Raw genomic sequence first — 57,161 nt, 5'->3', positions numbered from 1 at the left:
GGCCTTCGCCGGCGAGCGGGGCCCCGCGGCCGCGGAGGGCATGGCGGCCGCCGCCTGGTGGATGGACGACGACCAGGAGATCTTCCGCCGCTACGAGCAGGCCTACCGCGGCTACCGGGAAACGGGGGACGACGCCGGAGCGGCCAGGGCGGCGGCCTGGCTCGGCAACGCGGCCCTGCAGCTGCGCGGGGAGGACGCCGTCGCCCAGGGCTGGTTCCGGCGCGCGGAACGCCTCGATCCCGGCTCGCCGCTGCTGGCGCTGTTCCTGGCGATGGCCGCGCTGCACCGCGGCGACCCGGCGGACGCGGCGCGGCGCGCGGCCGAGGTCCGCGGCTCGCCCGGCCTCTCGCCCGACCTCGAGGTGCAGGCCATGGCCGTGGCGGGGCTGGCAGCGGTGGCGATGGGCCGCATCGGGGCGGGCATGCCGCTGCTCGACGAGGCCGTGGCAGCCGCGCTGGCGGGCGAGACCGCCGAGGTGGCCTCGGTCTGGGTGCCCAGCTGCTACCTCGTCCAGGGTTGCGAGCATGCCAGGGACTGGGAGCGGGCCAGGCAGTGGAGCCTGCGGACGATGGAGTTCTGCCGGCGGCTCAACCTGGGCTCGCCGTACGCCCGCTGCCGTACCCACTACGGCACGGTGCTGCTGTGGCAGGGCGACTGGGCGGGCGCCGAGACCGAGCTGACCACGGCCGCCCGCGCGCTCGAGACCCGGCCGGTGCTGGCGGCCGAGGCGTGGGCCAGGCTCGGCGAGCTGCGCCGGCGGCAGGGGCAGTCAGCGGAGGCGGGCGAGCTGCTGCGGCGCGGCCGTGCCGCGCCCGCGGCCCGGCTCGGGTTGGTCGAGCTGCACCTCGACCTGGGCGAGGCGGCCGAGGCGCTGGAACTCGCCGAGCGGCTCCTGGCCGGGGCGCACGGGCTGGCCCGGGCGCCGGTGCTCGAGGTGCTGGTCCGCGCCGGGGTGGCGGCGGGCCGCCCCGAACGGGTGCCGGGGGCGGCCCGGGAGCTGGACGCGCTGGCGGAGGAGATCGGCACGGCCGCGGTGCGCGCCTCCGCCGACTGGGCGCTCGGGCTGCTCGGCGACGGCGCGCGGCTGGAACGGGCCGTGGCGGCCTTCACCCGGGCGGGCGATCCGTACGGCGCGGCCAGGGTCCGGCTCGACCTGGCGGCCAGGCTCGGACCCGGCGCGACCGAGGAGGCCCGCGCGGCCAGGGAGGAGTTCGTCCGGCTCGGCGCCACCGCCGACGCCGCCAGGGCCACGGCCTTCCTCGGCACCCTGGCCCCGCAGGAGCTCACCGGGAGGCAGGTGGAGATCCTGCGGCTGGTGGCCGCCGGGCTCACCAACCGGGAGATGGCCACGCGGCTGCAGGTCAGCGAGCACACCGTGAAGCGGCACGTGGCCAACATCCTGGCCAGGCTGGGCCTGACCTCGCGGACGGCGGCCGTGGCGCACGCGCTGCGCACCGGGCTGCTGTGACCCGTTCGGGCCACGGCCGCGGATGGCCCGTACGGGCGAAGCGCGGGAGGGGCCGCGGTGCCTAGCGTCGCGAGCATGAGCGAAAACCCCTGGTTCCTGGGCGACCTTGGAAAACTGGCCGCCCACCTGCCGCCCGTGTACGCCGAACGCCTCTGCGAGGAGCTGGACCTGCGCCCCGGCGAGCGCGTCCTGGACGCCGCCGCGGGCACCGGCGTCGTGTCCGTCACGGCCGCGCGGCGCTTCTGCGAGGTCACCGCCGTCGACCTGGTGCCCGCCTACCTCGACCAGGCCCGCGAGCTGGCGGCCCGGGAGGGGCTGCCGCTGGCCGTCCGGGTCGCGGACGTGCAGGAGCTGCCCTTCGACGACGGTTCCTTCGACGCAGCGGTGTCCACGTTCGGGGTGATGTTCGCCGCCGACCCGGAACGGGCCGCGGGCGAGCTGCGCCGCGTCACCCGCGGGCGGATCGGGCTGACCGCGTGGACCCCTGACGGCGTCATCGCCGAGTACGCCCGCACGATCGCCAAGCACCTGCAGGCCTCGCCACCGCCGCGCTCGCCCTTCGCCTGGGGCACGGAGGAGGGGCTGCGCGAGCTGTTCGACGGCTGCGACATCCGCACGGCCGGGCGCCGCCAGCCCTTTCGCTATCCGTCGGCCGCGCAGGCCGTCGACGCCTTCAGACAGTGGTACGGCCCGGCCAAGGCGGCCTTCGCCGTCCTGCCGGAGGACCGGCGGGAGGCGATGCGCGAGGACATGATCGGCGTCTGGGAGGCGCACAACCGGTCCGACGACGGCACCCTGGTTGTCGACGCTGACTACCTGGAGGCCGTCGTCGAGCCCCTGTGACTGCGCGCGAGGGGCGGAGGTATGGGAACCTCCGCCCCTCCGGCCCCTGGGAGTCAGGACCGACACCGCGCGAGGGGGGACCATGCTTCCTCGCGCACACCCGAGGCTAGACCGGCGCCTTCGTCCCGGTCTGCGGAGGAATACACACTCAGGCCTCCCGGCGTTTCCGTCACCGGCGCACCACCCGCGTGGCGGTCCTGGAGTAGGTGTTGCCCGGGCCGTAGGTGAAGACCCCGAACGTGCCCTCGGCCACGTCGCCGTTGCCGTCGAACTCGATGCGCCCGCTGAGCCCGTCGTAGTCGATGTCCGCACCCGCCTCCAGCAGCCGGGCACACTCGGCGAAGGACGTGCACCGCTGCCCGCCGCCGCTCACCGACGCCATCCGCCCCGCGATCGAGGGTCCGAGATCCCCGCCGGCCGCCCGCGCGGCCAGTGCCGCGACCACCACCGCGTCGTAGCTCTCCACGGCATAGCGGAAGTCGGTCAACGAAGGGTCCATCGCCCGCATCCGGTCCTTGAACGCCGTGCTGACGTCGGCCTCCGCCACGATCCCGCGGACCCCGGTGAGAGCGCCCCTGGGCAGGTCGGACGAGTAGTCGTGGAGGTTGGCGTCCACCAGATACCAGCGCTGGCTCCCGCGGTGCAGCCGCTGCATGAGCTGCGCGGTCTCCTCGAACCCGATCATGATCAGCGCGTCGGCGTCGATCGGTCCGAGACGGGAGAAGCCCGGATGGTCCTCGGGATACCTGACCTTCTTGACCACCTCGACGCCGCTGGTCTTCAGCACGGCTTCCGCCGTGTCGACCAGCTCGTCGCCGTAGGGGTCGTCCAGCGCGACGAAGGCGGCTGTCCGGTTCCCGTCCTCGACCACGAGCCGGCCGAGCAGCGTGCCCTGCAGGGTGTTGGAGGCCACGGTCCTGAAGAACAGACCCCTGTCGTACGCGGTCGACAGCATGCTCGCCGCGGCGGACGGAGAGATCATGACCATGTCGGCCTCGGTCACGGCGTCCATGATCGTCTCCGAGACCGTGCTGGAGCCCGGTCCGATCACCACATCGGCGTGATTCTTGATCATCTGCTGGACGGCGGGCAGGGCCAGGTCGTTGGTCGCGTCCCCCGAATCCGCTTTGAGCAACCGGACCGGATGGCCGAGCACGCCACCGGCGGCGTTGACGTCCTGCACGGCCAGGTCGGCGCCGGTGGACATGGCATCGCCGAGGAAGTACAGGCTTCCCGTCATCGGCAGCAACGTGGCCATGGTGAGGACGCCGTCGCCGGCCACGCCGGGCAGCAGCGTCACCGCGGGCGCGGCCACGGGGTGCTGCCGCACCGGCCTCGTGGGCCGCGGCGGCTGGGGTGCCTGGAGCAGCAGGAGGAGCGCGAGGGCCGCGGACCTCAGCACCCGCACCGCCTGCCGTCTCCGCGCCTTCACGGTGATGCTGACCGGACCGGTCGGCGGCGGAGGAGGAGGCGCGTGCTCCTCGCGGAGGATGTCGGATTCGATCGCGCGCAGTTCCGCGCCCGGTTCCAGCCCGAGTTCGTCGATCAGCACCCGGCGGGCCGACCGGTAGACCTCAAGCGCCTCCGCACGCCGGCCGGAGCGGTGCAGGGCGAGCATGAGCTGGCCGTACAGGCGCTCGCGCAGCGGATGGGCGCCCACCAGCGCGCGCAGTTCACCCACCATGTCGCGGTGATGCCCGAGCGCGAGCTCGAGGTCGATCCAGTCCTCGGTGAGGACGGCCCGCCTCTCCTCCAGCCGGCGCGCGTAGTCCCTGGCGGCGTCCGGCAGCTCCAGGCCGTCGAATACCGGCCCGCGCCACAGGTCCAGCGCCTGCCGGGCCGTCCGCGCGGCGGCCTGGAGGTCGTTGTCCGCGGCCAGGGCGCGAGCGGTGCGCTCGCGCTCGTCGAAGATCCCCGCGTCGAGCTCGTCGCCGGCCAGGATCAGCGCGTAGCCGCCGTGCCGCGAGACCAGCAGACCCTCCTGGCCCAGCGTGCGCCGCACCTGAGCCACGTAGACGCGCAGGTTGTCCACCGCGGAGCGGGGCATCCGGTCAGGCCAGAGCGCGTTCACGAGCCTGTCGTTCGAGACCGCCTCACCGGCGGCCGCGACCAGCGTCGCCAGCAGGGTCCCCGGTTTCGGCGCGGTCAGCCGTACCCCGGCGACCTCGATAGGACCGAGCACCGAGACGCGCACAATGATCGGTTATACGGAGACATATACGCACTCCGCAACCTCCCTGTGCCCATTATCGGCGCCATGCGACACGCACTCGTTCTCAGCACCCTGACCCTGGCCCTTCTCCCCCTGCTCGCGCAGGACGCGCAGGCCGCCGGCGATCCCACCGCCAAGCAGCTCAAGCGGGCACTGATCACGACCTGGGCCGGCAAGAAGGCGGAAAAGGTTCGATCGGGCACGGCGGACTCGGTCATGGCAGGCGAAAGCGGCTGGGCTTTCAGTCGGCTGCCCGCCCGCTGCAAGACCAGCGCCACCGCGGGCCTGGCCATCGACAAGCGCACGTGGGGGCGGCCCGCCGCGCTGTCCATGATCACCGCCATGGGCCACTTCTACGGTGAGACGCTCATCACGATGGCCAAGCCGCCGCGGCAGGCCGTCCCCGCCGGATGCGCCCGGCTCAAGGTGAAGTACTACAACGGCAAGCGCATCACCGTGACAATCACCAAGGTGACCGACCTGCCTGACATCTCCGGCGCCGAGGTGAGCGCCGTCAAGACGACGCTCACGCCCAGCCCATGGCCGCACCTGTCACACCCGGAGTTCATGCTCACCATCGTGCGATCGGGGTCGCTCGTCATGGAGGCCTATACGGACTCCGCCGACGGCGATGTGGAGAGCGCGGCCAATCCCTTCACGGAGGCGGCCTGGCGCCGCGCCTCCGGCAGGCTCAGCGGCTAGCCCAGGCCGCCAGGACGGTGGCCTCCTTGTCGGGGGCGATGCCGTGGCGCATGCGCGAGCCGTACACCCGCTCATCCTCGGGGATGTGGCGCAGCCACTCCCAGGTGTCGCGGACCATCTCGGCCACCGGGCGGACGCGCAGCCCGGCCGCCTCGGCCTTGGCGGTGGAGATGGCCCAGAAGTTGTCCCGCGTGGCTTCGTCCGCCGCCCACAGGGGCAACTCGACGAACTCGCCGACCTCGTGCTCCTTCAGGAAGTCGTCCTCCACCCAGACGAACTCGGCGTCCGACCCCGTGACCTGCTTGCACAGCTCCAGCCACGCGCCGTAGGTGGTGTTGCCCGCCGGGCCGGTGACCATGAAGCGGTCACGGGTGCCCTTCTCGCCGTGGTCCAGCGTGAAGGCAGCGACGTCGCGGGCGTCGATGAGCTGCATCGGCCGGTCGGGCTCGCCGGGGGCCAGCACCTGGCCGCCGTGCGAGATCCGGGTCAGCCACCACGGCAGCCTGGCCACGTTCTCGTACGGGCCGAGGATGAGCCCCGGCTGGACGATCAGCACGTTGCCGTCGAAGCCCTCCTCGACGGCACGCTCGCAGCCCGCCTTCAGCACGCCGTAGTCGCCGTCGTCGGGGCCCGCGTCGGGTGCGCAGTCCCAGATGTCGGACTCGTCCGTGGCCGGCTTGTCGGGGAAGTCCTTCACGGCCGAGACCGTGGAGATGAACACGTAGCCGGGCGCGTGCCCCGACAGCAGCCGCGCCGTCTCGCCCACCACGCGTGGCACGTAGCCGTTCACGTCGATCACCAGGTCCCAGGAGCGCCCGTCGACCAGCCGCTCCAGGTCGGCCGTCACCCCCCGGTCGCCGTGGATCGGCTCGACCCCCGGCACGTCGGGGTTGCTCTGCCCCCGGTTGAACGTCGTGACCTGATGTCCGCGCGCGAGCGACTCTTCGACGATGGCACGACCGAGGAAACCGGAGCCGCCAAGAACCAGAACTCTCATGGTTCTCATTCTTGGCGGCACGAACCCCGATGAATCAGATCTTCACGGAGAGCGTAGACGACAGCATGTGCACCCGAGCCGAGCCGATGTCGAAATACAGCCCCACCAGCTCCAGGTTCCCCGCGTCCACCTGCTCGCGGATCTTGCCGTAGGTGAGCAGGTTGTCCAGCTGCTGGCGCACATTGACGCGGCACAGCGTGTCCAGCGGATCCGCGTCCCACTCGTCCTCGATGAAGCGCGCCAGGCTGTGGTGGCCGTGCCGCAGCCACCGCCGCAGCCCCGGCAGGCTGCCCGCCTTGACCCCCGCGCTGAGCAGCCCCGCCATCGCCCCGCACCCCGAATGCCCGCACACGGTGATCGTCCGCACGCTCAGCACCTGCGTCGCGTACTCGATCGCCGCCACCACCGAGTCGTCCGAGGCGCCCTTGCGCGGCACCAGGTTGCCGATGTTGCGCACCGTGAACAGGTCGCCGGGCCCGCTCGCGGTGATCAGGCTCGGCACGACCCGCGAGTCGGCGCAGGTGATGAACAGGTGCGAGGGCTGCTGCTTGCGCGCCAGCTGGCTGAAGATCGGCCGCACCAGCGGCGCCGTCCGCCGGTGGAACTCGCGCGCCCCCGCCGTCAGCTGGCACTCCACCTCGGCCGGCCCGCCCTGCGACGGTACGGCAGGCCGCCGCGAACGCCACCTGCGATGCGACCACGGCAGCCACCACCGGTCCGGCGCGCGAGGCGGCGTCTTGGCGGGGAACATCCGCGACCCGCTGGCCGACATCGCGTACCACTCGTCGTGCAGCTCGTCGATGTCGACGCTGCCGCCCAGCCGCTCGTGGTCCAGCCGCCAGGAGTGGATCGCCTCGAAGGCGGCGTTGTCCATGAAGTCGATGTTGAGATCCAGGTCCACCGCCGCCCCGGCAGGGATGGCCCGCAGCTCCCTGGTCAGCCGCGGCACGCCCAGGAACGTCAGCGACCCCGAGATCATGGCATGGACGCGGCCGTCCTGCTCCTGCTCGACCCTGACCGTGACCCAGGTCAGCCTGCGTAGCGCCAGCAGCGCCGCGAGCCCGAGCCCCGCCAGCACCCCTTCCCCCAGCCCGAGCACGATCACCGAGCACATCGTCACCAGGTAGACCGGCACCTCGCCGTGCCCGTGCACCTTCCTGATGTGACCCAGGTTCACCATCTGCACGCCGATGAACACCAGCAACGCCGCCAGCGCCGCGCTCGGGATCAGCTTGATCGTCCAGGCGAACCCGCACAGGAACAGCAGCACCCACACCCCGTGCAGAATCGCCGACCAGCGGCTGCGCGCCCCGGTCGCCACGTTCGCGGTGCTGCGCACGATCGCGCCCGCCACCGGCAGCCCGCCCAGCGCCCCCGCGACCATGTTGGCCACGCCCTGGCCCATCAGCTCCTGGTCCAGGTCGGCCCGCTTGCCGGAGTGCATGCCGTCCACCGCGACCGAGCACAGCAGCGACTCCACCGCCGACAGCAGCGCCACCAGCATGACCGCGGCCGCGATCTTGTGCCAGTCGCCGTGCGGCAGCACGGGGAACGCCCACGCGCCCAGGCCGCCCGACAGGTCGACCCTGGCCACGTCCCAGCCGCACACCGCGGCCACCGCCGCGGCCACGATCAGCGCGGGCAGCGGCGCGGGCACCACCCTGATCCGCCTGGGCAGCCGCGTCCACACGGCGAGCACCGCGATCGTCAGCACGCCTATCGCGACCGCGTGGGTGTGCTTCTGCGCGACCTGCGCGGGCAGCTCCACCAGGTTCGCCAGCGCCGACCGCTGCGGGCTGCCGCCGAGCACCACGTGCAGCTGCGACAGCGCGATCACCACGCCGACGCCGGCCAGCAGCCCGTGCACCACCGCCGGCGAGACCGCCAGCGCCGCCCTGGCCGCCCTGAACACGCCCAGCACCAGCTGCAGCACCCCGGCAAGCAGGGTGATCATGCAGGTGGCCCGCCAGCCGTAGGTCTGTATCAGGTCCGCCACCACGAGCGTCAGGCCGGTCGCGGGACCGCTCACCACGGCCGGCGAGCCGCCCAGCGCGCCGGCCACGATGCCGCCGACGATCGCGGCCACCAGCCCCGCCGCCAGCGGCGCCCCCGAGGCCATCGCCACACCCAGCGACAGCGGGACCGCGACGAGGAACACCACCAGGGACGCGGGCACGTCGTGTTTGAGCAGCCTGATCATGTGCCCAGACTCTATTGCCCCGCTGACCTGCTCAGATGCCGTTCGCAAGGTGTTTTACAAGATCATTATGGGCGCACCGTGACTTTTCCATCACTCTTGGCACAGCCGCCCCCGAGGGATCGGGGGCTGACATGGCTGTGGGCGCGCCCGGTCGATGGCGCGCCCACGTGAGGGGTGGTAGGTCAGCGGTAGTAGTCGGGGTAGTCCTGCTTCTCCGGAGCCCGGCGGTGACCGCCGTGGTTGCCATTGGGAGCGGCGGCCGTCTCGGACGGCGTGCCGTACATCTCGCCGTAGCTCGGCCAGCTGCCGTTGGAGGCGGGCGGCTCGGGCCAGGCGGCGGGGCCGGCGGGGGCGGCGTAGTCGCCCGTCTCGTACGCGAAGGACTGGGAGGCCTGCGTGGGACCCGACAGCACGTCGTCGTAGCCCGACACGGCGCGGCTGGGCGCCGTGGGGGTGCCCGAGGCGGGCGAGGGGCCCGTCAGCGGGTCGGAGTCGTCGGCCACCGCCCAGCCGGAGCGGACCTCGTAGCTGGAGCGGCTCTGCGGCTGGACCGGCTCGAACGCGGGCCACGAACCCGAGGGGCCCGTGGCGGGCTCGTCCAGGACGTCACGCGCGGGCCAGGAGCCGGAGGTGGGACTGCTGCCGCCGGTCCACGTGGTGGCCAGCGGGTCGGCGCCGTTCGGGTAGGCGGGGAACGGGTCGCTGGTCGGCGCGGCGTGGATGGGGCTCGGCGGCGTGGCCGGGAAGGACCCGCTGCTGGTGGGGCTCACCGCGGGGAACGACCCGCTCGAGGAGCCGTTCACGGCCGGGAAGGACCCGCTCGAGCTCGCGGCGGGGAAGGACCCGCCGGCGGAGCCGTTCGTGTTGGAGAAGGAGCCGCTGGAGGTCAGCGGGTCGGGACGGGTGGGCGGGACCGGCTTCGCGCCGGCGCCCAGGATGCTCATCACGTCGCCGGTCGGCGCGGAGAACGTCACCGTGCGCTGGTCCGCCAGGTCGGCCGCCGTCGGCGCGGACCGCGGCTGCACGGGCTCGACCAGTCCTGCCAGCCCGGCGGAGGCCGCCGCGGGGGCGGGCGTCGGGGGAGTCCGCTGGGGGAGCGGAGCCTGAACCGTGGCCGCGTTCGGGTCTGCGGTGACCGGCCGCCTCTCTCTCGGCCGGTCAGCCACGGGCCGTTCCCGCTCGCGCTCGGCGGGCGCCGGGGCCGCCTTGCGGGCCGCGACCGTGCCGCCGGCGCCGAAGCCGCCGTGCTCCGCATCGCTGCGGATGTTCGCCCAGAACTCCTCGTCCTCGTCGTCCGAGCTCGGATTGCCCCACTCGTCTACGCCACGCCTGCCACGCTGGCCCGTGCGCACCGGTCTCGGGGCCTTCACCTCGTCGATGGGGCTGAAATCCGGGCTGAAGTTGTTCATACGGGGTTCGTGTGCGGCGAACTCGTCCGTGGACCGAGCGTGGGTCATCTCCTCTTTCTCGGCCATCTGCTTCAGCCGCTCGGGAGGAAGAGAGCTCTCCCTCTTGTTCATGGAGCGCATGCCCAGTGCCACGACGACGAGCACGAGGAGCACGACAGCGACCAAGCTCACTACGACCGCGATCATTGCACCACCCTCAAAGCCATGGCCTCCTTACGGCGCCGGTGAGATCGCGCGGCCATCGACGCGATCTGCCCCCTTTGATCACCAACGCCTAACGATTGGATCTGATTGTGTCGGACCACTATGAGCGTTGTCACACCCTAAGTGAAGAATTGGTAACCACTACTACCTGCGGTGTTCGGCATCTCACTCGATGTTGACCGCCGTGAGCCTGCCGCGCGCGATGGTCTGGTCCGCGATCTTCTTCAGCACATCGGAGAGAAGCGCGTCCTTGCCGACCGTGACCATGCCGTTCAGCTCGTAGACGGTGAACCTGAAGCTGCCCTTGTCGCCACAGGGAGGTTGGTAGCCCGCTTTGCCACTGGTGCCCTTGGCCTGGCTGGCGCCCTGCGGGTGCTCGGCGGCGTTGGGACCCAGCTCGGTCGTGGTGGCGGGGATGTTGTACATCACCCAGTTCACGGCCGATTCCTGCGGTGTGTGGGAGTCGACCACGATCGCGATCGACTTGGCGTTCGGCAACGGCTCGCTGGACCAGCGCAGCGGCGGGCTGCCCTGGGTGCCGCCGCAGGAGTACTCGCGGGGCAGTGGTTTGCCCTCGCGAAGCTCCGGGCTCGAGACGTTGACCTGAGCTATCTCCTTCGCCTGGGACCTTCCGATGAAGTTCGCGCAACCCGGCAGGGTGAGCACAGCGACCACCGCTGTCACAGTGACAGCGGCGCGTCTCACGCGTCTTGCCGTGTAACGCAGCCCCATGCCGGATGATGCTACGCGGCTCTCGGCGATGCGCCGACCGTTTCGCGAGGGTCGGTGGCCGGGATACGACCCGAATTCCGATGGAATCGCGGACTCGGCGCGGTGAGCTTGGACACAAGCATGACCTCAGAAGGACCGAATCACGGGGTACATAACCGCTGTTGGCCTGCCGCTTCACCCCATCCGGGAGATCAGGTACGGCAGGCCGCATCCCACCCCGCCCGAGAAGTGGGCACGCCAACTCGTGCTACATGAAGACGCGAAAATCGGTCACACTCGCCCACCCGACCCGGATGGGCGGTTCGCGGGGGGATCTGGTATTTGCCGGAGCCCTAAGCTTGGTGACGTGATGTCAACTGGCCCGTTGCGTGATCCGGCGCACCGCGTCTCGCCCAAGGCCGTCAGGCTCTGGCTGTTCGAATCGTTGATCGCGTTCGTGTTCCTGGTGGGCGGATCGCTGCTGCTCGCCACCTGGGCCGACGACTGGTCGTGGCTGCCGGAGTGGCTGACGTCGAACATCTGGCTGCTGCCTGTGGTCGTCGGCGTGCTCGCGACGCCGTTCCTGGTGGCCGAGCCGTTCGTCCGCTACGCCGTGCACCGCTGGGAGCTGTCCGGCGACGTGGTGTACGCCCGCTCCGGGTTCCTGACGCGGGAATGGGTGTTCGTGCCCGTCAGCCGCATCCAGACGGTCGACAAGGCGCAGGGCTGGCTGGAGCGCTCGCTCGGGCTGGCCACGCTCGAGATCCGCACCGCCTCGCACGCCGGGTCCTCCACGATCAAGGGCCTGGACTTCCAGGTCGCGGCCGGGCTCGCCGAGCGGCTCGCCCACCGCGCGGAACAGCTCAGGGACGACGCCACGTGACCCACTCCGACCCGAACGACGCCCCGCCGTACGGCACAGCGCCCGCACCCGCCGGGCCGCAGGGGTGGGCGCCCTTCGCGGAGCCGATGCGGCTGAGCCCGAAGGTGCTGCTGATCGACCCGGTGCGGATGCTGCCGTCGCTGCTCCTGCCCCTGGTGGGTGTGCTGTTCGTGGGCGGCTTCTCCGTCCGCTCGTACGTGTGGGCCGCGCTCGGCGTGGTCGGCACGGTGGTGTTCGCCGTGATCCGGTGGCTGACGTTCACCTACCAGGTCGCCGGCGACCGGCTGGAGATCAAGCAGTCGCTCGTCAGCCGTTCGATCAGGACGATCCCGCTCGAACGCATCCGCGGCGTGGACGTGTCGACCCCGCCCATGCACCGCCTGCTGGGCCTGGCCGTACTCAAGATCGACACGGGCGCGAGCGGCAAGGACGAGGAGGGCGAGCTCGACGGCGTGACCCTGCGGGAGGCCGAGCGGCTCAAGGCCGTCCTCCTGCGCACCCACCGCACCAGGGCGGGGGCCGTGCCCGCGGCAGGGCCCGCGGAGGAACCCGGGGAAAGGGTGATCTTCCGTATCCCGATGAGGTGGCTGCTCTACGGGCCGCTGTCGGGGGCGTACCTGCTCACCCCGTTCGCGCTGGCCGGTGGCGCCATCGGCCTGGCCTTCCAGTGGGGCGACGACCTGGGGTTCGGCCGTGACGCGGCGATCGGCGCGGGCGAGTGGCTGTGGGAGCACCCGTACCTGCTGCTGGCCGTGGCGGTGCTGCTCGTGGTGGCGATGCCGTTCGTCGGCGGCGTCATGTACGCGATCTTCAACTGGGGCTTCACGCTGAGGGAGCGCGAGGGCTACCTGGTCGCCGAGCGCGGCCTGGTGACCCGGCGCAGCGTCTCGCTCGAGCTGCGGCGCGTCCGCGGCTACGAGCTCGTCGAGGGCTGGGTGGAGCGCTGGGCCAAGGTCGCCCGCGCCTGGGCCATCGTGACCGGCCTCGGCGACTCCGAGACGCGCGGCCAGCTGCTGCCCGACGTCCCGCGGGTGGTCGCCGAACAGGTGACCGCCGGCGCGATCGGCCCCTACCGGGCGGCGCTGCGCCCGCACCCGCCCATCGCCCGCAACCGCCGGCTGTTCCGCGCCGTCGCCCCGTGGCTGCTGCTCGCGCTGGCCGGCGTCGCGGCCGCCCAGGTGAACGGGGTGGGATGGGCCCTGACGGTCGCCGGGCTGCTGCTCGCGGTCGCCGGCGTGCCGATCGGGCTCGACCGCTACCGGTCGCTCGGCCACGGCTACGACGGCGTGCGCCTGTCGGTCCGCAGCGGCTCGTTCCGGCGCGCGCAAGCCGTGGTGGAGCGCAGGGCCGTGGTGGGCTGGCGGCTGCGCCAGACGTGGTTCCAGCGCCGCGCCGGGGTGTACACGCTCATCGTGGGCGTGGGCGCGGGCAAGGGCGGCTACGAGGCGATCGACGTCTCGCGGGAGCAGGCGCTCGGGCTGTCGGCCGAGGTGACGCCGGAATGGCTGGCGCCGTTCCTGGCCGAGTGAGTCAGTCCGACTTCCGCGCCCCGAACATGATCTCGTCCCAGGTGGGCACCGACGCACGCCGTCCCCGCGATCCCTTGCGCGCCTGACGCGCCGCGGGTGCGGGCGGCGGCGACGGCACCGGCACGGGGGGCTCGTCCTTGCCCTCCTTGCTCGGCCTGGCCGCCGGCACCTTCTTCGCCGGCTTCCCCTTCCCGGCCGCGTCCTGCCGCTCTGCCGCGGGCTCGGCGGCCTTCTCCGGCTCGGCGGCCTTCTCGGGTACGGCAGGCTCTTCCGGTACGGCTTGCGCCGCCACGGGCTCCGGCGCGGTGTCGGCCACGGGCTCGGCCTCACGCTCGGGAGCCGCCGCCACGGGTTCTGGCGCGGGCTCGGGCTTGACCTCTGCCACGACCTCCACCACAGGCTCCGGTACGGCTTGCGCCGCTACGGGCTCCGGCGCGGCCACCGGTTCGGGGGTAGCGGCGACGGGCTCGGGAGCGACAGCCGCGGGTTCGGGCACGGCCTGGCCGGCGGCGGGCGCGGGGGCAGCGGGCTCGGGAGCGACAGCCGCGGATGCAGGCGCGGCCGGGGCGGCCTCGGGCTGGGCGGTCGCGACAGGTTCGGCGGCCGCGACGGGCTCCCGGACCTCCGGGTCCTCGGGCTCCTGTGCGACAGGCTCCGCGACGGCCACAGACTCGGGTACGGGCGCAGCCACGGGCTCGGGCGCGACCACGGGCGCGACCACGGGCGCGGACGCGGGCGTGACCACGGGCTCGGGCTCGGGCACGGGCGCAGCCACGGGCTCGGGTGCAGTCACTGGCTCAGGCGCGACCACGGGCGCGGATGCGGCCACGGTCTCGGGTGTGACCACAGGCTCGGGCACGACCACGGGTGCAGCCACGGGCTCAGGCACGGCCACGGGTGCGACCACAGGCTCGGGCGTAGCTACGGGCTCGGGCGCGGCCACGGGTGCGACGACGGGCTCAGGCGTAGCCACGGGTGCGACGACGGGCTCGGGCGCGGCCACGGGTGTGACCACGGGCTCGGGTGCGGCCACGGGCGCGGCGACCTTGGCAGCCGGGGGCTCCGCGACCGGTGCGGGCGCGGGCTCAGGTGCCTTGTCCGCCGCGGTCGGTGGGAGTGGCTCCGGCACCTCGGGCTCCACGTAGGTGGTGGGTGCGGGAGTGGGCTCGGGGGTCATCGGCCGCTCGGGCGGGAGCGTGGGGGACACGGGCGCGTAGAAGGCCTGGGTGTCGCGGGGACGCTCCGGGGCGCGGGCGCCGAAGTCCGGCGTCCACGGTGACGGGGTGGCCCGCCGTACAGGCTCGCCGGGACGGGCGTAACCCGTCTCGCGGGCGGGAGGCTCGGGACGCCGCAGGTCCTCCCCGGCCTCCGGCGCGCGGGCGGGAGGCTCGTGCCGCATGACGGGGTCCTGGCGGACGACCGAGGGGAAGGGCCGCGGGTCGGAGGTCAGCGGCGGCACCGGCTGGAGCTTGCCCGGCCGGGGCGTGAACGGCGTGACCGTGCTGTCCTCGACCGGCGGCGAGGGGTCGAAGTCGGCCGCCGACAGGCGCATCGCCTCGTCGTCGTGCGGCGTCACGTGGCGGCGGCGCGGGTCGAACAGCCACTCGGCGTGCCTGGTGTTGCCGTTCCACACGTAGCCGAGCTTGACCCGCCACAGGCCGTCGTCGCGCTTGGCCGAGTCCCAGTCGATCTCGTCGGTGGGCACGCCCCGCCTGGTCAGCCGCTCGGCCACCAGCTCGCCGAGCGTCGGTCCTGGGGAGGACTCACCAGGCATGCGCACGGCCACGCGCTGCGCCTGCTGGGCGACGTACTCCCGTTCCTGGAGCACGGGGCCCTCGAACCAGCGGACGCGCTCGACCGGGATACCCGCGGTCGCGGCGATCTCTTCCGCGGTCTCTCCGGCGCGAATGCGAGCCTGGATCTCCTTGGGGCGCAACGGACTCTCCACTTCGATCTCGTACTGGCCGAGACGGGAGAAGTTGCCGCGGACGGCAGCACGGAGCCGGTCGTCCACGGGGAGCGTGAACCGCGTACCCCGTCCGGCAGTCGCCAGGACGAGATAGGTGCCGTCCTCACTCACCGCGACGAGGCGGAGCTCCTGCATGCGAGTCCCTTCGTCAGCGCGATGTTTCTTCCCCCGGACCCTTGAGTCTCTCGCGTGTGCCGGTTGCCTGCCAGCACCGTACCCGGCATGTCCGAACATCGCCTTCATGGGATGGGCCCGGGACGATGTGACGCCGGTCACATTTGTGTCATTCATTCGGCTATTGACCGCCGCCCCGGGAGGGTCCTCGTCGGATTCTGGCGAATGACATCACGCGCCGTCGTGGACTTCCACCAAGACGCGAGAGCAGAAGGGGACTCCAGGAGCCGGGCGGCCGCCGCGGGTCCGGTCACCACGGGCACGCCCGCGCGCGCCAGTCTGTGCAGCGCGATCTCGAGCGCGGCCGAGTGGACCGGGACCGGCAGGCTCGTCACCGCGGGTCCCCTGGCGTGCCCGCGTATCCAGTCGAGCCCCGCGATCACGTCGGACAGGGTGCCGGTGCCCGCGCAGTCCAGCACGCGCACCGAGGCGATCCTGGCCTCGCGCGCCACGCCGTGCGCCCGGCCCGCCAGCGCGCGCGCCACGCGGGTGCCGTGGTGGTCGCAGTCCCGTTCGCGGCCGCCGGTGGCGTCGTAGGCGCGCCAGGCCCGGTCGCCGAGGTCGTGGTGGTCGGCGTCGAGACCGCTGTCGACGACGTAGAAGGTGACGCCGCGGCCCGCGCCGCCGTGCTGGTGAACGCGCCGGGCCGGGTGGGCGAGGGAGCGGCGCAGCCGCCGGTCGGGCTCGAGCGCGCGCACTCTTGCGTCGGTGCGCAGCCGCGCGGCCTGCTGGGCGCTGAGGTAGGTGGCGAAGCCGGGCAGCACGGCGGTGTAGAAGCGGCGGACCCGCCAGGGCGTCTCGCCCAGCAGGTCTCTGGCGTCGGCCCGGTTACGGGCAGTGACAATATAGGGGAGGACGGGTTCCTCCGGCCCGGCGATCCCGGAGGCGGGTGTGGTGGCCAGGGGGGCGACCGTTGTCACGGCCGTCGCCAGGGCCGCGACGGCGTACACGCAGGGCACTGCGAATCGGCGGGGCACGGGCGACGAATCTGCCTGTCACGCAGGTCACAGGAACAACAGGACACGCGGTCGCGTCTATTCACGAGGAAGCTTTTACCGAAACACCGCACAAGAGAGGACTGATCCGGGGGATGAGCGGCGAGCAGCGGAAGTTCGAGCTGAGCGTGCCGCAGATCGTGGGAAGCGCCCTGGCCGCGGTGACCGCCGCGGTCGCCGCCTCGTATCTGGGCGTGGCGGGAACGGTGATCGGCGCCGCCATCGTGAGCGTGGCCACCACCATCGGCAGCGCCGTCTACACCCACTACCTCAAGCGCACCGGCGAGCAGGTGAAGCTACGCACCGTAATCGCCTGGCGTGATCCGGAACCACCCGGCAACCCTCCAGAAGCCGAGCGGCGTGACGCTCCCGAACCGGGCGACACGGACGCATCGGACTCCGGGGAGACGACCCTGGTGATGCCGCGCGCCGAGCAGCCCGGGCGCCCGCTGCCGTGGCTGAAGATGAGCATGGGCGCGTCGCTGGTGTTCGCCGTCAGCATGGGCGCGATCCTGGCCTACCAGGGCATCTCCGGCTCCCGGGTGGACGAGCAGACCCGCGGCGCCAAGGACTCGGCCCCCGCCGTCCACCACAAGGCCCCGGCCAAGCAGGACGACCCCGCCACCCGCGCCCCGTCCTACACCCCGGCCACCAAGACGCCCGATCCCACGCCGACGCCCACCCCGACCCCGACGCCGACCAAGACGCCCACCAAGCAGCCGACCACCCCGACCCCGTCAGGGTCGCCCCAGGTGGACCCGTCGGTGATCCCCAGCGACGGCCCGACGAGCACGGGCCCCACCCATCCCGACACGCAGGAATCCCCGCCCGCGGACCAGCCCGAGCAGGACGCCGCGACGCCGTGACCCCGGACGTGGTTCCCGTGCGCCGTGACGGCGGGCGACCGTCACACCACGAGGGCCACGCCGGAGCCGCGTCGCCGGCGCGCGACGGCGGGCGGTGGGTTCCCACGGCCCGCCGTAACAGAACAAGGGGAACGTGAGCGTCAGGCGCCCAGCACGACGTCCAGGTAGTCGTTGGCGAAGATCCGGTGGGGGTCCAGCCGATCACGAAGCGCCACAAAGTCCGAAAAATGGGGGTAAACAGTGGCTAGGTAGGCGGCGTCGCGCGTGTGCATCTTGCCCCAGTGGGGCCGTCCGCCGAGCCTGACCATGATCTCCTCCACGCCCTCGAAGTAGGCGGGGTTCGGCGTGGGCCGGTAGATGTGGCAGGCGATGTAGGCCGACGGCCTGCCGTACGCCGTGGACAGCCAGGCGTCGCTGGGCGGCGTCACCCGCACCTCCACGGGGAAGGTGATCTTCCAGTCCATCCTCTCGATCAGGTCCCGCGTCTCGCGCAGCGCCTGGCCCAGGTGCTCGCGCGGCACGTTGTACTCCATCTCCAGGAAGCGCACGTCCCGCCGCGCCGTGAAGATCTTGTACGACGTGTCGACCGACTCCGAGTCGCCGAGCGCGGCGGCGCTGATCGCGTTGATCCGCGGGATCGCGCCGGGGAAGCGGGCCCCCACGGCGCAGGCCATCCCGAACACGGTGTTCTCCAGGAGCACGTTGTCCAGCCAGTGCTTGAGCGGGCTGGGCGGGCTGGCCGGCCCCGGATGCCGGTTGTTGGTCTTGACCAGGCACGCGTCGGTGTGCGGCAGCCAGAAGAAGTCCAGGTGCTCGTTGCCGCCCGTCATCTCCTCCAGCGAGTCCAGGATCCCGCTGAGCGTCATCACCCGGCGCCGGTTGTGCAGCAGGAAGGCGGGCTCCACCCGGAACGTCACCGCCGTCAGCACGCCCAGCGCGCCGAGCCCCACCCGGGCGGCGTCGAACAGCTCCTCGCCCGGCTTGGCGGTCGCCGGCGACCCGTCGGCCAGCACCAGCTCCAGCTCGGCGACCTGGTCGGCCAGCCCGCCGCTGTCGCGGCCCGTGCCGTGGGTGCCGGTCTGGATCGCGCCCGCGACGGTCTGCTCGGTGATGTCGCCCATGTTGGCCAGCGCGAGGCCGCGCCGGTCGAGCTCCTCGTTCAGCCGCCACAGCGGCGTGCCCGCCAGCACCGTCACCCGGTCGCCGTCGACGGACCTGATCCCGGTGAGCCCGGAGGGCCGCAGCAGGATGCCGTCGGTCAGGGCCACTCCGGTGAAGGAGTGGCCCGTGCCGACCATGCGGACGCGCCGTCCGCTCCTGGCCGCGTCCTGTACGGCGAGCACGACGTCCTCGACCGAGGTGGGGACGCGTGTCTCCGCGGGAGTGGCCGACTGATTGCCTGCCCAGTTCGTGAAGACCATGCGCGTTCCCCTTCGTGTCGGACTAAAGGTGAACGATACTCACTTTTGGTCCCAACCGGCAGGCTCAGGGAAGATGTCCCCGGGCTGCAGGTTCTCGTCCTTGATGACCTCGGACACGGTGACCAGATGGTAGCCCTTGGCCTGCAGCGTCTTGATGAGCGACGGCATCCCGTCGACCGTCTGCTTGACCCAGTCGTGCATGAGGATGATCCCGTTCGGCTGGGCCACCGACAGGGTCTGCTGCTGGATCTCCTTGACGTTCTTGGTGGCCCAGTCGCGCGACCCGGCCGTCCAAAGGATCATCGGCATGTCGAACTCGGCGGCCACCTCGGAGACCTGCGTGTCCGCCATCCCGAACGGCGGGCGGAGCAGCTTCGGCGTCACCCCCGAGGCCTTCTTGACCGCGTCCTGGGTCTTCTGGATCTCCGAGCGGATGGCCTCCGGCTCGAGATTGGTGAAGTTCGGGTGCGTGTAGCTGTGGTTGCCGAGCTCGTGCCCCTCGAGCGCCATCCGCTTGACGAAGGTGGGACGGGCGTGCACGTACTGGCCCTCGAGGAAGAACGTGGCCTTGGCGTTGTACTTCTTCAGCGTGTCGAGCAGCTTGCCCGCGTACTTGCCAGGACCGTCGTCGAAGGTCAGCGCCAGGCACTTGACCTGCGAGCAGTCCACCGGCTCCGCCTTCTTGGGCTTGGTGGGGGCGGCCTGCGCCACTGCCGGTGTCAGAGCGACAGTGACAGCCGCGATGGCCAGAAGTGAACTGATTTGTCGGGACATAGCAAAACTTTCAGTTGTGAAGGGTGTTGCGAGGGATATCCCGACGGTAGCGGATCAGCTCTTGGCCGGTGAAGGCGCTTCGGGAAGTCTCAGCAAACCCGAACCTCCGATGCCGACCACCACCGCGACCAGCGCACAGGCGAAGGAGAAGCCGTAGGCGTTGGACGCGCCGAACGCCTCGGTGAGCCGCCCGCCGGCCCACGCGCCGATCGCCACGCCGAACCCGATCGAGGTGGAGATCCAGGCCATCCCCTCGGTCAGCAGCGACGGCGGCACCAGCCGCTCGGTCAGCGAGAACCCGGTGATGAGCGTCGGCGAGATGGCGAACCCGGCGATGAACAGGAACACGGCCATGACCCGCGCGTCGCCGATGAACATGATCGGCAGCAGCCCGACGACGAACGCGCCGAGCGCCCGCACGAACCGCCGGCGCAGCGAGATCTTCCAGTTCCGCGACCCGAACCAGAGCCCCGACACCATGGAACCGCCCGCGAAGCAGGCCAGCAGGAACCCGGAGGCCGCCCTGGCGCCGTGCTCCGCGGCGAAGGCCACCGTGATCAGGTCCACGGAGCCGAACACGGCGCCCAGCGCCAGGTAGACGCACGACAGCAGGGCGATGCCCGGGATCAGGATGGGGCTGCCGCCCGCCGTACGGACCGGCTGGGCGGGAGGCTGGGTGCGGCGCTGCAGGGCCAGTGCGAGGCAGCCGCCCAGCATGCACGCCAGCGCGACGACCAGCCCCGCGTACGGGTTGACGGCGGTGGCCAGCACGGTGACCAGGGCGGGCCCGGTGACGAAGATGACCTCGTCGGCGACGGACTCGAAGGCGAAGGCGGTGTGCAGCTTGGCCGAGCCGCCGTGCAGGTTCGACCAGCGGGCCCGCACCATCGAGCCGAGCGACAGCGAGCTGGCGCCGACCAGCAGGCCGCTGGCGTACAGCGTCCATTCGGGCAGGCCGAAACCCGCGCACACCATCAGGGCGGCCAGCGCGACCGCGTTCATGACGGCGAAGGGGACGATCACCCGGTTCTGGCCGAAGCGGTCCACGAGCCGTCCCGACAGGGGAGCGGCGACCGCGTAGGAGACGTTGGTGGTGGCGGCGACCGCGCCCGCGGTGGCCCAGGACTCGGTGAGGCCGGAGATCAGCAGCACGATCCCGATGCCGAGCATGGACATCGGCATCCGGCCCACGAAGCCGGCCAGCACGAACCCCTTGATGCCGGGCCCGTCGAACAATCCCCGATACGGCCCGACCACCATGACCCCCAACCTTTGTGTACCGTCTGCCCGGACAGCAACTGATTTTTCCCCAGTTTCGGTTAACGTGTGCCGGGTGTCCGGCTTCCCGTGGTCCCGTCCGGTCGTCCTGCTGCTCTCAGGGCTGCTCGCCGTCGCCGTCGCGGGTGGCGTGACCGCGCTGATCGTGCGCTTCGGCCGGGACCAGCAGAACACCGCCGCGCACCGCCCGCTCGCCAGGCCGCAGCAGGAGACCCCCAAGATGGACCTGCTGCAGCCGGTGAAGGAGTTCGGGCAGGGAGGCCCGAGCGTCACCCCGACCCCGCCCAAGGTGATCGCGATCGCCCGCGCCACGGTGCCCAAGCCGGCCCGCTTCGCCCTGGCCAGGCTCAAGCACGTGCAGAAGGTCACGGTCGTGGACGCGGGCTCGATCAAGGTGTCGGGCACCGGCCTGAACCTGCTCGCGGTCGACCCGGCCGCCTTCCGCTCGTGGACGCCCAAGGCCGTCGCAGAACAGCCGGCCGTGTGGAGCGCGCTGGCCAGGGGCGAGTTCATCGCCGACCAGTCGGCGGTGAACAGGCTCGGCCTGGTCCTGGGCGCGCAGTACCAGGTCGACGGCGGGCCCAGGCTGCGCGTGGCGGCCTCGGCGACGCTCGGGCTGGTCGGCATCGACGGCCTGGTCAGCGCGGAGACCGGCAAGGTGCTCGGACTGGCCGAGGGCGTGGCGGTCCTGCTGCACGGCAGGGCCTCCATCAGCGAGCACGGCGTCAAGCGGGTGCTCGGCAAGGGCGCCCAGGTCGTCACCATCGGCGCCAGGCCCTCCAGCGGGAAGCCCGCGGTCACGGCCGGGCGCCCCGGCAGCTACCTGGACCTGTACAAGCAGTCCGCCACCCGCTGCCCGGGCCTGTCATGGACCGTGCTGGCGGCGATCGGCCAGGTGGAGAGCGGTCACGGCCGCAACAACGGCCCGTCCGTGGCGGGCGCGCTCGGCCCCATGCAGTTCATGCCGGCCACCTGGAAGACCTACGGCGTGGACGGCGACGGCGACGGCAAGGCCGACATCTGGAGCCCCTACGACGCGGTGCCCGCCGCCGCCCAGTACCTGTGCGCCAACGGCGCGGGCCAGGGCGGCGAGAAGCTCCGCAAATCCGTGTGGTTCTACAACCACTCGTGGGACTACGTGAACAAGGTCCTGTCCATCGCCGACGCCTACGCGCGTTCATATTCCTGAGTTACGGCAGGGCCACCGCCACCGGCCGCCCGCCGTCATGCGCCACCGGCCCGCGACCGGCGCTTCCGGCGAGTCGGTGACGGTTACTCGCCGCTACGGCGCGCGGAATCCACCTGGCCCGGTCGCGACGGGCGCGGGCAGCACGTCAGCGCGCACTGGACCGGCTCCGGCTCCTCCATCAGTTCCTTGACCATCTGGACGAAGCGCGGGTGGGTCCCCGCCGTGGCGGCGCGCTCCAGCGGCAGGCCCAGCTCCTGCGCCAGCTGCCTGGCCTCGGTGTCGAGGTCGTAGACGACCTCCATGTGGTCGGAGACGAACCCGATCGGCACCAGCACCACGGCAGGCGCGTCGACCTTGCGCAGGTGGTCGAGGACGTCCGGCTCCAGCCACGGCACCTGCGGCGGGCCCGAGCGGGACTGCCAGACCAGGTCCCACGGCCCGGTCCTGCCGAGCGCCTCGTTGACCAGGGCCGCCGACCTGCGCAGCTGCGCCTCGTAGAGGCCGCCGGAAGGGCCCGCCGTACGGGCCATGGACTCGGGGATGCTGTGGGCGGTGAACACCAGCCGCGCGTCGTCGCGGCCCAGCCGCGCGAGCGCCTGCCGCACGTGGTCGGCCATGGCCGCGACGAACCCCGGGTGGTCGCCGAAGTGACGCATCTTGACCAGCTCGGGTCCGCCCTCGACCGAGATGCGGGCGATGTCCTCGTAGTACTGGCGGCAGCTGGAGTAGCCGGCGAAGGCCGAGGTCGCGAAGACGGCGGCGCGCCTGATCCCGTCGGCGTGCATCTGCCGCACGGTGTCCTCGCCCAACGGGTGCCAGTTGCGGTTGCCCCAGTAGACCGGCACGTCCACGACCGGGCGCAGCGCCGCGACCAGGTCCCGGTTCTGCTGGTTGATCGGGCTCACCCCGCCGAAGGACCGGTAGTGCTCGGCCACCTCGAGCAGCCGCTCGCGCGGCACGCCCCGGCCCCGCACCACGTTCTCCAGGAACGGCAGTACATCGTCCGGCCCCTCCGGACCCCCGAACGACAGGACGAGCAAAGCGTCGTAAGTTCCCACGGTGAGTAAGCCTATGACCAGTGCTGAGGGGGAGGTAGGTTCGATCAGGTGAGCGCATTCAACGACATACGTGACTATGTAGGCATCCCGCGCGTCCTTTCGCTGAAGCTCGCCCCTGACGGTTCCCGGCTGGTCTCCGTGGTCCAGTCGCTGAACCCCGACGGCAAGTCGTACGGCACAGCGCTCTGGGGAATCCCCGTCGACGGGGAGCCCACCCGCCTGACCCGCTCCGCCAAGGGCGAGAGCTCGGCCGACTTCACCGACACCGGCGACGTGCTGTTCACCTCCGCGCGGCCCGACCCGACGGTCAAGGACTCCGACGACGAGGTGCCCGCGCTCTGGCTGCTGCCCCGCTCGGGCGGTGAGGCCCGCCAGGTGGCCACCCGCCCCGGCGGCATCGGCGGGTTCCGTACGGCGGGCCAGGTCGTCGTGTTCGCCGCCGACGTGCTCAACGGGGAGGAGGCCGCCGAGGAGGAGCGCCGCAAGGCCCGCAAGGAGGCGGGGATCAGCGCGATCCTGCACGAGGGCTACCCGATCCGCTTCTGGGACCACGATCTCGGCCCCGGCCACACCCGGCTGTTCGCCGCCAGGATCACCGAGGACCGCCTCGAGGACGTCCGCGACCTGACGCCCGGGCCGGGCGAGTCGCTGCGCGACGTCTCGTTCGCGCTCACCCCCGACGGCTCCACCGTGGTCGCCACCTGGCGGGTGTTCCTGCCGCGCGGCGAGCAGCGCTCAGAACTGGTCGCCATCGACGTGGCCAGCGGTGAGCGGCGCGTCCTGTCCAGCGACGAGGCCTACGACTTCACCGGCCCGATCGAGGTGTCGCCCGACGGCTCCCGCGTCGCCTGCTCCCGCGAGCGCATCACCGGCATCGACCTGTCGGCCCGGGCCGAGCTGTGGATCGGCGACCTGGCCACCGGCGAGGGCGAGACCCACGCCGCCGACCTGTTCCCGATGGACCTGGCCTGGGCGCCCGACTCCAGCGCCGTCTTCATGGTGGCCGACCACCAGGGCCGCCGCCCGATCTTCCGGGTGCCGCTGGACGCCGACGCCGTCCGCCTCACCTCCGACGACGCCGCCTACCTGAGCCTCAGCGTCTCCCAGGACGGCCGCTTCGTGTACGCGCTGCGCAGCGGCGTGGACGCCGCGCCCGCCCCCGCCCGCGTCGACGCCGTCTCCGGCGAGGTCACCGCGCTGCCCTCGCCCGCACCCGCCCTCGAACTGCCGGGCACGCTCACCGAGATCTCCGCCACCGCCGACGACGGGCAGGAGATCCGCGGCTGGCTGGTGCTGCCCGCCGGCGCCTCCGCCGACAACCCGGCGCCGTTCCTGCTGTGGATCCACGGCGGTCCCGTCGCCTCGTGGAACGACTGGTCCTGGCGCTGGAACCCGTGGATCATGGCCGAGCACGGCTACGCCGTACTGCTGCCCGACCCCTGCCTGTCCACCGGGTACGGCCAGCACATGATCGACCGCGGCTGGGGCGACTGGGGCCCGCGCACGCTGGCCGACCTCGACGCCATCGTCGACGTGGCGCTGGCCCGCGACGACGTCGACGCCGACCGCATCGGCGCGATGGGCGGCTCCTACGGCGGCTACATGGCCAACTGGGTGGCCGGGCACACCGACCGCTACAAGGCCATCGTCACCCACGCCTCGCTGTGGAACCTCGACCAGTTCGCCGGCACCACCGACGCCTCGATGTACTGGCAGCGCGAGTTCGGCGAGCCGGGCTCCGAGCGCTACGCCAAGCTGTCACCGCACCACGCCCTCGACAAGATCAGCACGCCGATGCTGGTCATCCACGGCGACAAGGACTACCGCGTGCCGATCGGCGAGGGCCTGCGCCTGTGGTGGGACCTGCAGCGCAGCGGCGTCGAGTCGAAGTTCCTCTACTTCCCCGACGAGAACCACTGGGTGCTCAAGCCGGGCAACGCCGTCGCCTGGTACGAGACCGTGCTCGCCTTCCTCGCCCAGCACGTCCTCGGCCAGGAGTGGAAGCGACCGGACTCGCTGGCATGACGGATTTCGTAAGGCTCGCGGAGGACATCGCACGTGAGGCGGGGGAGATGCTCCTGGCCAAGCGGCCCACGATGTCGTCCGCGATCGAGACCAAGTCCAGCCCCACCGACGTCGTGACCGAGCTGGACAAGGCCTCCGAACAGCTCATCCGCTCCCGGATCCTGGCCGCCCGCCCCGACGACACGATCCTCGGCGAGGAGGGCGGCGAGGCCCGCGGCGCCTCGTCCGTCCGCTGGGTCGTCGACCCCGTCGACGGCACGGTGAACTTCCTGTACGGCCTGCCCGACTGGGCCGTGTCCATCGCGGTCGAGGTGGACGGCCGGGTCGTCGCCGGCGCCGTGAACGTGGTGCCGCGCGGCGAGATGTTCACCGCCGCCCTCGGCGAGGGCGCCTGGCTCGGCGGCGAACGGCTGCGCTGCAACACCGGCGTCCCGCTGGAGCGGGCGCTGGTGGCCACCGGGTTCGGCTACTCCGCCGGGCGCCGGGCGGTGCAGGGGGAGGTGCTGGCCGCGGTGCTGCCGCGGGTGCGCGACATCCGGCGGGGCGGCTCGTGTGCCTCCGACCTGTGCTCGGTGGCCGCGGGACGGGTAGACGCCTACTACGAGCGGGGCACCAACTACTGGGACTTCGCCGCCGCGGGGCTCGTGGCCACCGAGGCGGGCGCGCGCATCGGCGGGTTGCACGGCAAGCCGTGCAGCTCCGAGATGACGCTGTCCGCGGCGCCAGGGCTCTTCGAGGAGCTGCACGACCTGCTGGCCTCGCTCGACCCGGAACGCGACGCGTAACAGAACGGCCGGAGCCTCAGGCTCCGGCCGTTCTCTTTCCCGGTCAGTGGGTCAATGGCACGCCGTGATCGTCGGCCAGGCGGCGCAGGTCCTCGATCTCGGCGGTGAGCGTGTCGGCGAGGTATTCGTCGCCGGCGCACCGAGCCTCCCTTAGACCCTGGTAAGCCTGGTCGAGGCGGCGTTCGATCGTGGTGGTGAACTCGCCCATCTCACCTTCTCTCGTGGGGGTTCGACACGTGTGCACGGGACACTGAGGGAACACACGGCGATGGGTGTCCCGACGGCATACCCACCCTCCTCGCCCCCCGAAACCTGGAATCGGGTGTGCGTTGCCGCACGCACTCCCGAACATGCCTTACCGTGCGTTTATCGGGCCTGTGGGCAGAATGAATCACCGGATCTGAGAGGGGTACCAGGCCGTGCGAGTGCTGGTGGTTGAGGATGAGCGGGTGCTCGCCGACGCGATCGCGACCGGGCTGCGCCGCGAGGCCATGGCGGTCGACGTGGCATACGACGGGGGCGGAGCGCTCGAGCGCACCTCCTACATCGACTACGACGTGATCGTGCTGGACCGCGACCTGCCCGTCGTCCACGGAGACGAGGTGTGCAGGCGGCTCGTGGAACAGCGCAGCGCCTCCCGGATCCTCATGCTGACCGCCTCCGGCGACGTGGACGACAAGGTCGAGGGACTCGGGCTGGGCGCCGACGACTACCTGGCCAAGCCGTTCGTGTTCATCGAGCTGGTGGCCAGGGTCAGGGCGCTGGGCAGGCGCTCGGCGCCCGCGCTGCCGCCCGTCCTGGAGCGCGGGGGGATCACCCTCGATCCGGGCAAGCGGCTGGTGCAGCGCGACGGCAAGGAGATCGTCCTGACCAAGAAGGAGTTCGCGGTCCTGGAGGAGCTGATGCGGGCCGAGGGCGCCGTCGTCAGCCAGGAGGACCTGCTGGACAAGGCGTGGGACGAGAACATCGACCCGTTCACCAACGTGGTGCGCGTGACGATGATGACGCTGCGCAAGAAGCTCGGTGAACCGCAGGTGATCGAGACCGTACCTGGAGTGGGATACAAGCTGTGACGGAGAGGCCGGACCGTGAGGGGGTGCCCACGCACCCCATGATCAGCCCGCACTCCGAGCGCAAGGCTCGGCGGGAGGAACTGACCGTGGGCGGCAAGCAGCCGCCCCCTCCGACCGGCCCGCCGGCCTGGGACGGCCCGCCGCCGCCCTCCTACGCCCCTGCCCCGCAGACCCCGATGGAACGGATCAAGGGGCTGCCCGCCAAGGTGAGCATCCGCTGGCGGCTCACCCTCACCTACAGCGCCCTGTTCTTCGTGGCCGCCGCCCTGCTCCTGTTCATCCTCTACACGATCGTCGGCAGCGCGATCGACAAGGCCTGGCCCAACCTCGACCTGAGTGGCTTGGACGTGGAGACGGCCACCAAGGGCCAACTGGTCTGGCACGACGCCCGGCTGCAGGCCGTCGCCAACGCGCGGTCCGCGCTGTTCAGCAGCTCGTTCATGGCGCTGCTCGGCATGGGCATCCTGGCGCTCATGGTCGGCTACTTCGTGGCCGACCGGGCGATGCGGCCGGTCGCCCAGATGACCGCCGCCGCCCGCAAGCTGTCCGACAGCAACCTGGCCCACCAGCGCATCGACCTCAAGGGCCCGGAGGACGAGCTGAAGGAGCTGGCCGACACCTTCGACGACATGCTGGCCCGCCTCAACGTCGCCTTCGACACCCAGCGGCGCTTCGTCGGCAACGCCTCCCACGAGCTGCGCACCCCGCTCACCATCAACAGGACGGTCCTGGAGATCGCCCTGTCCGATCCCGAGGCCTCCGAGGATCTCAAGACGCTGGGCCGTACCCTGCTCGAGGTCAACGCCCGCAACGAGAAGCTCATCGAGGGCCTGCTGCTGCTGGCCAGGAGCGAGCGGGAGCTGGCTGTGCGCAAGCCGCTCGACGTGAAGGAGGTCGCGCAGACCGCTGTCGAACAGGTCACGCCGTTCGCCGCCGAGCACGACGTCACGATCACCACGGAGTTCGCGAACGCCCCCGCGATCGGCGACCCCGTGCTCTTGGAGCGGTCCGTCAGCAACCTGCTCGAGAACGCCGTCAAGTACAACATCCCCGACAACGGAAAAGTCTGGATCAGAACGGGAATGGCGGACGGGGCCTTGGTTGTTCAGGTGGCCAACACCGGGCAACATGTCCCGGCGTACGAGGTGAACAGCCTGTTCGAGCCGTTCAGGAGGCTCCATGCGGACCGTGTGGATTCGGCCAAGGGAGCGGGTCTGGGGCTGTCCATCGTCCGTGCCGTGGTGCAGGCACATGGCGGAAATGTGACCGCCGTTCCCCGCGATGGCGGGGGACTGGTCGTCACCATTCGCCTTCCCGGACGCTGATCCGGCGTGTTGCTCCACGGCGGGCGTCTCGTTCACGCCGTACATGTGGTTGGATGTGCCGTCGAACACGGTGGTGCATGACGCCAAGGCTGTGTGTTTCGCCATATTTGGCTAACCGCACGGCTGTCGGCAGCAGGCCCTGACGTGTTGGCAGGTTCGTCGTCCGTTCCCGCGGGGTACCGATGCAAAATCCCTTGACGGAACGGGCACAAGATGGACCTCTCAAGCGTTAGAGAACGCGCGATGAGCGCGAAAGCATATAGATGAGGGGGATGGAGTAAGCACAATGGCTACCGACTACGACAGCCCGCGCAAGACCGATGACGACCTGGGTGAGGACAGCCTCCAGGAACTTCAGGCCAGGCGCACCGACAAGTCGTCCGGCAGCATCGACATCGACGAGACCGATCTGGCCGAGTCGCTCGAGCTGCCCGGCGCGGACCTGTCGAACGAAGAGCTCTCCCTGCGGGTGATTCCCCGCCAGGCCGACGAGTTCACCTGCTCGCGCTGCTTCCTGGTGCACCACCGTAGCCAGCTGGCCTCCGAGAAGAACGGCCAGCAGGTCTGCCGGGAGTGCGCCGCCTGACCGCAGCACCGCGATCAGCAGAGGGAGGCTTGGCGTGGCTGCACCCGAGAAGGACCAGGAACCAGGCAAGGAACTCGCCGATCCCGGCAGCGAGGTCGGCGAGATCGTAGGCAGGCTCACCACTCCTGGTGAGCTGGAACCGGCCGAGCGGCGCAAGCTGCTCGGCCGCCTAGCACGGTCACTGTCCACCGGGGCCAGGAAGGCCAAGGAGTCCGGCATCGGCCGCGGCCGCTGGCTGGCCGACGTCTTCCTCAACATCGCGCCACGCATTCCCATCAGGGACCTGAAGACGCTCTCAGAGCACCACCACGGGCTCACCGGCGAACAACTCGCCGACGACCTCGTACGCACGGCCCAGAAGGCCACGATGACCGTCGGGGCCATCGGCGGAGCGCTCGCGGCGGCCGAATTCGCCGCCCCGCCCCTCCTCCTTTCAGCCCCCGCGCAGCTCGTCGCCGAGACCATCGTGGTCGCGGCCATCGAGGTCAAACTCCTCGCCGAGTTGCACGAGGTCTACGGCGTGCGCGTCGAAGGCTCCGGCACGCAGCGCGCGATCGCCTTCACCTCGGCGTGGTCCAAACAGCGCGGCATCGACCCCCTCGCGCCCGCCTCGGTCACGCTCGCGCTCGGCGCGGCCACCAAGACCGCCCTGCGCAACCGGCTCATGCGCGTACTCGGCCGCCACCTGACGACCCTCGGCCCCTTCCTCACGGGCGCGGTCGCCGGCGGAGCCCTCAACCGGGCCGCCACCAAAAAACTAGGCGCAGCCATCCGCAACGACCTCCGCCTGAAACGCCCCCTCCCCCCAACCCCCCACCCCGAACTCAACCCCTAACCCGCGAGTTCCCCTCCCTCTCCTTTCCCGGCACCCCTCATCCGCCGCCCCTCACCTACCACTGCACTACTCCCGCGTGCCCCGCCATCCCCTCGGCCCTCATGCGCCGCCCCTCACCTAGCACCGCACCACCCCCGCGTGCCCCGCCATCCCCTCGGCCCTCATGCGCCGCCTTCCCCCGCCACCGACCGGCCCCTGGCTGGCCACCGCCTACCTCGCGCCGACCCTCACCGCACCACGTCCCGCCGACCCGGCGCGCACTGCTCTCGGGCTGGGCGTCGTGCCACGTCCCACCGTCCCGGCGCGTGGTCGTGCCCGCTGTCTGCCGGTCTTGGGCTGGCCACCGCTCACCTCGCGCCGACCGCCGCCGCACCACGTCCCGCCGCCCCCGGCGCTTGGTCGTGCTCGTCGTGGGGTGTCTGTGCGCCCCACCGTCTCCGCGTCCACCGTCCGCGCCCCGTGTGCGTCGTCTTCTCCGCCGTCCGCCGGCCCCGGCTGGCCGCCGCCCACCTCGCGCTGGCCTCCGCCGCACCACGTCCCGCCGACCCGGCGCGTGGTCGTGCCCGTCGTGGGGTGTCTGCGCGCCCCCACCGTCTCCGCGCCCGCGGCCCGGGCCGTGTGCGTCGTCTTCCCCACCGTCCGCCGGTCCCGGGCTGGCCACCGACCACCTCGCGCCGACCGCCGCCGCACCACGTCTCGCCGACCCGGCGCGTGGTTGTGTCCGCCGTCCGCCCACCGACTCCGCGCTTGGCCTGCCTGGCCGTGCGCGACTTCGCGCCCCCCGCGTCTCGCCGTCCCGGCGCGTGGTCGTGCCCGTCGTGGGGGCTTCCCGTCGATCCGGCGCGCGCTGCTCTCGGGCTGGGCGCCGTGCCGCGTCTCGCCGTCTTGGCGCGCGGTGGGGTCTGCCGTCTCTCGTGCCTGTGTCTCGGCCTGTTGTGTGGTGCGCCGAGCCCCTGTGCAGCCCGTCTGCTTGCCGTACGGGTGGGGTTAGACGCGGAGGCCGTCGAAGGTCATGCGGAGGATGGTGGTGGCGAGGTTGTCGGCGGTGGTGCCGCGGGTGGGCTGGTACCACTCGGTGATCGAGTTGACCGTGCCGAACAGGAGGCGCGTCACCAGCGCGGGGTCGAGGTCCGGACGGATCTGGCCCTCCGAGGCCGCCTCCTTGACGAGGTGGCTGACGAAGCGGTCGAACTCGCGCCGCCGCTCGAGCGCCGCCTGCTCCGTCCCGCTGTTGCCCCGCACCCGCAGCAGGAGCGTCACGTACGGCAGGCGGTCCACCAGGATCGCGACGCTCTGCCGTACCACCCATTCGAGCCGTTCGAGCGCCGGCCCGGTCGTCGCGCGCGGGTCGGCGATCATCGCGAAGAGGCCGTCGAGCGCCCGGTCGAGCGCCCGCGCCAGGAGCTGCTCCTTGCCGGGAACGTGGTAGTAGATGGCGGATTTGGTGACGCCGAGCGCGCGGGCGAGATCCTCCATGCTGGTCCCGTCGTAGCCGCGCTCGTTGAAGACGCCGACGGCGATCGACAGGACGGACTCGGGATCGTGCCCGCGCCTGCGTTGACGGGTTGGACTGGCCATATGGCTAATTATCCCGCCTGTCGTAGACCCGTTTGAGCTTGCCCATCGACCGCTCGAGCGTCTCCGGCTCGACGATCTCCACCTCGACGGTCAGCCCGACGCGGTCCTTGACCTCCCTGGCCAGCTGGGCGGACGCGCTCGCGCGGTCCTCGAAGCCGGGGCGCGACTCGACCTTCACCGTGAGCACGTCCAGGCGCTGCGGGCGCGTCAGGTGCAGCTGGAAGTGCGGCGACAGGCCGGGGATGCGCAGCACGAGCTCCTCGATCTGGGTGGGGAAAAGGTTCACGCCGCGCAGGATGATCATGTCGTCGGTGCGTCCCGTGACCTTCTCCATGCGGCGGAACGCGGGCCGTGCCGTACCGGGGAGCAGGCGGGTCAGGTCGCGCGTCCGGTAGCGGATGATCGGCAGCGCCTCCTTGGTCAGCGACGTGAACACCAGCTCGCCGGAGTCGGCGGGCTCGCCGGTGAACGGGTCCACCGTCTCGGGGTAGAAGTGGTCCTCCCAGACGTGCAGGCCGTCCTTGGTCTCCGCGCACTCCTGGGCCACGCCCGGGCCCATCACCTCCGACAGGCCGTAGATGTCGACGGCGTGCAGGTCGAAGCGGTCCTCGATCTCGGTGCGCATCTGCTCGGTCCACGGTTCTGCGCCGAAGATCCCCACGCGCAGGGAGCTCTCGCGCGGGTCGAGGCCCTGCGCCTCGAACTCGTCGAGCAGGGCCAGCATGTACGACGGGGTCACCATGATGACCGAGGGCCGGAAATCCGTGATGAGCTGCACCTGGCGCGGCGTCATGCCGCCGGAGACGGGCACGACCGTGCAGCCCAGCCGCTCGGCGCCGTAGTGGGCGCCCAGCCCGCCGGTGAACAGGCCGTAGCCGTAGGCCACGTGCACGATGTCGCCGGGGCGGCCGCCGGCGGCCCTGATCGAGCGGGCCACCACGTCCGCCCAGGTGTCGATGTCGCGCCGGGTGTAGCCGACCACGGTGGGCTTGCCGGTGGTCCCGCTGGAGGCGTGCACCCGCACGACCTCGGTGCGTGGCACGGCGAACATCCCGAATGGGTAGCAGTCCCGCAAATCCTGCTTTGTTGTGAATGGGAATTTGGCCAGGTCCGACAGGTCCTTGCAGTCGCTCGGATGAACGCCCTGTTGATCAAATTTTTGCCGATAAAGCGGGACATTCTCGTAGGCGTGGTGAAGTGTCCATTGGAGGCGCTCGAGTTGGATGGCCATGAGCTCGTCGCGCGACACGCGCTCGATCGCGTCGAGCTCTTCCTGCGCGGGGGGTTGTGCGAGTTTCACCTGATCTCCCTGCTGCGGCCGCGAAACTCCGCGACCACCTGACCATCGGACTTTCTCACCGTGATGTCGCAGACGCCGCTGCGCCCGTAACGGGTGCGCTCGACCGCCTCCGCCACCAGGACGTCGCCCTCGTGCGCGGGCGCCACGAAGATGATCTCCGCGCCCGCGGCCACGGTCACCGGGCCGTGGGTGTTGCAGGCGCAGGCGAAGGCGGTGTCGGCCAGGAGGAAGACGTACCCGCCGTGGCACAGCGCGTGCCCGTTGATCATCTGGTCGGTGACGGCCATCCTGCACACGGCCCTGCCCTGCCCCAGCTCGATCAGCTCGATGCCGAGGGCCTTGGACGCGGTGTCGGCATCCATCATGCGACGCGCGGACTCCAACGGAAGTCTCCCTTGTCAACTGACCGAATGTTCGGTAAACACTTCACCGTCCGGCCATCCCTGTCAAGAGAGGGACCACCATGTTCGAGCAGCATCGCGAGACCCTGGATCGAGCTCTCTCCGCCATCGCCGGCCGCGGCTACTGGAGCGCCTACCCGGAGTCGCCCAGCCCGCGCGTGTACGGCGAGGGCGCCGCCGATCGGGGCAAGGCGGACTTCGAAGCCCGTCTTGGCAAGCCGTTCCCGCTCGACCAGCCGGCCACCGGGTCCTGGGTCGGCGCGGAACGCTCGCCGTACGGGATCGACCTGGGCGTCACCTACCCCGAGCCGGACGTCGAGGCGCTGGTCGCAGCGGCCAGGCAGGCGCTGCCGGCCTGGCGCGACGCCGGGCCAGAGGTGCGCGCGCTCATCTGCATCGAGATCGTGAACCGGATCAACCAGCGCAGCTTCGAGCTGGCCAACGCCGTGCAGCACACCACCGGGCAGGCGTACGTCATGGCCTTCCAGGCCGGCGGACCGCACGCGCAGGACCGCGCGCTCGAGGCCATCGCGTACGGCTACGCCGCCCAGACCACCTCGACCTCCTCCGTGCGCTGGGAGAAGCCGACCAAGGGCGACCCGATGGTCATGGAGAAGAAGTTCACCGTCGTGCCACGCGGGATCGGCCTGGTGATCGGCTGCAACACCTTCCCCACCTGGAACGCCTACCCAGGCCTGTTCGCCTCGCTCGTCACCGGCAACCCGGTGATCGTCAAGCCGCACCCCCGGGCGATCCTGCCGCTGGCCATCACCGTCGAAGTGGCGCGCGAGGTGCTCGGCGAGGCCGGGTTCGACCAGGCGCTGGTGCAACTGGCCGTCGAGGAGGGGCAGGGGCTGGCCGTCGAGCTCGCCTCGCACGCGCAGATCATCGACTTCACCGGGTCGACCGCGTTCGGCGACTGGCTGGAGGCCAACGCCCGGCACGCCCTGGTCCACACCGAGAAATCCGGCGTGAACGCGATCGTCATCGACTCGACCGGCTCCTTCAAGGGCATGCTCGCCAACCTGGCCTTCTCGCTGTCGCTCTACAGCGGGCAGATGTGCACGGCGCCGCAGAACATCTTCATCCCCGCCGACGGCATCACCACCGACGAGGGCCACAAGACCTTCGACGAGGTGGCCTCCGGGATCGCCGCGGCGGTCAGGAGGCTCACGGACGACGACGCCAAGGCCGTCGAGCTGATCGGCGCCATCGTCAACCCCGGCGTGCTCGAGCGGGTCGAGCAGGCGTCCACGCTCGGCGAGGTCGTCCTGGAGTCGCGGGCGGTCAAGCACCCGGCCTTCCCCGACGCGGTCGTCCGCACTCCCGTGATCGTCAAGCTCACCGCCGACCGGCGCGAGGTCTACGACCACGAGCACTTCGGCCCCATCGCCTTCGTCATCGCCACCGGCTCGACGGCCGAGTCGCTCGACCTGCTCCGCAGCACGGTCGCCGCCCGCGGCGCCATCACGGCCGCGGTCTACTCGACCTCGCCCGCCACCCTCGACGCCGCCGAACGCGCCGCCCTCGACGCCGGGGTCAACCTGTCGTGCAACCTCACGGCCGGCGTCTTCGTCAACCAGTCGGCCGCCTTCAGCGACTACCACGGCTCAGGCGCCAACCCCGCCGCCACCGCCTCCCTCACGGACCCCGCCTACATCGCGGGCCGCTTCCACATCGTCCAATCCCGCCGCCCCGCATGACCCCACCCCCCTGTACGGCGAGCGCCCCGCTACGACGAGCGCCCGGGTACGGCGAGCGCACCAGGCTACGTGCCGCGGCGCGCTCACCCTGGGGCGCCGGTGCGATGGGCTCTGTGCGGGCGGATGGTGCGTGCTGGGCCACCTGCCGCGCAACGCACTCGCTGGGCGCCGGTGCGGCGAGCCGGGGTGTCGGTGTTCGTCGGCGCTTTGGTACGGCGAGCGTCCCGGGCGGCATCCGCGAGGGGACGCGTCGTGCGTCGTCCGGGGCGTGTGGCGACGGGCGGCGCGCTTGGGCGTCCACAGCGCGCCCCGCTCGGGCGTCGGTGCGGTGGGCGGGTGGTGCGTGCCGGGCCGCCTGCCGCGCAACGCACTTGCTGGGCGCCGGTGCGGTGGGTCGGGGTGTCGGTGTTTGTCGGCGCCTTGGTGCGGCGAGCGTCCCGGGCGGCGGCGTCTGCGAGGGGGAGCGTCGGGTGTGCGGCGTGGCGGTGCGTGGTGTGTGGCGGGCCGTGGGGTGGTGCGGCGGGCGCTCGCACGGCTGCCGGTGTGGTGGGTGTTCTAGTGGTGATTGGTGGGTGGAGGTTGTGGTGAGGGCGTTGGTGGTTGAGGAGCTTTCGGATCGGGTTGTGGTGCGGTTGCATCGGCCTGAGGCGCGCAATGCCGTCAATGGGGAGATGGTGCGGGAGCTGCATGACGTGTGTGCGGGGCTGGAGCGGGTGCCCAAGCCGTTGTTGGTGACCGGGAGCGAGGGGGTGTTCGCGGCCGGGGCCGACATCGGGGAGTTGCGGCAGCGCGGGAGGGACGAGGCGCTGCAGGGGATCAACAGCACGCTGTTCGAGCGGATCAGGCGGCTGCCGATGCCGACCGTGGCGGCCGTCGACGGGTACGCGCTGGGCGGCGGCGCCGAGCTGGCGTACGCGTGCGACATCCGGCTGGCCAGCACGCGCGCCAAGTTCGGCAATCCGGAGCCGAACCTGGGGATCATCGCCGGAGCCGGGGCGTGCTGGCGCTTGAAGGACCTGGTCGGTGAGCCGCTGGCCAAGCTGGTCCTGCTGGCCGGGCACATCATCGACGCCGCGGAGGCCGCGGCGTGCAGGCTGGTGGCCGAGGTGCTCGAGCCCGATGAGCTGGAGCAGGCGGCGCATCGCCTGATCGACCGCATGACCAAGGTCTCGGCGACCGCGCTGCGTCTGACCAAGCTCGTCATGGACGCCCCGCCGGGCTCCCACCCGCTGGCCGACCACCTCGCCCAGGCCGCCCTCTTCGAGGATCCGGACAAACAGGCCAGGATGACGAAATTTCTGGAAAAGCGGCGGGACTGATGGCGCGTGCCGTCAGCAGGAAGCAGGAAGCAGGGAGCAGGAAGCGAAGGATGGATGACATGAGGGTCGGCGTCATCGGCGGCGGGCGGATGGGAGCCGGGATCGCGCAGGTGTTCCTGGCAGCCGGAGCCCACGTGACCGTGCAGGAGCCGGAGGCCGACGCGGCCAGGGACCGGATCGCCAAGGGCCTGGCGGTGGCCGAGAGCAAGGGCGGAGGCCCGGCGGAGGAGGCCATGGCCAGGTTGACCATGGACGCGATCCCCGCTGACGCCGACCTGGTGATCGAGGCCGTTCCCGAGGATCCGCGGCTCAAGGTGGAGGTGCTGGCCCAGGCCGAGTCACGGCTCGGTGAGCATGCCGTACTGGCGACCAACACCAGCTCGCTGTCCATCGGCGAGCTGGCAGGCGGCCTGGAGCGGCCGGAGCGGCTGATCGGGATGCACTTCTTCAACCCCGTCCCGGTGCAGGAGCTGGTCGAGATCGTCGTGACGAAGGCGACGCCGCCCGAGGTCCTGGCCACGGCCAGGGAGTGGGTCGAGCGGATCGGCAAGACGGGCGTGGTGGTCAACGACTCGCCCGGGTTCGCCAGCAGCCGCCTGGGCGTGCTGCTCGGGCTGGAGGCCGTGCGCATGGTCGAGGAGGGCGTCGCCACCCCCGAGGACATCGACACGGCGATGGTGCTCGGCTACCGCCACCCGATGGGCCCGCTGCGGCTGAGCGATCTGGTGGGGCTGGACGTACGGCTGGCCATCGCCGAATACCTGGCCGCCAAGCTCGGACCCCGGTTCGAACCCCCGCGGCTGCTGCGCGACAAGGTCGCCAAGGGCGAGCTGGGCCGCAAGACCGGCAGGGGCTTTTATGACTGGCCGTAAAGTGAGACCTGAGGAGGACCTCATGACCAAGCCGTTCGCCTCGTCGGCCGATCTGGCGGCCAAGGAGCAGACGCTGGAGGTGCTCGCGGACGGCGTCTACGCGCTGACCGCCGAGGGCGACCCGAACGTGGGCGCGATCGAGGGCGAGGATTTCCTGGTGTGCTTCGAGGCGCTGGCCACCCCGGTGGCGGCCCGCGAGTGGCTGGCCAGGCTGCGCGAGCACACGGACAAGCCGGTGAAGTTCCTGGTGCTGTCGCACTACCACGCCGTCAGGGTGCTGGGCGCCTCCGCCTTCGGCGCCGAGGTGATCGTGGCCCACGACAACACCCGCATGCTGATCGCCGAGCGGGGCGAACAGGACTGGGCCAGCGAGTACGCCAGGATGCCCCGCCTGTTCAAGGACCCCGACTCCATCCCCGGCCTGACCTGGCCCACGCTGACCTTCAGCGACACGCTCACGATCGACCTGGGCGGCGGCCGCGGCGACCTGATCCTGCGATACCAGGGCAGGGGCCACACCGAGGGCGACCTGGTCGCCTGGCTCCCCGAGCAGCGGATCGTCTTCGCCGGAGACCTGGTCGAATCCCAGGCCGCCCTCTACACCGGCGACGCCTTCCACCGCGAGTGGGCCACCACCACCCTCGACCGCATCGCGGAACTCGAGGCGGAGACCCTGGTGGGCGGCAGGGGCGTCGTCGCCAGAGGGGCCAAGGAGGTCGACGCCGCCATCGCCCAGACCCGCAATTTCCTCGACGTCATGCTCGACGAGGTAGGCCGGGTCAAGGACAAGGGCGGCACGCTGAGGGACGCCTTCGAGGCCACCCACACCGCACTCGAACCCCGCTACGGCCGCTGGCCCATCTTCGAGCACTGCCTGCCGTTCGACGTCTCCCGCCTGTGGGACGAGCTCGACGGCATCGAACGGCCGCGCATCTGGACCACCGAACGCGACCAGGAGGTCTGGAAGCAGCTCCAGTCATGAGAGTCGTCGTCATCGGCGCGGGCCCCGTCGGGCAGACGGCCGCGCTCCTGCTGGCCCGCTGGGGCCTGGACGTCCTGGTCCTCGACCAGCGCCCCGCCCGCGACCCCGAGGGCTCCAAGTCCATCTGCCAGCAGCGCGACGTGCTCGACCTCTGGTCCTGGCTCGGCGTCCCCGAGGTGGCCGAGGAGGGCCTGACCTGGACCACGGCCCGCACCTACTACCGGGACAAGGAGCTGTTCGCCTGGAGCTTCGAGTCGCAGGGCCCGTTGCCGCCGTTCGTCAACATCTCCCAGGCCCGCACCGAGCAGCTCCTGGACGCCGCCATCGCCCGGCAGCCCCGCATCGAGGTCCGCTGGGACCATGAGGTCACCGGCCTGGAGCAGGACGCCGACGGCGTCACGGTCCGCTGCGGTGACCGCGTCCTGCGCGCCCCCTACGTGCTGGCCTGCGCCGGCGCCCGCGCGCATGCCGTACGGCAGGCCCTGGGCGTCACCTTCGACGGCGAGACGTTCGAGGACCGGTTCCTCATCTGCGACATCCAGGCCGACCTGCCCGGCTGGGAGAACGAGCGCCGCTTCTACTTCGACCCGGAGTGGAACCCGGGCAGGCAGGTGCTCATCCACCCCTGCCCCGGCGGCACGTTCCGCATCGACTGGCAGATCCCCCCGGACTTCCAGCCAACAAAAGAGGATATTTCGCGCAAAATTAGGCAGATCATTGGTGACCGGGACTACGAGCTCATCTGGCAGTCGGTCTACCACTTCCACTCCAGGATCGCCTCCAGGATGCGCGTCGGCCGCGTCCTGCTGGCCGGCGACTGCGCCCACCTGGTGGCCCCGTTCGGCGCGCGCGGGCTCAACTCCGGGGTCCCCGACGCCGAGAACGCCGCCTGGAAGATCGCCTTCGTGGCCCGTGGCTGGGCCCCGGAAGAGCTGCTCGAGACGTACCACACCGAGCGCCACGCCGCCGCCAGGGAGAACCTGGAGGTCACCGCCGCGACCATGCGCTTCCTGGTGCCCGCGACCGAGGAGCAGCGCGAGCACCGGCGCGCCGTGCTGGAGCGGGCCGTGATCGACGAGGTCGACTCGGGCAGGTTCGCCGAGCCGTACTGGTACGTCGACTCGCCGCTGACCACGCCAGAGCCCAGCCGCCCCTTCGCCGGCCGCCCGCCCAAGGGCGCGACCGTGCCGCCGGCGCCCGGCGTGATCCTGCCGGACCACCCCCTCCCGGCCGGGAGGTTAAGGGACCTGTGCAGGGATGGATTCCTCGTACTTGTGGGCGAAATGCGCGATTCGGGTTTGTTTGCGCAGCTCGTGGGCAAAGTGACTACGGCGCCGCTCGCCGTACGCGAGCTCGCGGAGATCGACGGGACCGGCAGCCTGGCGGAAACGCTGGGAGCGGTGCCCGGCGAGGCGTGGCTCATCCGGCCCGACGCCCATATCGCCGCGATCATCCCCCACGCGGGGGCGGATTCGGTGGCGGCCGCTGTGAGCCGCTGCCTGCTGCTCTCGTAAGCTTGACGTAGGGGAGGCTCGTGTGGTCAGCCGTAGCTCGTTCGTAATCGTGGCGAACCGCTTGCCAGTGGATCGCACGATCGAGCCTGACGGCACGGCCTCCTGGCGCCGGAGCCCCGGCGGCCTGGTCACCGCCATCGCGCCGGTCATGCAGCGCCGCAAGGGCGCCTGGCTGGGCTGGGCGGGCGCCGCAGACGAGGACCTGGAACCGTTCCACCACGACGGGATGAACCTCGTCCCCGTGCCGCTGTCGGCGCGCGAGATCGAGAACTACTACGAGGGCTTCTCCAACGCCACGCTCTGGCCGCTCTACCACGACGTGGTCGCTCCGCCGGTGTTCCACCGCCACATGTGGGAGTCCTACCGCGAGGTCAACGAGCGCTTCGCGGCGGCCGCCGCCGAGGTGGCCGACCAGGACGCCGTCGTCTGGGTGCAGGACTACCAGCTGCAGCTGGTGCCCGCCATGTTGCGCAAACTCCGCCCCGACCTGCGCATCGGCTTCTTCCTGCACATCCCGTTCCCGCCGGTCGAGCTGTTCTGGCGGCTGCCCTGGCGGCGGCAGCTGGTGGAGGGGCTGCTCGGGGCGGACCTGGTCGGGTTCCAGCTGCCCGGCGGTGCCTCGAACTTCCGCAGGCTGTGCCGGCGGTTGCTCGGTCTGCCGTACAAGGGGAACGAGATCTTCCTCGACGACCGGATCGTGACGACGCAGGCCTTCCCGATCTCGGTCGACTTCGGCGAGCTCGACTCGATGGTGCGCGAGCCGCACATCATCACCAGGGCCAAGGAGATCAGGGCGGAGCTCGGCGATCCCGAGCACGTGCTGCTCGGCGTCGACCGGCTCGACTACACCAAGGGCATCGGGCAGCGCTTGCGGGCCTTCGGCGAGCTGCTGAAGGATCGCCGGGTCTACCCGGGCGAGGCGGTGTTCGTCCAGATCGCCACGCCGAGCAGGGAGCGCGTCGAGCAGTACCGGCGGCTGCGCGACGAGATCGAGCGGCAGGTGGGCCGCATCAACGGCGAGCACTCGATGTTCGGCCACCAGCCGGTGCAGTACTTCCACCAGTCCTACGACCGGGCGGAGCTGGCCGCGCTCTACCTGGCGGCCGACGTGATGGTGGTCACGCCGCTGCGCGACGGGATGAACCTGGTCGCCAAGGAGTACGTCTCCTGCCACCACGACCTGCAGGGCGCGCTGGTGCTCAGCGAGTTCGCCGGCGCCGCCGACGAGCTGCGCCAGGCCTACCTGGTCAACCCCTACGACGTGGAGGGCGTCAAGCGCACGATGCTGTCGGCGATCCGGGCCACGCCGCACGAGCTGGCCCGGCGCATGCGCACGATGCGCCGCCGGGTCGCCACCTACGACGTGGACCGCTGGGCCAGCGAGTTCCTCACTGCTCTGGAGACTTGAGCGCCTTCCAGGCGACGTAGCGCTTCTTCGCGGTCTTGTTCACCACGATCTGCGCCACCGACATGCCGACGCCCATCAGCACGGCATAGCCGATGGCCTCACCCATGCCGACCTCGTCCGACTCGGAGTCGAGCGGTGCCTCCCTACCGGTCGCCTTCACCCAGACGAACCCCAGGATCTTCCTGGCCGCCCACGCGGTGACCAGACCGAGCAGCCCCCCGATGATCCGCCAGGCGAGATCCGGCTTCTCCTCCGCCATGCCTACCTCTCCTTCGCGTATGTAACGAACACTAGTCTGTACCGGCTCCACCCCATGCGAACCCGTACCATATGGAGGCATGACTCAACAGCGACTACGCCATGCCGCCATGCCGGAGAAACCCACTCTCGACGGCTTGGAGCAGGTATGGGTAGCCCGCTGGGAGGGCGACGGCACCTACCGCTTCGACCGTTCCAAGACGCGCGAGCAGATCTACTCGATCGACACGCCGCCGCCGACCGTCTCCGGCTCGCTGCACGTCGGCCATGTCTTCTCCTATACCCACACCGACACCATCGCCCGTTTCCAGCGCATGCGCGGGCGCGAGGTGTTCTACCCGATGGGCTGGGACGACAACGGCCTGCCGACCGAGCGCCGCGTGCAGAACCACTTCGGCGTCCGCTGTGACCCCTCCGTGCCCTACGACCCGTCCTTCGAACCTCCGGCCAAGCCGGATCCGAAACGGCAGGTCTCCATCTCGCGCGGCAACTTCATCGAGCTGTGCGAGCGGCTGACCGTCGAGGACGAGAAGGCCTTCGAGGAGCTGTGGCGGCGCCTGGGCCTGTCGGTCGACTGGTCGATGACCTACGCCACCATCGACGCCAACGCCCGCGCCGCCTCGCAGCGCGCCTTCCTGCGCAACCTGGCCCGCGGCGAGGCCTACATGGCCGAGGCCCCCACGCTGTGGGACGTCACCTTCCGTACGGCTGTCGCCCAGGCGGAGCTGGAGGACCGTGACTGGCCCGGCGCCTTCCACCGGATCTCCTTCTACGGCGAGCAGGGTCCCGTCTGGATCGAGACGACCAGGCCCGAGCTGATCCCCGCCTGCGTGGCGCTCGTCGCCCACCCCGACGACGAGCGGTACAAGCCGCTGTTCGGCACCAGCGCGCTGACGCCGCTGTTCGGCGTCGAGGTGCCGATCATGGCCCACCACCTGGCCGAGCCCGACAAGGGCTCCGGCATCGCGATGATCTGCACCTTCGGCGACATCACCGACGTCACCTGGTGGCGCGAGCTCGGCCTGACCACTCGGCCCGTGGTCGGCTGGGACGGCCGGCTGCTGCCCGAGCCGCCCGAGGGGGTGGAGGCCGAGCCGTACAAGGAGCTGGCGGGCAAGACCGTGCACAGCGCCCGCGAGCGCATCGTGGAGATGCTGCGCGAGTCGGGCGACCTGGACGGCGAGCCGCGCCCGGTCCAGCGGACGGTGAAGTTCTACGAGAAGGGCGACCGGCCGCTGGAGATCGTCACCACCCGCCAGTGGTACATCCGCAACGGCGGGCGCGATGCCGAGCTGCGCGAGCGCCTGCTCGGGCGGGGTTCGGAGCTGAGCTGGCACCCGCCGCACATGCGGGTCCGCTACGACAACTGGGTCGGCGGGCTGACGGGCGACTGGCTGATCTCCCGCCAGCGCTTCTTCGGCGTGCCGTTCCCGGTCTGGTATCCGCTGGACGCCGACGGCAACCCCGACTACGCCAACCCGCTGGTGCCGTCGGAGGACGAGCTGCCGATCGACCCGTCCTCGCAGGCGCCCTCCGGCTACGGCGAGGACCAGCGGGGCAGGCCCGGCGGGTTCGTCGGCGATCCCGACGTGATGGACACCTGGGCCACCTCGTCGCTGTCGCCGGAGATCGCCGGCGGCTGGGAGCGCGATCCCGACCTGTTCTCCCGGGTCTTCCCGATGGACCTGCGACCGCAGGCCCACGAGATCATCCGCACCTGGCTGTTCTCGACCGTGGTCAGGGCGCACCAGGAGTTCGGCTCGCTGCCGTGGAGCGACGTGGCGATCTCCGGGTGGATCCTGGACCCCGACCGCAAGAAGATGTCCAAGTCCAAGGGCAACGTGACCACGCCGCTCGGGCTGCTGGAGGAGTACGGTTCCGACGCGGTCCGCTACTGGGCGGCCAGCGGGCGGCCGGGCACCGACACGGCCTTCGACACCGGGCAGATCAAGGTGGGGCGCCGCCTCGCCATCAAGATCCTCAACGCCTCGAAGTTCGTCCTGTCGTTCGACGAGGTTTCTGGCGAGGTCGTGCAGCCGCTGGACCTGTCGATGCTGGCCGGGTTGTCCGAGGTGGTGCGCGAGGCCACCGAGGCCTTCGAGGGCTACGACTACACCAGGGCGCTCGAGGCCACCGAGCGCTTCTTCTGGTCCTTCTGCGACGACTATCTGGAGCTGGTCAAGGCTCGCGCCTACGAGGGCGACGCCTCGGCGGTCGCGGCGCTGCGGCAGGCGCTGGACACGATGCTGCGGCTCTTCGCGCCGTTCCTGCCGTTCGTCACCGAGGAGGTCTGGTCCTGGTGGCGTCGCGGCTCGGTGCACCGCGCCGAGTGGCCCGCCGTCCGGGCCGTCGAGGGCGACCCCGCCGTGCTGACGGTGGCCTCGGAGGTGTTGCGCCAGGTGCGCAAGGCCAAGTCCGAGGCAAAGTTGTCGATGCGCGCCGAGGTCTCCCGGCTGACCGTCTCGGGCCCCGCCGCTCTGGTGCGGCTGGCTCAGGACGACCTGTGCGGCGCCGGCAACGTCGAGGAGTTCGTCCTGACCGAGGGCCCGGAGCTGTCAGTCACGGCCGACGTCGCGGTGCAGGGCGACGAACAGTGAGTACGGCAGGGCGTCAGGAGCCGGGCTCCGGCTCCTGAAGTCCTCGTACACCTCGTGCAGACGGCGTTGCAGTTCGGCCTTCTCGGCGTCGGTGAGGCGGAACCCCAGCCGGGTGAACTCCGCCTCCCTGACGTCGACGAGCCGTAGCTCGTCCAGGAAGGCCTCCAGCATCGCCTCCTCGCCGCCGGGCACCGGCGCGTCGCGGATGTCCATCTCCCACGACTTGCCGGTGGCCCGGTAGGGGATCTCCGTCGAGCCTCGCGGGCCCGGCCTGCTCGGCCCGGCGGCCAGGAAGCCGGTCTCGACGAGTTTGCGCACGTGGTGCAGCGTGGTCGCCGGGTTGGCGCCGAGCCGCCCGGCGATCTCCTTGTTGGTGAGAGCCTCGTCCAGGCACAGCCGCAGGATGCGCAGCCGTACGGCGGAGGCCAGCGCGCGGGCCTCGGCCTCGGTGGGCGGTCGGCGGTTGGGTGCCATCGCGAGCACCCTACAACCGATTGACTTTTCCCAATCGGTTGTGGACCCTCATGTCGTGACCCTCCTTCGCGACCGGAACTTCCGCGGCCTCTTCCTCGCCGACACCGCGAGCCAGGCGGGGGCACAGATACTGAACCTGGCCATGCCGCTGGTCGCGGTGACCGCCCTGCACGCCTCGGCGTTCGAGGTCGGCGTGCTGGCCATGTGCCAGACGCTGGCGTTCGTGGTCATCGGGCTGCCAGCGGGCGCGATCGTCGACCGGCTGGCCAGGCGGCGGGTGATGGTCGTGTGCGACTGGGGGCGGGCGGCCGTGCTGGCCTCGGTCCCCGCGGCGTGGTGGCTCGGCGTGCTGACCGTCTACCAGCTCTACGCCGTGGCGCTGGTGCTGGGGGTCTTCACCGTCTTCTTCGACGTGGCCTACCAGAGCTACCTGCCCCACCTGGTCGAGCGCGACCAGCTCGTGCGCGGCAACGCCTCCCTCGAGGTGGTGCGGACGGTCGCGCAGCTGGGCGGGCCGAGCGCGGGCGGCTACCTCATCCAGTTCCTGACGGCGCCGTTCGCGCTGGTGGCCACCGTGCTGGGATTCGCGTGGTCGGCGCTGTGCCTGGGCACCATCCGCAAGCCGGAGTTCCGCGGCGCGGGAGGCGGGCACCTGGGCAGGGAGATCATGGAGGGTCTGCGCTTCGTGCTCGGGCACCGGTTGCTGCGCAGGATCGCCGGGTGCACGGCCACCTCCAACCTGTTCGCGGCCATGGCCCAGCCGATGGTCCTGCTGCTGCTGGCCAGGGAGCTGGGGCTGGGCGCTGGCGCGATCGGGCTGCTCACCGCGCTCGGCGGGATCGGCGGGCTGCTCGGCGCCTGGCTGATCGGCAGGCTGGCCGTACGGCTCGGGCAGGGGCCGACGCTGTGGCTGGCGATCCTGGTGCCGGCGCCGCTGCTGCTGCTCGTGCCGCTGGCGCAGGCGGACTGGCGGCTGGCGCTCGTGGCGCTGCAGGAGTTCGCCCTGGGCGTGGGCGTGGTCGTCTACAACGTCACCCAGCTCAGCTTCCGCCAGGCCGCCACCCCCGACGCGCTGCTCGGGCGGATGAACGCGACCATGCGCTTCATGGTGTGGGGCACGCTGCCGCTCGGCGCGCTGCTCAGCGGCGTGCTGGGCGAGACGATCGGGGTCAGGGCCACCATCCTGGTCGCCGCGGTGGGCGGCTGCCTGGCGTTCCTGTGGGTGTTCGCCTCGCCCCTGCGCACCATGGGGGTGCTGCCCGTCAGTAGTCGCACACGCCGGTAGGGAAGATCTGCTCGAGCCGGGCGCGCTCGTCCTGGCTGGGCCGCCAGGCGCCGTACAGGCCGCGGTCGATGGCCCTGGCCACCGGCTGGAGCCTGCACTTGTAGACGTCGCCCTCGAGGGGGCCGCCCGCTACCGTCCGCGAAGACGTGTAGATCGGAAATTTCGCAGTACAGGCACCAGCGGGGCTCTTGTCGAGAATCCCGTCCCAGACGTGGGGGCCGGAGGCGATCTCCGTGCCGTCGGTGGCGAAGCAGCGGTCGGTCGCCTGGGGCGGCTTGTTGCCCTCCACCCCCTTGTACGGATATTTCCGGATGTTGGCCAGCCACTCGTCCATCACTTTCAGCGCCTGCGGCGTCTGGTCGAAGCGGGGCCCGTCAGGACGCGCGTCGGTGAACCAGATGACCTGGTTGCCCGCCCGGCCGTCGAAGTCCAGCATGCGCTGCCTGCTGACGAACGACTCCCGCGCGTCGTGCATGTCGAGCTGGTCCTCCAGATAGTGGCGCCAGTCGATGATCGGGATGCCGATGTCGCCGCGGAACACCAGGCCGCTGCGCCGTACGTTCCTGATCGCGACCGGGTCGCCCGTCCTGCGCGGGGCGGGATCGCCGGTGAGCTGGTTGCGGGCGCTCCACGGGTCGAAGTCGCTGGGGCAGACGAACGGGCAGCCCTCCTGGACCATGTCGCGGGCCTCCTTCCACGCGCCCGCCTTGGCGTTGACGTCGAGGAACTCCGCCGGGGTGATCCTGCCTTCGCGCAGGGACGCCAGGCCGTACTGCACGCCGACGTTGTCCCAGGTGGAGCGGGCGTAGCCGTCCGGGCCGACGCCGTAGACGTTCCTGACGTCGTCCCAGTGCGTCCACTGGACCGTGTCCTTGACGCCGGGCGGGTCCATCCTGGCCCACTCGGGGTCGTTGTTCGGGGTCCACTTCGGGTTCATGGTCAGCGGGGTCAGGCCGCGCCAGCCCTTGACGCACTCGTCCGAGCCCGGCTTGCCGGTGTACGGGTTGGCCACCGTGTCGCTGGCGTTGAAGCCGATCAACGCGGTCCGCTCGTCCCAGTGGGCCCAGCGCGGGTTGTGGTCCATGTAGTTCTCGAGCAGCTCGCAGTCGCCCACGTGGATGGTCTGGGTGACCATGTCGGGATAGGAGTACTGCGGGATGGCCGCGTCGATCACCCGGTCGCCGTAGTTCTGCCCGTAGAGGTACTGCTGGATGGCGCCGCCCGAGCCGCCCACGCCCACGGTGTACAGCGGCACGCCGTACCGCTCGATGAAGCGCTCCTTGACCATCAGGGCCGTCTCGCCGCCGACGATCAGGTTGTAGTGGGTGGAGGTGCGGGTGCCCGAGGAGTACAGGATCGCGTAGCCCTGGCCGAGTCCGTAGGGATCGAGCGCGTTGCCGCCGAGCTGTCCCTGGTCGTGCCCGATGCCCACGCCGCCGTCGAAGCGGAAGATCGCCCGGCCGTTGTAGCCGTCCTCCAGGCTCGCGATCGAGTACAGGAAGCGGTTGATCACGCCGCGCTCGCGCCTGACCACGAAGTCGACCGTGCGGCCGTCCAGCGTCGTCGTGGTGGCCATGTCGGCGGGGCGCTGGTCCGGCATCGGCTTGAACGTCCCGTCGGTGGAGCGGTAGAGCCGGTCGGTGACGGGCTTGGCGTAGCAGTCCCTGCTCCAGCCGGCCGCCACCCGGTAGCCCTGGCCGTCCTGGTTGTCCGGCTCCGGCGGCCCGAGCCCGGTCCGCTCGGTCTTGCACAGGAACGGGTACTGGTGCGGGCCGGAGAAGACCGGACCCTCGATCGGGAAGTTCCGCACCCTGAGCGAGCTCCGGTACGGCCAGGCCACCGCCTCGAGCCGGTTGGACCCGGCCGCCAGCCCGGTCACCAGGCCCGTGTACGAGCGCCCGTCCGGGTCCGGCTTGAAGACGGCGGTCACGTCCTCGCCGTTGTGCAGCACCTTCACGGGCCCGCCGCGGGCCTGCCGTACCCTGACCAGCGCGTCACCACCGGTGACCTGATCGGCGCGGCTGGAGAGCACCTCCAGCTCGACATGGTTGCCGGTCATCCCCGGCAGGCCAGACATCGCGGTGAGAATCGCCACACCGGCTAAGGCAACTTTCATGGCTCGAAGGTGACACGCAGGCCAGACCTTGCCCAGACCCGATCTTTCGCCCGGCGGATAACCGCGCGCATCCACGGCCGTGACGTGCCAGTCTTGAACATGTGCTGACCGACGGACCGACCAAGCTCGTGCCACCCGTGCTGGCCAGGATGGCCGCGTGGAGCGCATGCCTGATCCTCGTCAGCGTGGTCGTCTACTTCTTCGTCCAGGGCATCGCGCGGCTCACCTTCGTCGCCCTGCCGGTGGCCATCGCGCTGCTGCTGACGGCCCTGCTGTTCCCGCTCACCCGCTCGCTCAGGGAAGCGGGGATGCGCCCGATCTACGCCACCTGGATCACCATGCTCGTGGCGCTGACCATCCTGGTCGGGATCGGCTGGCTGGTCGGCGCCCGGGCCTCCGACGAGTTCCCCAACCTGGTGCAGCAGGTCCAGGCGACCGTCCGCGACGTGCAGAACTGGCTGATCACAGGGCCGCTGCACATCAAGGAGGCCCAGCTCACCAGTTACGTGGACGAGGTCGCCGCGATGGTCAACGCGCAGCGCACCGCCATCACCAGCACGGTGCTGACCGCGGGCGCGGTGGCCTTCGAGGTGCTCGCCTCGATCGTGCTGCTGCTGTTCGTGACGTTCTTCCTGCTCAAGGACGGCGAACGGATCTGGGCCTGGTTCTATGGCATGTTCGGCGCCGTCGCGCCACGCGTCGACAGGGCCGGGCGGGCCGCCTGGACCACGCTGTCGCACTATGTGCAGGGCACCGTCGCCGTCGCCGCCGTGCACGGCGTGATCATGGGCATCGTGCTGGCCGGGATGGGCGTCCCGCTGTGGGCGCCGCTGGCGGTGCTCATCTTCTTCGCCAGCTTCATCCCGATCGTCGGCATCTTCTTCGCCGGTACGGTGGCCACCCTCGTCACCCTGGGCGCCAAGGGCCCCGTGTTCGCGCTGATCTTCCTCGGCATCCTGATCGTGGAGCAGCAGCTGGAGAACCACGTGCTGCAGCCGCTGATCGTGGGGCGGGCGCTCAACTTCCACCCGCTGGCGATCATCATCGTGCTGGCCGTGGGCGGCATCCTGGGCGGGATCGCCGGGGCCGCCGTCGCGGTGCCCATCGCGGCGGTGATCTACCGGGCGCTGCCGGAGCTGCGCGACAAACCTCCCGCCCTGCCGCCTGCCCCCACTGAGCCCGCGTCCGGGAAGGCGCCACCCAAGACGCCTTCGGCGCCCGAGCCGCGTGAGCCCGGCGATGACGAATCGGCTCGCCGTACGGAGTAACCTCGTCACTCGTGACGCGTTCCGCCCTGACGACCCCGCCGCCCGGGGCCGAGGAGCCCGAGATCCACCTCAACGCCCCACCACCGGGCACCGAGCTGGGCTCCCACTACAGCCGCTGCTTCGGCTGCGGCACCGACCACACCACCGGGCTGCGCATCCTGGCCACCACCCCCGACGGGGCCACCGTCGAGGCCGAGTTCACGGTGGGGGAGGCGCACCAGGGGGCGCCCATGCTCGCCCACGGCGGCGTGCTCGCCGCGGCGATGGACGAGGTCATCGGAATGTCCATTTGGCTGTTCCACAAGCCTTATGTGACAGGGCGGCTGGAGACCGACTACCTTCTCCCGGTTCCCGTCGGCACGACACTCCACCTGCGCGCCTGGTGCAACGGCATCGCGGGCAGAAAGGCGTACCTTGAGGCTGAGGGGCGCATCGGCGCCCCCGACGGCCCTGTCGCCGTCCGGGCGGCGGCCCTGTTCATCGAGGTGGACATGGCGCACTTCGCCCGGCACGGCGACGCCGCGGCCATCGCCGCCGAACACACCGATTTCGAGGTGAATCCGTGAGCGTCGAGGTCCTCATCCAGCGGCTCGACAGCGAACTGCCGCTGCCGTCCTACGCCCACCCGGGCGACGCGGGCGCCGACCTCTACGCGGCCGAGGACGCCGAGCTGCTGCCGGGAGAACGCGCCATGATCGGCACAGGGGTCGCGATCGCGTTGCCCGACGGCTACGCCGCTTTCGTGCACCCGCGCTCGGGGCTGGCCGCCCGCCACGGCGTCACGCTCGTCAACGCCCCCGGTACGGTCGACGCCGGATACCGGGGCGAGATCAAGGTCACGCTCATCAACACCGACGCCAAGGACACCTTCCAGCTGCGCCGCGGTGACCGCATCGCGCAACTCGTCGTCCAGCGGGTCGAGCACGCCGCCTTCTACGAGGTCGAGCGCCTGCCCGGGTCCGCGCGTGGCAACGGCGGCTTCGGTTCCACAGGACGCTAGACAGGAGAGTGAGCACAGTGTTCCGACGTCGTCGTCGTGAGCAGACGGAGCCCGCGGCCGAGGTCGAGAGCCAGGCTCCCACGCGCGAGTCCGGGCCGTGGGACGCCGACGAGCCCCACCCCGACCACGACCGCATCGACCTGGGCGGGCTGCGCGTGCCGCACAACCCGGACTTCGACGTACGGCTGGCCTCCATGGGCGACCAGCACGTCGGGCTCGTCGTCCTCTACGAGGAGAGCACGCTGCAACTGCAGGCCCTGGCCGCGCCCAAGACCGGCGGGCTCTGGGACGAGATCAGGGTCAAGCTGCACACCGGCGGCGCCACCCTGCAGGAGTCCGAAGGCCCCCTCGGCACCGAGCTCACCGGCAAGGTGAACGCCGAGGGCGGCGAGCGGACCGTGCGCTACGTGGGTCTCGACGGCCCGCGCTGGCTGCTGCTCGGCGTCATCAGCGGCAGGGCGGCGCTCGACGAGCAGGTCGCCGAGGCCTTCTTCGACTTCCTCCGCGACGTCGTGGTCGTGCGCGGCGACGAGCCGATGGCCCGCGAGGAGGCCATCACGCTGCGCCGTCCCAACGAGCAGGCGGACGAGGAAGCCGCCGAGGGCCCCGGGCTCAACCCCTTCAAACGAGGACCTGAGATCAGCGAGATTCGCTGACCACCGCCATCGCATAGGCTGATTCATCATGAGTACGGCAGAGCCCCCCAAACGCGGGGGATTGCGCGGGTTCTTCAGTCGGCTGGCGACCTCCCAGTCCGAGATCGAGGCCCAGGAGCTGCGGGAAGACGTCGACGAGGTCGGCGCCACCCCCATCGCCAGGTGCGGTGGACGCAAACGATTCTGCGTAGCGGGTACGCTACGTACAGTGACATTGCGTCCGCGCGGCGGAGCGCCGGCCCTGGAGGCCGAGCTCTACGACGGGTCGGACGTGATCGACCTGGTCTGGCTCGGCCGCCGCAGGATCGCGGGCATCGAGCCCGGGCGCACCGTCAAGGCAGAGGGCCTCGTCAGCCTTCAAGACGGGCGCAAGGTGATGTTCAATCCTCGATACGAGCTGCGCCCAGGGAGTTGATGACGTGAGTGCCGAGGCTGAGGAAGTCGCCCACGACACGGTGGAAGCGGCCGTGCGAGCCCAGCTCGCCAAGGCCCTCGGCGGTGTGCGGGGCATGGTCGAGGCGGCGGTCCCGACCATCGCGTTCACCGTCTCGTGGATCACCACCGAGCAGTTGAAGTTGTCGCTCATCATCAGCGTCTCGCTGTCGGTGGTGCTGCTCGCCGTACGGCTCGTGCAGCGTTCCACGCCCCAGTTCGTGATCAACAGCCTCATCGGCATCGCGATCGGCGCCTTCTTCGCCAGTCGCTCCGGCGACGCGAAGGCCTACTTCCTGCCCGGCATCCTGTGGAACGCCGGATACTCGCTGGCCATGCTGGTGTCGATCATCACCCGCTGGCCGGTCGTCGGATTCCTCATCGGCTCGGTCACGGGTGACCCGACGGCCTGGCACAAGGACCCCGGCGTGGTCAAACTCTGCAACCGCCTGACCTGGCTCCTGCTCATCCCCTGCGTGATCCGGGTGGCGGTCCAGCTCCCCGTCTACGTCTACGGCGGCGACCAGGCGGTGGCGGCGCTCGGCATCACCAAGATCCTCATGGGCTGGCCCCTCCAGGTGGCGGCCCTCGGCTCCATGCTCTGGCTCCTCGGCCGCGGCCGCACCCCCATCAAACCCCCCATCGCCCCCGCCTGAACGGCAAGCCCCTCGCCTACGGCTCGGGCTCCCTTAGCAGGGGGCCGAGCCCCCCGCGACCCCCGGGCAGGGGCGCACCCCTGCACCCGCGCCGTCCTCGCCTCCGGCTCGGGCTGAATATGAGCAGGTTTCGCGCCTACGGCGCGCAAGGGCCCTCGCTAACGCTCGTACAGCGTTCCTTGAAGGCCCCACCCGAAATCCGCCTGGCCCTCCACCCGCCCCGAGGCGGAACGGCCCTCCCGGCAGGCGAACAGTCTTTCGATTTTGCCGTCACGATACGTGTTCATTGAGTAACGTATGGCAACGTGCCTTCCTCCGAACATGACATTCTCAACGGCTTCTTCCGCGACAAACCGCAGCTCGCAGTAGAACTCCTCCGAAACCAGCTCGACGTGGAGCTGCCTTGGGACATCCCGGCCTATGTAACGGCCAACGACTTCAACGACCGCCCGTCCAAGGACGAGCAGGCCGACACCGTCATCCTGCTGGGCCCGATGCACGACACCCGGCGCGGGATCATCGTGGAGATCCAGCGCGATCCCAACGACGACAAACGCAAGAAGTTCGCGCGCTACGCCGCGGCGCTGTGGCTCCGGCTCGACTGTCCGGTCACGACCTTGGTGATCTGCCCCGACCGTAAGGTGGCCGCGTCGATGGGGGTGCCGTATGTCACCGAGCTGGATGCCTACACCAGCTCTCCGTACGTGCTTGGTCCGGATCAGATACCCGTGCTCACGAATCCGGCCGAGGTGAAGGCCCGTCCGGAGCTGGCCGCGATGTCGGTCATGGCCCATGGGGACCTGCGGCCGGTCAGGGAAGCATTCATAGAAGGGCTGAAAGACATGGAATCCGATAACGGTGCGTGGTGCTATAACTACGCATACAAGCTGGCCTCGCCCACCGCCCAAGATCCGCTGGAGGCACTCATGAATGCCAACTCCGACTCGCTACCCTTCAGCCCTACCTTTCTTCGCCAGCGTGAGCTGGGCCGGGAGGAAGGCAGGGAGGAAGGCCGAGAGGAAGGTAAGGCGGCAGGCGAGGCGAAGGCGTTGCTGACGGTCCTGAAGGCTCGCGGCGTCGCAGTGCCCGAGCCGGTGCTTGCCCGGATCACCGCCTGCGGCGATCCCGAGCAGCTCAACGCCTGGGTAGGGCGCGCCGGCACGGCGACGCGCATCGAGGACGTCTTCGGCGAGGACGACTGACCATGGGGCCGAAGGAGAAGAACGAGCCCTGGCCACCCCTCGAGGCGGTGCTGTCGTTGGTGCGACAGTCACCGGACTACAACGGCTTGACCCCCATGCTCGTCACGTGGAAGTTCACCGAGGCCTATCTGATCGAGCACGCGTTCGCCAAGCTGACCTCACAGCATGACATCAACGCCCTCGACGCGTCCGAGGCGGGGAAGATGGGCGTGGACCTGGGCCTGACCGCAGGCATGCGGTTGGCGATCCTTTGCTTCCTCGAGGGCCGTCAGTCCGCGGTCACGAACGAGATGCGTTCACACCTCCTCGACAGGGACGACCGATTCCACTTCCGCATGTTGTGCATCACTGCCGGCATGGGCTCCTCCGCCGAGGAGCTCTTCGGCTTGCCGCGGAAAACGGACGACTGACGGGCGTCAGTGCTGGGACAGGAGGTGGGCGAGCTCCTGTTCCACCTCCTGGCTGGCCACGAACAGCAGTTCGTCCCCGGCCTCCAGCGGGTCGTCGTCCGTGGGGACCAGGACGCGGCCTTCGCGGAGGATGGCGACGAGGGCGGAGTCCGTGGGCCACGGCACGGAGCCCGCGCGCTGCCCGACCACGGGGGCGTCCTCGGCGAGGGTGAGTTCGACGAGGTTGGCCTGGCCCTGGCGGAACGTCATCAGGCGGACCAGGTCGCCGACGCTGACCGCCTCTTCGACGAGGGCGCTGAGCAGGCGTGGCGTCGAGACGGCCACGTCCACGCCCCACGACTCGTTGAAGAGCCACTCGTTGTTGGGGTGGTTGATCCTGGCGACCACGCGCGGCACGCCGTACTCGGTCTTGGCCAGCAGCGAGACGACGAGGTTGACCTTGTCGTCGCCCGAGGAGGCGACGACGACGTGGCAGTTGTTGAGGCCGGCCTCGTCGAGGGAGGCGATCTCGCAGGCGTCGGCGAGCAGCCACTCGGCGCGCGGCACGCTGTCGATCTTGATGGCCCTGGGGTCGATGTCGATCAGGAGGACCTCGTGGCCGTTCTCGAGGAGCTCGGCCGCGATGGAGCGGCCGACGGCCCCGGCGCCGGCGATGGCGACACGCATCAGTGGTCCTCTTCCGGTGCCACCGCGAGCACCTTGTTGATCCGGTCCATGTCGTTCTCGGCGGCGATGACGTGCAGGACATCGCCCTCCTGGACGACGGTGTCGTCGGCGATCACCAGCGCCTCGCCCATCCGGTTGATGAACGCGCCGCGCACGCCGGCCCGCTGCTCCAGGTCGACCACGCGGGTGCCGATCCAGCCGGACTGCACGGTGACCTCGGCGAGGATGACCGTGCCGCTCGGGTCGCGCCACAGCGGCTCGGCGCCCTCGGGCAGGATGCGGCGCAGGATCTGGTCGGCGGTCCAGCGTACGGTGGCCACGGTCGGGATCCCGAGCCGCTGGTAGACCTCGGCCCTGCGGGGGTCGTAGATCCGGGCGACCACGTTGTCGACGCCGAACGTCTCGCGGGCGACCCGGGCCGAGATGATGTTGGAGTTGTCGCCGCTGGAGACCGCGACGTAGGCGGCCGCGGACTCGATGCCCGCCTCGGTGAGCACATCGCGGTCGAAGCCGATGCCCGTCACCCGGCGGCCGCGGAACCCGGCACGGAGCCGGCGGAATGCCTGCGGATCCCGGTCGATGATGGCGACCGAGTGGCCGTTGTCCTCGAGGATGTGGGCGAGGGTCGAACCGACCCGGCCACACCCCATGATCACTATATGCATTACTCTCCGCACTCCGCGGTCTCGGCCGGTTGCTCGAGTCCAGTATGGCCCGATGGGGGAGCGCCGCGTTTGCTGCCCCGTCATGCGGCTAGCATCTCGTAACGTGGCGAAGGTTACGGATCTTGTCAAACGCCTGCTTGTGGGCAGGGCGCTGCGCAGCGGCCAACTCCATGAGCAACTGCTGCCCAAACGTATCGCTCTGCCCGTCTTCGCCAGCGACGCCCTCTCCTCGGTGGCGTATGCCCCGCAGGAGATCCTGGTCATCCTCTCGCTGGCGGGCGTGTCCTTCTACACCTACAGCCCGTGGGTCGCGCTGGCGGTCGTGGTCGTCATGCTCACCGTGGTGGCCTCCTACCGGCAGAACGTGCACGCCTATCCGAGCGGTGGCGGCGACTACGAGGTGGCCACCACCAACCTGGGCAAGAACGCGGGCCTGACGGTCGCCAGCGCGCTCATGGTCGACTACGTGCTCACGGTCGCCGTCTCGGTGGCCAACGGCGTCGACTACGTGGGCGCCACCATCCCGTTCGTGGCCCAGCACAAGCCGGCCATCGCCGTGGCGGTCGTGGTCTTCCTGACCGTGGTCAACCTGCGCGGCATCCGCGAGTCCGGGCTGGCCTTCGCGATCCCGACGTACGCCTTCATGGTGTCCACGATCGGGCTGGTCCTGTGGGGCGGGTTCAGGCTCCTGGTGCTGGGCGACGATCTGACGGCGCCGAGCGCGGGCTTCGAGATCGTGCCCGAGCAGTCGAACCTGACCTCCTTCGCCGCGGCCTTCCTGATCCTGCGCGCCTTCTCCTCGGGCTGCGCGGCGCTGACCGGTGTCGAGGCCATCAGCAACGGCGTGCCCGCCTTCCGCAAGCCGAAGAGCAAGAACGCGGCCACCACGCTGCTCATGATGGGCCTGGTCGCGATCACCATGTTCGGCGGCATCATCGCGCTGGGCCTGGCCTCCGGCGTGAAGGTGGCCGAGCCGTCCGTGGTGGCGACCGACCTGCTCAAGAACGGCCAGCCGGTCGGCCCTGGCTACTACCAGCAGCCGATCATCTCGCAGGTGGCCGACGCCGTGTTCGGCGGCGGCTCGTTCATGTTCGTGCTCATCTCGGCGGTCACCGCGCTGATCCTGTTCCTGGCCGCCAACACCGCCTTCAACGGTTTCCCCGTGCTCGGCTCGATCCTGGCGCAGGACCGCTACCTGCCGCGCCAGCTGCACACCCGCGGCGACCGGCTGGCCTTCTCCAACGGCATCGTCATCCTGGCGGCGGGTGCCTGCCTGCTGCTGTGGGGCTTCAACGCCGACGTCAGCCGCCTGCTGAACCTGTACATCGTGGGCGTGTTCGTCTCGTTCACGCTCAGCCAGACCGGCATGGTCATCCACTGGACGCGGCATCTGAAGACCGAGACCGATCCCAAGGTCCGCTTCCAGATGATGCGCTCGCGCGTGATCAACTTCTTCGGTGGCGTGATGACCGCGATCGTGCTGGTCGTGGTGCTGATCACCAAGTTCGCGGTCGGCGCCTGGATCGTCTGCATCGCGATGCCGGTGCTCTTCCTGATGATGAAGGGCATCAGGCGCCACTACGACAACGTGGCGGCCGAGCTGGCGCTGGACAAGGAGTACGACGAGTCGATGCTCCCGTCGCGCAACCACGCGATCGTGCTCGTCTCCAAGCTGCACAAGCCGACCATGCGGGCCCTGGCCTACGCCCGCGCCACCCGCCCGTCCAAGCTGGAGGCGGTCACGGTCGGCGTCGAGGGCGAGGAGGCGCGCAAGCTGCAGGAGGAATGGGAACGGCTCGGCATCCCGGTGCCGCTGAAGATGCTCGACTCGCCCTACAGGGAGATCACCCAGCCGATCCTCGACTACGTCAAGACGCTGCGCCGCCGCTCGCCCAGGGACGTGGTCACCGTGTTCATCCCCGAGTACGTGGTCGGCCGCTGGTGGGAGCACCTGCTGCACAACCAGAGCGCGCTGCGGCTGAAGGCGCGCCTGCTGTTCAAGCCGGGCGTCATGGTGACCAGCGTGCCGTGGCAGCTGCACTCCTCCGACCGGCTGCTCGGCCGCCGCGAGCCGGCCGCGCCGGGCTCGGTGCGCCGCCCGCTGTCGCGGGAGGACGAGCAGATCAAGGCCGGCTGACCAGCCGCCGCAGCCGGGCCGTGTCCCTGCCTGTCCACCCGGGCGGGGCGGCCACGGCGGCCCAGCCGTCCACGATGTTGGCGCCGTAGACGTGCCCGTGCGCGGCAGGCACGTGCTGCGCCGCCGCCATGTCGACGAGCACCTGCCAGAACGTCACCAGCGGGAACCAGTTCATCTGCGGGTTCACGTCGGGCCCGCGCGGTGACTCCAGCCAGGCGGGCCGGCGGTAGGCGAGCCTCGGCGACCACCACACCACCGGATCCGAGGCGTTCTGCAGGTAGACCACGCGCCGCCGGCCCAGCTCCCCTGGATACTGCGCGAACTGGACCGTCCGCCCGTCCCGGTAGTCCGGCCGCCACACCGGGCTACCCGGTCGCCGCCCGGCCGTGAGGTCGCTCCAGATCGGGTTGACGTTCGGCGGCCCCACGAACAGCGCGCCGTCCGTGCCGCCCGTCAGCGACGGCAGGTCCGCGAAGGCCGACTCCAGCTCGAAGGAGCCCAGGCTCTCCCCGGCCACCACCAGCTTCGGCCGGTGTCCCGCGGGCAGCGCCGCCCACCGCTGCCGCACCGCGCTGAACAGCGCCGCCCCGGTGGCCGCCGCCTTGCCCCTGTCGACCAGGAACGACACCCAGCTCGGCAGGTAGGAGTACTGCAGCGCGACCAGCGCCGAGTCGCCGTTGACCATGAACTCCAGCGAGCCGGCCAGGCGCTGGTCCACCCAGCCGGTCCCGGTCGTGCCCAGCACCGCCAG

At 70.8% G+C, this 57,161-nt stretch carries 51 protein-coding genes (2 of these 51 cut by a window edge); 30 read left to right on the top strand and 21 right to left on the bottom strand.

Translation table 11 applies throughout. The features are described from left to right. Together KIK09_RS59205 and KIK09_RS17510 are read left to right on the top strand one after the other, a co-directional pair. Positions 1 to 1,468: the 3' portion of a LuxR C-terminal-related transcriptional regulator gene (locus KIK09_RS59205; RefSeq protein ID WP_214320268.1), read on the top strand. 50 nt of this gene lie to the left of the window's left edge; the window shows 1,468 of its 1,518 coding nt (coding positions 51–1,518); its start codon lies off the left edge, out of view; it ends in the stop codon at positions 1,466 to 1,468. 75 nt (positions 1,469 to 1,543) lie between these two features. After that, positions 1,544 to 2,311, top strand: a complete 768-nt coding sequence (locus KIK09_RS17510) for a class I SAM-dependent methyltransferase (protein WP_214320267.1) — start codon at positions 1,544 to 1,546, stop codon at positions 2,309 to 2,311. A 169-nt stretch (positions 2,312 to 2,480) separates the two neighbouring features. Here the strand turns inward: KIK09_RS17510 and KIK09_RS17505 are convergent, their stop codons facing one another. Next, positions 2,481 to 4,493, bottom strand: coding sequence for a BTAD domain-containing putative transcriptional regulator (locus tag KIK09_RS17505; RefSeq protein WP_214320266.1), 2,013 nt, complete (start codon positions 4,491 to 4,493; stop codon positions 2,481 to 2,483). 75 nt (positions 4,494 to 4,568) lie between these two features. On the opposite strand from KIK09_RS17505, the gene KIK09_RS17500 reads away from it, so the two are divergent. Beyond that, positions 4,569 to 5,225: a hypothetical protein gene (locus KIK09_RS17500; protein WP_214320265.1), complete on the top strand. Its 657-nt coding sequence runs from the start codon at positions 4,569 to 4,571 to the stop codon at positions 5,223 to 5,225. Here the strand turns inward: KIK09_RS17500 and KIK09_RS17495 are convergent. From KIK09_RS17495 to KIK09_RS17480, 4 genes are all read right to left on the bottom strand, one after another. Next, on the bottom strand, positions 5,215 to 6,222 hold the full coding sequence (locus KIK09_RS17495) for an NAD-dependent epimerase/dehydratase family protein (protein WP_214320264.1): 1,008 nt from the start codon (positions 6,220 to 6,222) through the stop codon (positions 5,215 to 5,217). The genes KIK09_RS17500 and KIK09_RS17495 overlap by 11 nt on opposite strands. A gap of 34 nt (positions 6,223 to 6,256) precedes the next feature. Continuing rightward, on the bottom strand, positions 6,257 to 8,422 hold the full coding sequence (locus KIK09_RS17490) for a SulP family inorganic anion transporter (RefSeq protein ID WP_214320263.1): 2,166 nt from the start codon (positions 8,420 to 8,422) through the stop codon (positions 6,257 to 6,259). 182 nt (positions 8,423 to 8,604) lie between these two features. Next, the gene (locus KIK09_RS17485; RefSeq protein ID WP_214320262.1) at positions 8,605 to 10,017 is read right to left on the bottom strand and encodes a hypothetical protein; all 1,413 of its coding nucleotides are present in this window, start codon (positions 10,015 to 10,017) and stop codon (positions 8,605 to 8,607) included. Positions 10,018 to 10,200: 183 nt separating this feature from the next. Further along, positions 10,201 to 10,710 (bottom strand): YbhB/YbcL family Raf kinase inhibitor-like protein, encoded by a 510-nt coding sequence (locus tag KIK09_RS17480; RefSeq protein WP_308164156.1) that lies wholly within the window; start codon positions 10,708 to 10,710, stop codon positions 10,201 to 10,203. Positions 10,711 to 11,116: 406 nt separating this feature from the next. Here KIK09_RS17480 and KIK09_RS17475 point away from each other — a divergent pair, with 406 nt between their 5' ends. Both KIK09_RS17475 and KIK09_RS17470 read left to right on the top strand, forming a co-directional pair. Beyond that, positions 11,117 to 11,629, top strand: a complete 513-nt coding sequence (locus tag KIK09_RS17475) for a PH domain-containing protein (RefSeq protein ID WP_214320721.1) — start codon at positions 11,117 to 11,119, stop codon at positions 11,627 to 11,629. Continuing rightward, the gene (locus tag KIK09_RS17470; RefSeq protein ID WP_308164155.1) at positions 11,626 to 13,158 is read left to right on the top strand and encodes a PH domain-containing protein; all 1,533 of its coding nucleotides are present in this window, start codon (positions 11,626 to 11,628) and stop codon (positions 13,156 to 13,158) included. The genes KIK09_RS17475 and KIK09_RS17470 overlap by 4 nt, the downstream gene beginning before the upstream one ends. A 1-nt stretch (position 13,159) precedes the next feature. On the opposite strand, the gene sepH is transcribed toward KIK09_RS17470, so the two are convergent. Both sepH and KIK09_RS17460 read right to left on the bottom strand, forming a co-directional pair. Next, positions 13,160 to 15,262, bottom strand: coding sequence for a septation protein SepH (gene sepH, locus KIK09_RS57765; protein WP_250573223.1), 2,103 nt, complete (start codon positions 15,260 to 15,262; stop codon positions 13,160 to 13,162). A gap of 152 nt (positions 15,263 to 15,414) precedes the next feature. Beyond that, the gene (locus tag KIK09_RS17460; protein WP_214320260.1) at positions 15,415 to 16,251 is read right to left on the bottom strand and encodes a S8 family serine peptidase; all 837 of its coding nucleotides are present in this window, start codon (positions 16,249 to 16,251) and stop codon (positions 15,415 to 15,417) included. A gap of 140 nt (positions 16,252 to 16,391) precedes the next feature. Here KIK09_RS17460 and KIK09_RS17455 point away from each other — a divergent pair, with 140 nt between their 5' ends. Beyond that, the gene (locus tag KIK09_RS17455) at positions 16,392 to 17,162 is read left to right on the top strand and encodes a hypothetical protein (protein WP_214320259.1); all 771 of its coding nucleotides are present in this window, start codon (positions 16,392 to 16,394) and stop codon (positions 17,160 to 17,162) included. A 140-nt stretch (positions 17,163 to 17,302) separates the two neighbouring features. On the opposite strand, the gene KIK09_RS17450 is transcribed toward KIK09_RS17455, so the two are convergent. From KIK09_RS17450 to KIK09_RS17440, 3 genes are read right to left on the bottom strand one after another with little or no spacing between them, the layout of a single operon-like run. After that, positions 17,303 to 18,583: a D-arabinono-1,4-lactone oxidase gene (locus KIK09_RS17450; protein WP_214320258.1), complete on the bottom strand. Its 1,281-nt coding sequence runs from the start codon at positions 18,581 to 18,583 to the stop codon at positions 17,303 to 17,305. 39 nt (positions 18,584 to 18,622) lie between these two features. Continuing rightward, a complete protein-coding gene (locus KIK09_RS17445; RefSeq protein WP_214320257.1) occupies positions 18,623 to 19,357 on the bottom strand; it encodes a polysaccharide deacetylase family protein in 735 nt (244 codons plus the stop codon). 54 nt (positions 19,358 to 19,411) lie between these two features. Continuing rightward, a complete protein-coding gene (locus tag KIK09_RS17440; RefSeq protein ID WP_250573222.1) occupies positions 19,412 to 20,617 on the bottom strand; it encodes an MFS transporter in 1,206 nt (401 codons plus the stop codon). Positions 20,618 to 20,690: 73 nt separating this feature from the next. Between KIK09_RS17440 and KIK09_RS17435 the strand changes: the two genes are divergently transcribed. Beyond that, positions 20,691 to 21,824, top strand: coding sequence for a lytic transglycosylase domain-containing protein (locus KIK09_RS17435; protein WP_308164154.1), 1,134 nt, complete (start codon positions 20,691 to 20,693; stop codon positions 21,822 to 21,824). A gap of 83 nt (positions 21,825 to 21,907) precedes the next feature. Here KIK09_RS17435 and KIK09_RS17430 read toward each other — a convergent pair whose 3' ends face one another. After that, entirely contained in the window at positions 21,908 to 22,882 is a 975-nt protein-coding gene (locus KIK09_RS17430; protein ID WP_214320255.1) for a ferrochelatase, read from the bottom strand. A 48-nt stretch (positions 22,883 to 22,930) separates the two neighbouring features. Between KIK09_RS17430 and KIK09_RS17425 the strand changes: the two genes are divergently transcribed. Then, complete coding sequence (locus tag KIK09_RS17425) at positions 22,931 to 24,907, top strand: S9 family peptidase (protein WP_214320254.1); 1,977 nt, start codon at positions 22,931 to 22,933, stop codon at positions 24,905 to 24,907. Then, entirely contained in the window at positions 24,904 to 25,692 is a 789-nt protein-coding gene (locus KIK09_RS17420) for an inositol monophosphatase family protein (protein WP_214320253.1), read from the top strand. Before KIK09_RS17425 ends, KIK09_RS17420 begins: the two co-directional genes overlap by 4 nt. A gap of 43 nt (positions 25,693 to 25,735) precedes the next feature. Here KIK09_RS17420 and KIK09_RS17415 read toward each other — a convergent pair whose 3' ends face one another. Continuing rightward, complete coding sequence (locus KIK09_RS17415) at positions 25,736 to 25,900, bottom strand: hypothetical protein (RefSeq protein ID WP_214320252.1); 165 nt, start codon at positions 25,898 to 25,900, stop codon at positions 25,736 to 25,738. Positions 25,901 to 26,111: 211 nt separating this feature from the next. Here KIK09_RS17415 and KIK09_RS17410 point away from each other — a divergent pair, with 211 nt between their 5' ends. The 4 genes from KIK09_RS17410 (at position 26,112) to KIK09_RS17395 (ending at position 29,511) form a co-directional block, all read left to right on the top strand. Beyond that, complete coding sequence (locus tag KIK09_RS17410; protein ID WP_214320251.1) at positions 26,112 to 26,765, top strand: response regulator transcription factor; 654 nt, start codon at positions 26,112 to 26,114, stop codon at positions 26,763 to 26,765. A 38-nt stretch (positions 26,766 to 26,803) separates the two neighbouring features. After that, positions 26,804 to 28,090, top strand: a complete 1,287-nt coding sequence (locus KIK09_RS17405; protein ID WP_214320718.1) for a sensor histidine kinase — start codon at positions 26,804 to 26,806, stop codon at positions 28,088 to 28,090. 286 nt (positions 28,091 to 28,376) lie between these two features. Next, positions 28,377 to 28,676, top strand: coding sequence for a DUF4193 domain-containing protein (locus KIK09_RS17400; protein WP_020542847.1), 300 nt, complete (start codon positions 28,377 to 28,379; stop codon positions 28,674 to 28,676). A gap of 34 nt (positions 28,677 to 28,710) precedes the next feature. Further along, positions 28,711 to 29,511, top strand: a complete 801-nt coding sequence (locus tag KIK09_RS17395) for a hypothetical protein (RefSeq protein ID WP_308164151.1) — start codon at positions 28,711 to 28,713, stop codon at positions 29,509 to 29,511. 987 nt (positions 29,512 to 30,498) lie between these two features. Here the strand turns inward: KIK09_RS17395 and KIK09_RS17390 are convergent. From KIK09_RS17390 to paaI, 3 genes are read right to left on the bottom strand one after another with little or no spacing between them, the layout of a single operon-like run. Further along, the gene (locus KIK09_RS17390; RefSeq protein ID WP_214320250.1) at positions 30,499 to 31,089 is read right to left on the bottom strand and encodes a TetR/AcrR family transcriptional regulator; all 591 of its coding nucleotides are present in this window, start codon (positions 31,087 to 31,089) and stop codon (positions 30,499 to 30,501) included. Between the two features lie 4 nt (positions 31,090 to 31,093). After that, positions 31,094 to 32,389 (bottom strand): phenylacetate--CoA ligase PaaK, encoded by a 1,296-nt coding sequence (paaK, locus tag KIK09_RS17385; protein WP_308164150.1) that lies wholly within the window; start codon positions 32,387 to 32,389, stop codon positions 31,094 to 31,096. Then, the gene (gene paaI, locus KIK09_RS17380) at positions 32,386 to 32,754 is read right to left on the bottom strand and encodes a hydroxyphenylacetyl-CoA thioesterase PaaI (RefSeq protein WP_214320715.1); all 369 of its coding nucleotides are present in this window, start codon (positions 32,752 to 32,754) and stop codon (positions 32,386 to 32,388) included. Before paaI ends, paaK begins: the two co-directional genes overlap by 4 nt. A gap of 98 nt (positions 32,755 to 32,852) precedes the next feature. Here paaI and paaN point away from each other — a divergent pair, with 98 nt between their 5' ends. The 6 genes from paaN (at position 32,853) to KIK09_RS17350 (ending at position 40,588) form a co-directional block, all read left to right on the top strand. Continuing rightward, positions 32,853 to 34,493, top strand: coding sequence for a phenylacetic acid degradation protein PaaN (paaN, locus tag KIK09_RS17375; protein ID WP_214320249.1), 1,641 nt, complete (start codon positions 32,853 to 32,855; stop codon positions 34,491 to 34,493). Between the two features lie 572 nt (positions 34,494 to 35,065). Continuing rightward, a complete protein-coding gene (locus KIK09_RS57760; protein ID WP_308164149.1) occupies positions 35,066 to 35,812 on the top strand; it encodes an enoyl-CoA hydratase/isomerase family protein in 747 nt (248 codons plus the stop codon). A gap of 50 nt (positions 35,813 to 35,862) precedes the next feature. Next, positions 35,863 to 36,684 carry a 3-hydroxyacyl-CoA dehydrogenase family protein gene (locus KIK09_RS17365; RefSeq protein ID WP_214320247.1) on the top strand — a complete coding sequence of 274 codons (822 nt, stop codon included), beginning with the start codon at positions 35,863 to 35,865 and terminating at the stop codon, positions 36,682 to 36,684. A 22-nt stretch (positions 36,685 to 36,706) separates the two neighbouring features. Continuing rightward, entirely contained in the window at positions 36,707 to 37,666 is a 960-nt protein-coding gene (locus KIK09_RS17360; protein WP_214320246.1) for an MBL fold metallo-hydrolase, read from the top strand. Continuing rightward, positions 37,663 to 39,180 (top strand): FAD-dependent monooxygenase, encoded by a 1,518-nt coding sequence (locus tag KIK09_RS17355; protein ID WP_214320245.1) that lies wholly within the window; start codon positions 37,663 to 37,665, stop codon positions 39,178 to 39,180. The genes KIK09_RS17360 and KIK09_RS17355 overlap by 4 nt, the downstream gene beginning before the upstream one ends. A 22-nt stretch (positions 39,181 to 39,202) precedes the next feature. Then, the gene (locus tag KIK09_RS17350; protein ID WP_214320244.1) at positions 39,203 to 40,588 is read left to right on the top strand and encodes an alpha,alpha-trehalose-phosphate synthase (UDP-forming); all 1,386 of its coding nucleotides are present in this window, start codon (positions 39,203 to 39,205) and stop codon (positions 40,586 to 40,588) included. On the opposite strand, the gene KIK09_RS17345 is transcribed toward KIK09_RS17350, so the two are convergent. Beyond that, positions 40,569 to 40,847: a DUF4235 domain-containing protein gene (locus KIK09_RS17345; RefSeq protein WP_214320243.1), complete on the bottom strand. Its 279-nt coding sequence runs from the start codon at positions 40,845 to 40,847 to the stop codon at positions 40,569 to 40,571. The genes KIK09_RS17350 and KIK09_RS17345 overlap by 20 nt on opposite strands. Before the next feature lie 79 nt (positions 40,848 to 40,926). On the opposite strand from KIK09_RS17345, the gene valS reads away from it, so the two are divergent. Continuing rightward, positions 40,927 to 43,443 (top strand): valine--tRNA ligase, encoded by a 2,517-nt coding sequence (gene valS, locus KIK09_RS17340; protein WP_250573220.1) that lies wholly within the window; start codon positions 40,927 to 40,929, stop codon positions 43,441 to 43,443. Here the strand turns inward: valS and KIK09_RS17335 are convergent. Beyond that, positions 43,402 to 43,917, bottom strand: a complete 516-nt coding sequence (locus KIK09_RS17335; RefSeq protein WP_214320242.1) for an ArsR/SmtB family transcription factor — start codon at positions 43,915 to 43,917, stop codon at positions 43,402 to 43,404. The two genes, valS and KIK09_RS17335, sit on opposite strands and share 42 nt — an antisense overlap. Positions 43,918 to 43,972: 55 nt before the next feature. Between KIK09_RS17335 and KIK09_RS17330 the strand changes: the two genes are divergently transcribed. Then, positions 43,973 to 45,202, top strand: coding sequence for an MFS transporter (locus KIK09_RS17330; protein ID WP_308164147.1), 1,230 nt, complete (start codon positions 43,973 to 43,975; stop codon positions 45,200 to 45,202). On the opposite strand, the gene KIK09_RS17325 is transcribed toward KIK09_RS17330, so the two are convergent. Next, positions 45,180 to 47,318: a DUF6351 family protein gene (locus KIK09_RS17325; RefSeq protein ID WP_214320240.1), complete on the bottom strand. Its 2,139-nt coding sequence runs from the start codon at positions 47,316 to 47,318 to the stop codon at positions 45,180 to 45,182. The genes KIK09_RS17330 and KIK09_RS17325 overlap by 23 nt on opposite strands. Before the next feature lie 101 nt (positions 47,319 to 47,419). Here KIK09_RS17325 and KIK09_RS17320 point away from each other — a divergent pair, with 101 nt between their 5' ends. The 8 genes from KIK09_RS17320 to KIK09_RS17285 all read left to right on the top strand — a co-directional run bounded on the left by KIK09_RS17320 (position 47,420) and on the right by KIK09_RS17285 (position 52,942). Next, positions 47,420 to 48,586: an AI-2E family transporter gene (locus tag KIK09_RS17320; RefSeq protein ID WP_214320239.1), complete on the top strand. Its 1,167-nt coding sequence runs from the start codon at positions 47,420 to 47,422 to the stop codon at positions 48,584 to 48,586. 11 nt (positions 48,587 to 48,597) lie between these two features. Continuing rightward, positions 48,598 to 49,152 (top strand): PaaI family thioesterase, encoded by a 555-nt coding sequence (locus KIK09_RS17315; protein WP_214320238.1) that lies wholly within the window; start codon positions 48,598 to 48,600, stop codon positions 49,150 to 49,152. Continuing rightward, positions 49,149 to 49,586, top strand: a complete 438-nt coding sequence (gene dut, locus KIK09_RS17310; protein WP_214320237.1) for a dUTP diphosphatase — start codon at positions 49,149 to 49,151, stop codon at positions 49,584 to 49,586. The genes KIK09_RS17315 and dut overlap by 4 nt, the downstream gene beginning before the upstream one ends. A 17-nt stretch (positions 49,587 to 49,603) precedes the next feature. Beyond that, positions 49,604 to 50,242, top strand: coding sequence for a DUF3710 domain-containing protein (locus KIK09_RS17305; protein ID WP_214320236.1), 639 nt, complete (start codon positions 49,604 to 49,606; stop codon positions 50,240 to 50,242). Positions 50,243 to 50,450: 208 nt separating this feature from the next. Continuing rightward, a complete protein-coding gene (locus tag KIK09_RS60965) occupies positions 50,451 to 50,657 on the top strand; it encodes an OB-fold nucleic acid binding domain-containing protein (RefSeq protein WP_250573219.1) in 207 nt (68 codons plus the stop codon). A gap of 4 nt (positions 50,658 to 50,661) precedes the next feature. Further along, the gene (locus KIK09_RS17295; protein ID WP_308164145.1) at positions 50,662 to 51,330 is read left to right on the top strand and encodes a DUF3159 domain-containing protein; all 669 of its coding nucleotides are present in this window, start codon (positions 50,662 to 50,664) and stop codon (positions 51,328 to 51,330) included. A 305-nt stretch (positions 51,331 to 51,635) separates the two neighbouring features. After that, entirely contained in the window at positions 51,636 to 52,532 is an 897-nt protein-coding gene (locus KIK09_RS17290; protein WP_214320234.1) for a hypothetical protein, read from the top strand. Between the two features lie 2 nt (positions 52,533 to 52,534). Then, a complete protein-coding gene (locus tag KIK09_RS17285; RefSeq protein ID WP_214320233.1) occupies positions 52,535 to 52,942 on the top strand; it encodes a hypothetical protein in 408 nt (135 codons plus the stop codon). A 6-nt stretch (positions 52,943 to 52,948) separates the two neighbouring features. Here the strand turns inward: KIK09_RS17285 and KIK09_RS17280 are convergent, their stop codons facing one another. Continuing rightward, a complete protein-coding gene (locus KIK09_RS17280; protein ID WP_214320232.1) occupies positions 52,949 to 53,608 on the bottom strand; it encodes a potassium channel family protein in 660 nt (219 codons plus the stop codon). Continuing rightward, entirely contained in the window at positions 53,608 to 54,273 is a 666-nt protein-coding gene (locus KIK09_RS17275; protein WP_214320231.1) for a potassium channel family protein, read from the bottom strand. Before KIK09_RS17275 ends, KIK09_RS17280 begins: the two co-directional genes overlap by 1 nt. 103 nt (positions 54,274 to 54,376) lie before the next feature. On the opposite strand from KIK09_RS17275, the gene KIK09_RS17270 reads away from it, so the two are divergent. Continuing rightward, entirely contained in the window at positions 54,377 to 56,410 is a 2,034-nt protein-coding gene (locus KIK09_RS17270) for an APC family permease (protein WP_214320230.1), read from the top strand. On the opposite strand, the gene KIK09_RS17265 is transcribed toward KIK09_RS17270, so the two are convergent. After that, on the bottom strand, positions 56,397 to 57,161 hold the final stretch of the coding sequence (locus KIK09_RS17265; protein ID WP_308164144.1) for an alpha/beta hydrolase. It continues 846 nt past the right edge of the window; the window shows 765 of its 1,611 coding nt (coding positions 847–1,611); its start codon lies beyond the right edge, outside the window; its stop codon occupies positions 56,397 to 56,399. The two genes, KIK09_RS17270 and KIK09_RS17265, sit on opposite strands and share 14 nt — an antisense overlap.

The organism is Nonomuraea sediminis, from assembly GCF_018531495.1.
GTDB lineage: Bacteria > Actinomycetota > Actinomycetes > Streptosporangiales > Streptosporangiaceae > Nonomuraea > Nonomuraea sediminis.
The sequence above is the reverse complement of the archived record's forward strand: the minus strand, read 5'-3'. Positions and strand labels throughout refer to the sequence as shown.

What these genes read in the sequence shown, in the direction of transcription:
- KIK09_RS17400 (WP_020542847.1), top strand. Translation starts at nt 28,377, where the DNA reads ATGGCTACCGACTACGACAGCCCGCGCAAGACCGATGACGACCTGGGT.
- paaI (WP_214320715.1), bottom strand. Translation starts at nt 32,754, where the DNA reads ATGATGGATGCCGACACCGCGTCCAAGGCCCTCGGCATCGAGCTGATC.
- KIK09_RS17450 (WP_214320258.1), bottom strand. Translation starts at nt 18,583, where the DNA reads ATGGTCTTCACGAACTGGGCAGGCAATCAGTCGGCCACTCCCGCGGAG.
- KIK09_RS17440 (WP_250573222.1), bottom strand. Translation starts at nt 20,617, where the DNA reads ATGGTGGTCGGGCCGTATCGGGGATTGTTCGACGGGCCCGGCATCAAG.
- KIK09_RS17285 (WP_214320233.1), top strand. Translation starts at nt 52,535, where the DNA reads ATGGGGCCGAAGGAGAAGAACGAGCCCTGGCCACCCCTCGAGGCGGTG.
- KIK09_RS17365 (WP_214320247.1), top strand. Translation starts at nt 35,863, where the DNA reads ATGGATGACATGAGGGTCGGCGTCATCGGCGGCGGGCGGATGGGAGCC.
- KIK09_RS17495 (WP_214320264.1), bottom strand. Translation starts at nt 6,222, where the DNA reads ATGAGAGTTCTGGTTCTTGGCGGCTCCGGTTTCCTCGGTCGTGCCATC.
- KIK09_RS17390 (WP_214320250.1), bottom strand. Translation starts at nt 31,089, where the DNA reads ATGGCCAGTCCAACCCGTCAACGCAGGCGCGGGCACGATCCCGAGTCC.
- KIK09_RS17415 (WP_214320252.1), bottom strand. Translation starts at nt 25,900, where the DNA reads ATGGGCGAGTTCACCACCACGATCGAACGCCGCCTCGACCAGGCTTAC.
- sepH (WP_250573223.1), bottom strand. Translation starts at nt 15,262, where the DNA reads ATGCAGGAGCTCCGCCTCGTCGCGGTGAGTGAGGACGGCACCTATCTC.
- KIK09_RS17485 (WP_214320262.1), bottom strand. Translation starts at nt 10,017, where the DNA reads ATGATCGCGGTCGTAGTGAGCTTGGTCGCTGTCGTGCTCCTCGTGCTC.
- KIK09_RS17275 (WP_214320231.1), bottom strand. Translation starts at nt 54,273, where the DNA reads ATGCATATAGTGATCATGGGGTGTGGCCGGGTCGGTTCGACCCTCGCC.
- KIK09_RS17345 (WP_214320243.1), bottom strand. Translation starts at nt 40,847, where the DNA reads ATGGCGGAGGAGAAGCCGGATCTCGCCTGGCGGATCATCGGGGGGCTG.
- paaN (WP_214320249.1), top strand. Translation starts at nt 32,853, where the DNA reads ATGTTCGAGCAGCATCGCGAGACCCTGGATCGAGCTCTCTCCGCCATC.
- KIK09_RS17405 (WP_214320718.1), top strand. Translation starts at nt 26,804, where the DNA reads ATGATCAGCCCGCACTCCGAGCGCAAGGCTCGGCGGGAGGAACTGACC.
- KIK09_RS17280 (WP_214320232.1), bottom strand. Translation starts at nt 53,608, where the DNA reads ATGCGTGTCGCCATCGCCGGCGCCGGGGCCGTCGGCCGCTCCATCGCG.
- KIK09_RS17490 (WP_214320263.1), bottom strand. Translation starts at nt 8,422, where the DNA reads ATGATCAGGCTGCTCAAACACGACGTGCCCGCGTCCCTGGTGGTGTTC.
- valS (WP_250573220.1), top strand. Translation starts at nt 40,927, where the DNA reads ATGACTCAACAGCGACTACGCCATGCCGCCATGCCGGAGAAACCCACT.
- KIK09_RS17510 (WP_214320267.1), top strand. Translation starts at nt 1,544, where the DNA reads ATGAGCGAAAACCCCTGGTTCCTGGGCGACCTTGGAAAACTGGCCGCC.
- KIK09_RS17335 (WP_214320242.1), bottom strand. Translation starts at nt 43,917, where the DNA reads ATGGCACCCAACCGCCGACCGCCCACCGAGGCCGAGGCCCGCGCGCTG.
- KIK09_RS17360 (WP_214320246.1), top strand. Translation starts at nt 36,707, where the DNA reads ATGACCAAGCCGTTCGCCTCGTCGGCCGATCTGGCGGCCAAGGAGCAG.
- KIK09_RS17325 (WP_214320240.1), bottom strand. Translation starts at nt 47,318, where the DNA reads ATGAAAGTTGCCTTAGCCGGTGTGGCGATTCTCACCGCGATGTCTGGC.
- KIK09_RS17475 (WP_214320721.1), top strand. Translation starts at nt 11,117, where the DNA reads ATGTCAACTGGCCCGTTGCGTGATCCGGCGCACCGCGTCTCGCCCAAG.
- KIK09_RS17500 (WP_214320265.1), top strand. Translation starts at nt 4,569, where the DNA reads ATGCGACACGCACTCGTTCTCAGCACCCTGACCCTGGCCCTTCTCCCC.
- KIK09_RS17420 (WP_214320253.1), top strand. Translation starts at nt 24,904, where the DNA reads ATGACGGATTTCGTAAGGCTCGCGGAGGACATCGCACGTGAGGCGGGG.
- KIK09_RS17455 (WP_214320259.1), top strand. Translation starts at nt 16,392, where the DNA reads ATGAGCGGCGAGCAGCGGAAGTTCGAGCTGAGCGTGCCGCAGATCGTG.
- KIK09_RS17445 (WP_214320257.1), bottom strand. Translation starts at nt 19,357, where the DNA reads ATGTCCCGACAAATCAGTTCACTTCTGGCCATCGCGGCTGTCACTGTC.
- KIK09_RS17355 (WP_214320245.1), top strand. Translation starts at nt 37,663, where the DNA reads ATGAGAGTCGTCGTCATCGGCGCGGGCCCCGTCGGGCAGACGGCCGCG.